We start from the raw sequence: 57,671 nt of genomic DNA on the forward strand, positions 1-57,671 counted from the left end.
CGGCGAAGATCCGCGACGCAGTCGGCGACATGGCCGTGGTGTTCGCCATCGCGCTTGGTGTTGCGCTGCTGGTGGGTTACCTGCTCGCGGTCCAGATCACCCGGCCGCTGCGCCGGTACATCGAAGCCACGGAAGATCTGACCCGCGGTCGAGCGGATCTGTCGAAGCGCCTCGACGTCGAGACCAGCGATGAGCTCGGGGTTCTGGCCGGCAACCTCAACCGCATGTTCGCCAAGATCCACAGCCTGGCGGCGAGTGTGCAGCGCACGGCGTTCCAGGTGAATGCGTCGAGCGGTGAGATCTCCAGCGTGAGCAAGCAGATGCTCGACGGGGCCAAGGAGCAGGCCGGGAAGATCTCCAACTCGACGGCCGCCGTGACGGAGCTGAGCTCGTCCATCCAGCAGGTGGCAGAGAACGCCGCCGAGGCGACCCGCACCGCGAAACAGAGCGGCGAGGCCGTCACCCGCGCCATCCAGCGCCTGCAGCAGATCCGCCGCGTCGTCGAGGAGGCGGCTCAGCGCATCAGCACCCTCGGTGAGAGCGGCAAGCGAATTGGCAACATCGTCGAGGTGATCCGCCAGATCAGCGAGCAGACCACGATGCTGGCGCTGAACGCGGCCATCGAGGCGGCCCACGCGGGGGAACACGGTCGCGGGTTTGCGGTCGTCGCCGACGAGGTCAGCTCGCTGGCCAAGCGCACCGGACAGAGCGCCCGCGACATCGAGGATCTGATCGCGACCATCCGCGATCAGACCACCGAGGCGGTGAACGTGATGTCGGACGGCACACGCGTGGTGGAGGAGGGCACGGGCCTGGTGGAGACCACGCTCGCGGATCTGAAGACGCTGATCAGCGTGGTGGACGACACCGCCGCCGCCGTCCAAGAGCAGGCCATTGCCTCCGACGAGATCGCCCGCAACATGGACGCCGTTCAGCGCATCGCCACGGCGGTGCTGTCGTCGAGCGAAAACGCCGTGGCTCAGGGTGACGCGCTCCAGAAGCTCGCTGACGAGCTCGAGGAGAGTGTGCGGGGATTCAAGATCGACACCGAGCGCGCGTTGCTCGACGAGGAGGAGCTCAAAGCGCTCCCCGAGGCCAAGAAGAGCTCATGAGCATCAAGACGTCCGCTGCCCTCGGGCTCGGCCTGGCAGTTTCGGTCGGCCTCGCACTGGTCGCCTGTGGCGACGACGAGTCGAGCACTTCGACCGCACCCAAGACACCGCCAGGCCTCTCCCTCGTGTCCGTCGAAGGAGTCGGCGGGCCTCGCTGGGAGCCCGGCGGTGACTCGTGCGTCGAGCTCGGTCACGACCCGAAACAGACCATCGCGGTCGTGATTGGGCTGTCGAGCTTCACGCTGCGGCCTCCCGGTACCTGCGGTGGCACTCGGCAGTGCGGGACCGCGCTGCTGCGCGTCGACCCGAGCGGTGACGGCGAGGCGCTACGCGTGGAAGCCGCGCAGACCACCCTCGCGGCAAGCTTCTCCGCCCTCGGGCCTGGCTCGCACACCTTTCGCGTCGAGCTCAGGGACAAACAAGGGCTGCCGCAGATCGACGTCGAGGCCGGGGCGACGCTCTTCTCGGAGGTCACCCTGGACGTGAAAGAGCCCGGGGGTTGCGGCGGTGCGGTGGACTCGGGGTCCGACGCGACCGACGCCGGTGGCGACGACGCAAGTGGCGATGCCGGCAGCGACGCCGGCGGCGACGCGGGTGACGACGGCGGCGGCGACGCCGATGCGGCCGGCACCGATGCGAGCGACGCAGGCGACGCGGGCAGCGAGGCGAGCGCGGACGCGAGCGACGACGGTGGGGACGCCGGCGACGCCGGCACCGACTGAGCGACGTAGCGCGAGCAGACAGCCCACGGCGGGCGCCGCGCCGTGCCGAGCACTAGACTCAGTCGCGGATTTCTGGCAGGTCGCGCGTTTCCGCTGCGCGAAAGCGCACAAGTCGAGACCAGAGGCGCGGGTGGCGTGGCTCGCGGTGCGAGAGCCATGGCTATTCTCCGGGCGGCTCGTCGTCCGGCGGCACGTCGTCTGGCGGGGGTGGCGGGGGCGGCGGGGGCGGCGGAGGTGGTTCCGCAGTGGGGGGTGGAGCGGGCATCGGTACGGGCCCGCTCGGCGGCGGCATCATGCTCGGTGCCGCGCACACCACCGTGATCGTCTGCGGGTTGTAGAGACCCATCGTCACGGCCCCGACAAGTCCGTTGACGAACGAGGTCTCGGTCTTGATCTCCGCCCAACCTTGCGGGCAGACCTCGGTGAGTTTGTAGGGCCCGGAGAGCTCCGCGATACCCACGACCACACCGCTGTGCCACTTGCCGTCGTATTCGACGGTGGGTTGTCGCGCCGGCGGCAAACCCGAACGCACCGTCGTCGTGTGACAGCCAGGGAGCAGGAACAACGTCGCAATAGCGACCAAGAGGTTGCGCATCACAGCTCACCTCCGCGATTCATCCGAACTCGCCACACACCCGGCGCGCCCTCCACGGGAACGGGTACGCCGACCCACTGGCCACCCGCGCTCGTGCGCCGGGCCCGGACCGGGGCGCCCGCGCGCTCTTCCACCACCAAGTCCTGCGCGGCGCCGGCGCGCACCGAAGCGCTGGGAGCTGCGGCGCACGTCACGTAGACCTTGCGCGGGGCGTAGATGCCGATGGTCAGCACGGTCACGATGCCAGTGCCGAAATTCCCCCCGGTTCGCACCAGCGCTACGGGGCCCTGGCAGAAGCGGCGCGCGTCGACCTCTTCCTCCCCGACGAGCCCGAAGATGTAAAAATCTGTCCACTCTTCGTGTTCCTCGCCCGCCGAGGCGTTCGGGTCGATGAACGTCGCCTTGTAACACCCGCTCCCGAGCCCGGCGGACAGCACGAGCAGCGCAGCGGCCACGGAGCGAACTTGCCAGAGCATCGACTCTCCTCCTTGTGGTGCGACGGAAGCTAATCACGCGGCATTCACCGACCACCCCGACGGTCGCGGTGTCGCCGGAAAGAATTGCGCTCGATGCGAGGAGCGTGCAGGCCGTGCTCAGGGATGCACGAACATGATCGTGCCCTTCAGAGGCAGCAGCACTCCGTGCCATCCGATCGGCACCTGCGGCTCGGTCCAGTGAAAGATCCGGCGGGCGTCCTCGGGGGCAAGGTTGATGCAGCCGTGGCTCTTGGGCACACCGAAGCGGTCGTGCCAGTAGGCCCCGTGCAGTGCGTAGCCTTCTTTGTCGAAGTATTGCACGTAGGGTACGTCGCGGAGCTCGAACTCCTCCCCTACCTCACTCGACGACATCGTGGCCGTGATGTGTTTGGTGTGAATGCGGAAGATGCCGCGCTTCGTCGCGGTGGTGTGCTTCGGATCCTCGAGCCCGGCCTCTCCGCTCGAGATCAACGTCGCAAAGACGGGACGTTCGCCCTCGTAGAGTACCACCGTCTGTTTGCTCAGGTTGACGTCCAGCCACTTCTCGCCGTTCTTGCCCCACGCCGGCATGCGTTTGGCCGGGTCGAGACGCGAGGCGTCCTTGTCGCTCAGCCACTTGGCGTCGGCGGTCTCGTAGTGCAGTCGGCCCTTGAAGAATTGCTGTTTGCCCGTCAGCTTGACCGCACCGCGATAGACGGCGTTGCCCGCGTCGATCAGCTTGTTCTGGGACTTCTGGAACAGCCACAGCTTGGCGTCCGGACGCCGCACGATGGCAAACGGAAAATCGATCTCCTTGGGGATCTCGAAGCCGTGAAAATCAGAGCCCTGGATCGGGCGTAGGCGGTCGGTGGGCAAGATCTCGAGGCTCGTACTGATGCCGTAGCGACGCCCGCGGTGCAGGAACGTCTGCAAGAACGAATAACCGACACGCGACCGCATCCGGTCGGTCACCAAGTTCTGGCCGGTGCTCTTGTCGTCGGAGGCCTCGTTGTCGTCGGTCTGCAAGCTCGGGATCTGCGCGCCGCTGCCAAGGAACGCCGGCAGGGTATCACTCAGCTTCTCGGACCAAGCCTTGGCCGGATCGACCAGCTCGCCCCGCCCGCCGAGCCAGACGTCCTGCGCGTAGCTGGCACCGACTTCGCCGTCGGCCTCCAGCCACTTCTGCATGCGGTCCTCATGTCCTGGCTCAGCCTTCGCGAGCTCGTCGTCGCTTGGCACATGGCCGTAGATCGGCCCGGGCTTGCGCACGGTCCCGTAGATGTAAGGCAGCCTGCGGGAGACGTCGGGGGGATGCTCGCGCGTTGCGATCACGATGGGATCGTTCGCGTCGAGCGTCGCGCGTTTCCCGATGCAGATGAAGCCATCCGGTTGAACCGCGTACCAACCGCCCTTGCAACCGTCGTGGCCGGCGGGCTTGCTCTCGGTCGGGACCGACGAGCCGACCCGCAAGTAGCCGAGGCGCGCGGACCGAAACGATGGCGAGTCGTAGATCCATGCCCTGAGCGCGCGGGCGTGCACCCGGGGTTTGCCCGCCGCGACCTCGGTGACCGCGAGCGGCCGACTCTGGCCACTCAGGCTCACCGCCGGCGCCAAGCGCGGGCGGGCCGGGCGTTCCCGGCTCGCGGCGGGCGCTCTGCTCATCGGGTCGCCGCTCGACGCAGGCTGAGCGCTGGCGAGGGTCGGCGCCTCGGTCTTGGAGCAGGCAACGACCGCCAGGAGCCCTAGAGCGCCGAACAGGTTGAACGTCGTTTGTTTTCCGGGACTTGCAAGGTGTTCGGCGCTCGCGCGCGGAGCGCGCACGGCCGAAGGCCGGGGGTTTGGGGCGCAGCCCCAACGTAAAGGTCCTAGAACACGAGCAGCGCAAGCTGATCGGTGTTCCAGCGAGCCCATCCAATGGCCCTTCATCCCCTTGGAAATCGCACGAAGCGGGGTTCAGCGGCCAGAAACCCGCTGAGAGCGCTTGCCTGGATTGCGATTTCGCACACGGGAATTTTCACAGTTGCAAGACCGGGCCGGACTTTGTGCCGCTAACCGCCTGTTATCTATGCTGAGACGCCGTGGCCCGTTGCTTGCTGGTATCCGTCTCCAGCGGCAGCCTGAGGCGTTCCCCCCCCCTCCGCCCTGGCTGCCGCTATTCTTTTTGTCCGTCCGCGGCCGGCCGGGGTTTCCCCGACACCCCGCTGGGGGTAAACGCGCGGCCGTATGCTCCTAGAGCAAGCGAACCCTGCCCGCCTCGAGCTTGGCCGGCGTACGGGCTTCGGGGCGCCCGTGCTGACCGCGCTGGTGATCGGCGCGTTCTCGCTCAGCCCCCTGCTCGCGCCCGGACCGGTGAGCGTGGCGCGCGCCGCGTTCGCGCTGTTCCTGGCGGCGTTTGCGCTGGCGCTCGCGGTGATTGCCCGCCCACGTGAGCGCAGTCTGCGCATCGCCCTGGACGCCGGGGTCATCGATCTCGGCGCACGGACGACACCGCTCGGGCGCGCGCGGTTCATCACGCTCGGCTCTGGCGGCTCGACCCTCGAGGCCTCGGTGCGGACCCGCTATCGCGCGGAGATCGCCCTCGACGGAGACGACCGAGTGGTGCTGCTCGAGGATCCCGATCCGGCGCGCGTGCTCTCGGATCTGCGGCGTGTACTCAGCTACTGGCCAATACCGGTGACCACCGGTTGGGGACTACCACTCGGCGCCGAGCCGTGGCTTCCGGCGGCGGTGACCGCCGCGCCAGTCAGCGCCGGTGAGTTCGAAGCGCACGGTCGCCCCTACGAGGCCGAGCTCGGCGCGGGGCTCAGTGTGCTCGGAGGGGCGGCCGTGGTCGGGACCGCCATGGCGCTCATGCACGGCTCCCGCCTCGCGAATGACAAACCCACAGCGCTACTCAGCTACGCGCTCTCCGCGCTCCTGCTCGGTTTCATCGTGGTGCTCGGCGCGCTGATGGTCTCCGATCGCCTCACTCTGCGGGTGCAGGCGGATTCTGTGACGCTGGTGCGCACCGCCCTCGGAGTGGTCTGGCGCCGACGGGTCGTCCCGACGACGAACGTCCGCGGGCTGTACGCGGTCGGCCTCATCCCCAACGAACCGCGCCACTTGCTCGTGTGCACGGAGCAAGGAATCGAGGCGTTTCCGGTGGTCGGAGAGGCCGCCACACGCATGGCGAACCACTTCGCGACATCAAAAAGCGAGCCCGCGCGGGGCTAGAGCGCCGAACAGGTTGAACGTCGTTTGTTTTCAGCGACTAGCAATGTGTTCGGCGCTCGCGCGCGGAGCGCGGACGGCCGAAGGCCGGGGGTTTGGGGCGCAGCCCCAACGTAAGTGTTCTAGAACACGAGCAGCGCAAGCTGATCGGTGTTCTAGAGCGGGCTCGGGGAGCCTGGGCAACAGCAGGCCGTCAATCGCCGATGCGCAGCGTCCCCGGAACACAGGTCTTCTCGTGGGTGGTCGGCATGCCTTTGGGCGGCAGCAGATCGATCTTGATGCGCTCACCCGCCTTGCAGGTGATCTCACCGACGTAGGGGGTATTGCCGACCTTCACGCCGTCGACGCGGAGCTCTGAACGATCGGAGCCGGCGGTCACCACGATCTGCAGACGCAACGTCGTGCCCGACTTCGCGATCTCGCCAGTCGGCGCGGGCGCCGGCGGCCCGCTGCTCGCCTTGGGTGGCGGCGCTGGCGGCGCATCCGCCGTCACCTCGAGCTTGGGCGCGCGCTCCGCGATCGCAAACAACACGCCGGCGGTCCCGAAACGGGCGCCGATCACTGCGAACAGGCCGGCAGCGACGAGCTGCGCGACTCCACTCGCGCGCGACACCGTGTCGCGCATCATCCCGTCACCCGTAGCACTTCCATCAGCGAGGTCTCCCCGCGCTGGGCGCGCAAGAGCCCGTCCCGCATCAGCGGGGTCATGCCCTCGGCGGTCGCCACCTGATGTAGCTCGTTGGTCGGGCTGCGCTTGTTGATGGCGGCGCGGACCGCCTCGTTCAGAATCAGGAGCTCCGCGATGGGCAAGCGCCCGGTAAAACCTTGGCCCTCGCAGAAGTCACACCCCACGTGTTCGTAGTAGATGCCATCGGGGATGACGATGCCCGACTCGGCGAAGCGCTCGGTCACGATGGCGTCCGGCTTGGCTTCCCTGCGGCAGGCCGTACACAGCGTGCGGACCAGTCGCTGGGAGAGGCAGCCGACGGTCGCGCTGGCCAAGATGAACGGCTCGATGCCCATCTCGATCAGGCGCGCAAACACACCCGCGGCGCTCTGACCGTGCACGGTGGTGAGGATGAGATGGCCCGTCAGGCCCGCTTGCATGGCGATCTCGGCGGTCTCGCGATCGCGAATTTCGCCCACCATCAGCACGTTCGGATCTTGCCGGAGCACACTGCGCAACGTGCCCGCGAAGGTCATGCCGGCCTTCGGGTGCATCTGCGTCTGCGTCGCAAAGGGCAGCTCGAGCTCGATGGGGTCTTCGAGCGTGACCAGAGTCGTCGTGCGGCCTCGGGAGCGCGAAATCTGCTTCAGCGCCGCGTAGAGCGTGGTCGTCTTGCCGCTACCGACCGGACCCGTCACGAACAAGAGTCCCTGGGGTCGGTTGACGAGGTCGATGACGCCAGCCATCACCTCTTCGTTGAAGGCCAATGATTCGACGTCGGGCACGGCGCGGCTGCCGCGGACCAGACGCAGCACGACCCGCTCCCCGCCCTCGGTGGGTAGCGTCGAGACACGCGCCTCGATGCTGCCGTCGTCGATGGTCATCACCAGGCGCCCGTCCTGGGGAGTGTTCTTCACGTACGTGTCGAGGCGAGCGAGCACCTTGACGCGGGTCACCAGCGGCGCTTGCACCGAGGGATCGAGCAGGGCGACCTCGTGCAGTGTGCCGTGCACGCGATACGTCAGCTTCAGCGCGTCCGGCGTCGGCGAGACGTGGATGTCACTGGCGCTGACCTTCACGGCTCCGCGCACCAGCTCCGTGAACGCCGCGACCACGTCCGGCGCCTCGGCGGTGCAGTCGGCGATGCGCCGCCGCACCTCGACGATCGCCTCCTGGACGTTCCCGGTCTCCAGCCCCTCGTAGTCGGCGTGGCCGCGCTTGCGTCGGAGCCCGAACAGCAACTCCGCCAGTGTGAGCACGACCGCGAACCCACCGGCGATGCCCGCAACGCGGAGCAGCCACCCCCAGCCCCCCGACCCGAACACGACCCAGAACTGTCGGACGATCTCCGCCCACGCGCCATCGAACGACACGCTGGCCGCGATCGCCGCGGCGCCGGCAAGGAGGCCGAGCACAGCAATTCCGAGCAGGCCGCGGACGGTGGCGGACATCACGACGAGGAGGACATCATTGCACGGCGTGCCGCGATGCGTAAGTTGGCCGTCGGGCCGGCGACCCTAGGCAGCCCCACGGAATCATGGGCGATTGCAGGTTGGGCTGGCCGACTGGCGACTCCGAAGCTCAAATGCCACCTCACCCCCAAGAGACGGGCCTGGCTCGTCCCACGAGGAGCACGATGAACGTTGCCCAGAAGCTCGCCGTAATTTCTCTCTGCGCGATCGGGCTGGCCATTCCTGCCGGTCCTGCCTTTGCCCGGGGCGGTGAGCCAGGCCCGGTGAAGAAGGCGGCCGAGGACAGCAAACAGGCTGCCGACAAGCTCAAGGAGAAGCGCAAGGAGCTCAAAGAAGAGCTCAAGGAGAAACGAGCCGCGGGCAAGGATGGAAAGGAGGACGCCAAGGAGGACGTCAAGGACGCAAAGGGGGAGGTCAAGGACGCTCGCAAAGAGCTGAAAGAGAACTGGGCCAAGCTGCGGGAGACTCGTCAGGAGCGACGCAAGGAGCGACGCGAAGAGCTCAAGAAGAAGTGGGGCGAGCTGCCCAAACACCCGGCGGTAAAGAGCGAGCTCAAGGTTCACGCTTGGCGCATGGCGCGCCTCAAGCGCGTCCGCGCGGTTGCGGTGAGTGAGGACAAGACGGACGCTGTTGCACGCGTAGACAAGCTGGTCGCCAAGGAGAATGGGCGCCACGACAAACGCATGGAAGCCCTCAAAGCGAAGGGAGGTGAGGAATGAGCGCCCACTTCACCGCATTGGCTCTGATCGCGACGGCACTCGTTGCACTTCCGGCCTGTGAGAAGAAGGAGACCCCCACCTCGGCGCCAGCTTCCTCCGCGGCAGTCCCCTCCACGGGTTCTCTGGCCGCCGCGTCGGCGCAGCCGTCCGATGACGGCGAGGGCATGCCGATGGAAGAGGACTTCGAGGACGAGGCCGAGCAGAAGATCACGGCGCAGAACGTCAACGACGAGCTCGACAAGCTCGAAAAAGAGATCGCGGAGTGAGACCCCCGCCCGCGAAGCGGGCGGCTCGGCGCATGGGAGATTGGCAATGACCGAGCAGCTCTGTTAGGAGCCGCCGGTGCCCGTGAGATCCCACCTCAGCCTGATCGCCTTGCTCGGGCTGGTCGCTTGCTCGAAGGACAAACCGCCGCCCCCGGCCGCCACGACTCAGCCGAGCGGGGTGGCGAGCGCGCCGGTTGAGCCCTCCGCTTCAGCCGTGACGAGCGGCGAGCCGGCCGCCCCGCCGCGCCCGCTCAACGTGCTGTTCATCACGGTCGACAGCCTGCGCGCCGACATGCCGTGGACCGGTTACGAGCGGAAGATCGCTCCCAACCTGACCCAGCTCGCGTCCCAGAGCGTCGTCTACAACGAGGCTTACTCGACCTCGAGCTACACCGCCCAGAGCGTCGCGAGTTACCTGAGCGGTCGTTACGCGGCCTCGCTGTATCGCGCCGGCTGGTTCTTCGCGAGCTACGCCAAGAGCAACACGCTGTTTCCGGAAGTACTACAGGAGAGCGGCGTCCGCACCTTGGCCTGGCACGCCCACATGTACTTCGGACGCGGCAAGGGCATCGATCAGGGGTTCGACGTCTGGGAGCTGGTGCCGGGCATCACCTTCAACCCGAACACCGACGAACACATCACCAGCGACAAGATGACCAAGCTCGCTCAGGAGATCTTGAGCAAACCCGAGAACACCGGGAAACCTTTCTTTGCGTGGGCGCACTACATGGACCCCCACGACGAGTACAAGAAACACCCTGAGAGCCCCGACTTCGGCAACAAGAACCGTGACCGCTACGACTCGGAGGTGTTCTTCACCGATCTGTGGCTGGGCAAGCTGCTCTCGTGGTGCGAAGAGCAGCCGTGGTGGAAGAACACCGCGCTGATCGTGAGCGCCGACCACGGCGAGGCTTTTGGTGAGCACGACGCCTGGAAACACGCCTTCGACGTGTGGCAGGTGCTGGTGCGCATCCCGCTGATCATCAAGCTGCCCGGCGGCAAACCGCGGCGCATCGACGCACGGCGCTCGATGATCGACATCGCACCGACCATCACCGACCTCCTCGGGCAAAAACCCCTCGAGCAGTTCCAGGGTCAGAGCCTGGTGCCGGAGCTGCGCGGCGGGGAACCGAACAACCGCGAGCCCATCGCGGTGGAGCTGGCCGAGGACAGCCACAACCCACCCCGGCGCGCCGTCATCTCGGGCGACTACAAACTGACGGTCTGGGGCCGAGGCGCGAAGTACCTGCTCTTCAACCTGAAGAATGACCCGGGCGAGCTGAAGGAGCTGAGCAAGACCGAGCCCGAGAAACTCGCCGAGATGAAGAAAATGTTCACGGACAAGTTCGACAAGATTGGCTTCATCGAGCCCTATGGCGGCATGAAACAGAAGGAGGGCGGCAGCGCCAACGGGCCCATGGGGCCGCCGGGAAAGAAGCCATGAGGGCGACCGCGACCCTCCTCTCTCTGATCGTCGTTGCGTGTGCCGGCGCGCCGCCGGCGGAGCCGAACCCCTCCCCTGCTCCCGCACCGTCCGCGCCGCCGACGGCGAGCGCACAGCCCGAAGCTTCGGCGGCCGCGAGCGCAGCGGAGCCAGCGCCGACGCCCCCGGCAAAAAAGCCGAGTGGGCCGTTCAACGTCGTGCTGCTCTTGATCGACAGCCTGCGCGCGGACATGCCCTGGGCGGGATACCCCCGGGAAATTGCCCCGAATCTCAGCGCACTCGAGCCAACCTGCACCAGCTACACCCGTGGCTATTCGACCTCGAGCTACACCGCCAAGAGCGTGGCGGCAGCCCTGTCGGGGAAGTACCCGAGCATGCTCAAGCGCAGCGGGTACTTCTTCACCAAGTACCCCGAGAGCAACCTGTTCTTCCCGGAGCTGCTCCAGAAGGCCGGCGTGCACACCATGGCGACGCATGGCCACATGTACATGCGCAAGGGCAACAACGGACTCGATCAAGGTTTCGCGGACTGGCGCATCGTCGACGGTCTCACCTTCGACGCTCAGACTGACAACCACGTGACGAGCCAGAAGATGACGCCCCTCGCCATCGAGCAGCTCGCCGCGGCGCCGAAAGACAAACCCTTCTTCATGTACCTGCACTACATGGACCCGCACGACGTCTATCAGCAGCACAAGGAGAGCCCGGCATTCGGCAAGAAGACCCGCGACCGTTACGACTCGGAGGTGTTCTACACGGATCTCTGGGTCGGCAAGCTGCTCAGCCACATGCGGGAGCAGCCGTGGTGGAAGAACACCGTCTTGATCGTGAGCGCTGACCACGGTGAGGCCTTCGGCGAGCACAACCAGTACCGCCACGCGTTCGAGCTCTGGGAATCGCTGGTGCACATCCCGCTCATGTTCTGTGGCCCCGGCATCGCTGCGCGTCACGTCGAGACTCCGCGCAGCAGCATCGATTTTGCCCCCACCATCCTCGAGCTCATGGGTGTGAAGGCCGAGCACGACTTCGTGGGTGAGTCGCTGGTGGGCGAGCTTGGCGGCGGAGCTCCCAAGGAGCGACCGGTGCTCCTCGATCTGCCGGCCGACAGCAACAACCCCGAGCGCCGGGCGCTCATCAGCGGGGACTACAAACTCCTGGTGTTCGGCGCCGACTGGCGCTTCGACCTCTACGATCTGAAGAACGACCCCGGAGAGAAGAAGGATCTCGCCAAGTCGGCTCCGGACAAACTCGCGGAGATGAAGGCGCTCTACCAGAAGCTCTGGGGCTCCCTGACGAAGGTGAAGCCCTACGGCGGCAACAAGCTCGAGGGCGGCGGTACGGCGAGCGGCCCGCAGAACTGACGGCGAGCGGCCCGCAGAACTGACGGCGAGCCGTCCCGACTTGCCCGACCGCGGGGCCGGTGCGATCCTCCCTCTCACCATGACGATTCACTGGCTTCGGATCGGGCTGGCGGGGCTGATCGCTACGGGTGTGGCGTGCTCGGCAACGAGCAACGACGGCGGCGGCGGCGGCGGCGGCGGCGCCGGCAACGCCAGCGGGAGTGGCGGCGTAGCTGCCGCTGGTGGCAGCGGCGGAACGGGTGTCGGCGGCGCAGCGGGCAATGCCGGCAGTGGCGGCAACGCGGGTGACGCGAGCACGAATCCCGAAAACTGCACGGACGGCCAGGACAATGACGGCAACGGGCTCGTGGACGAGGGCTGCGTGTGCGCCAAGGAGGCGGTGCAAAATTGCTGGAGTGGCCCGGCCGAGCGCCGTGGCAAGGGCGCGTGCAAGGACGGCAAACAAGCCTGCCAGCTGTACGGGGAGTTCTACGCCTGGGGTCAGTGTGTCGGTGAGGTGCTGCCGTCGCCGGAGATCGCGGGCAACTCGGTGGACGAGGACTGTGATGGCGACTCGGGTGGTCCGTGTGTGCCCACGGCGACGTACGAGGACTGCTGGAGCGGCCGGGACGACGAGTGTGACGGGTTGGTCGATTGCGCCGATCCGGACTGCGCCAGCATCTGCACCTGCAGCCCGGAGAAGTGCGGAGACGGGCAGGACAACGACTGCGACGGTCAGGTCGACTGCAAGGACGCCGACTGTGTGAACGCCACCGAGTGCAAGCCGGTCTCGGGCTGCACGCCGCAGTTTCCATTCTTCCTGGAGATCTTGTGCAACGACAAGGTCGACAACGACTGCGACGGCAAGGTCGACTGCGATGACCCGGACTGCATCCGGCCCGGCGACTGCGGCTGTGCTCCCGAAGAGACGAACTGCAGCGACGGCAAGGACGAGGACTGCGACAAGAGCACCGACTGCGCGGACCGGGACTGCCAGAAGTGCGCGCCTGGAAGCGAGCGCTGGTGCGACGACCCGCAGTACTGTCACTGGGGCAAGCAGAAGTGCGGGAGCGACGGCAAGTGGGGTCAGTGCATCGAGACCCAGACGCCACCCCCCGGATGCAGCGGTACCCTCTACAGCGCGGACTGCTGTGTCAAGGCCAACCAGTGCTGCCAGAACTACCCGAAGGACGACTCGTCGATCGGAAATTGCAGCGCCGTCGTCAGCTGCAAGTGAAGGCGCGCTCGCTCGCGGCGCTCTGCCTGGGCGTGTGCCTCTGCGCGTGCGCGCGTTCGCCCGCTTCGAACGACGAGCCAGCGCGCGTGGAGCTGCCGGGGAGAAAGCTCGCCTGCCCGGCTCCCGCCGACGTTGGCAGCGACTGCGCGGACGTCGGCGACGAGCGGGTCTGCTGGACGGGCCCGCTCGCGTCGGACGTAAAACGCGTCGAGCGGCCGCTGCCCTGGGCCACGAGTGAGCGCGGCTTTCGCTGTGCAGGGTACGCCGCGGCGCGCACCTGCGAGGACCGGCGTTACGCCTCCGACCCGTTCGTCTGTTCGGGAGCGCTCTGCACCCAGCGGCACCCGCGTATGCCCGACGACGGCGAGTGGGAGTGTGGGGACATCGAGGGCGTCGTGGTGTGCCGGGGCTGGGCGGAGGCCGCCGGGGTCGTCGCCGGCAAGGCGGATCCCGGCTGGTTCTGCGGGCCACGCCGGGGCGCAAAGTCCGAGCGCATCTGCGTCGACTTCGCGCCGGATCGACCGGCGGGCGGGGAGTTCAACTGCCGCTTCCAGTACGAGCCGGGGCAACCGCTGCGCGCCTGCACCCGCGGCGGCGCGGCCCCGATCGGGCGGAGCTGCGAGGGCGCTTGCCCCTTCGGGACCGTGTGCGCGAGCGAGCGCTGTCTACCCCTCACACCCAGCCCCGCGTGTTGGCTCGACAAGGACTGCGAGGGCGGACAGAAGTGTGTGCACGGCAGCTGCCGAGGGCTACCGAGTTGAAGCGTGTCGCTGCCGCCGCCGCGATCGCCGTCGCCTGTTCGTCGGGCTCCGGAAGCTCCCCCACTGAACCCGCTCCGGTCCACGTGATCGTCCGGGCCAAGGTCGGTTCACGGCTCGACGTGCGTCGCGCCAGCATCGAACCCAACGCGGCGCTGCGGCTCACCAGAAAGGCACTCGATCAGCTCGAGCTGGAGCTGCGCCCCGGCAGCGGTCCGCTGCGTCTCAGCCTCGAAGGTGCGTGCCCGGCGGAGCTCAGTCTGGCCGACGCCGCCCCGGGTGATCGGCGGACCATCACCCTATCGCCGTGGCTGTCGGTGGCGGGCGGCGATCTCACGCAGGTCGGCTTCGACGCGCCGTTCACGATCACCCTCTCGCCGGGCTGCCGTGACGCATTGAGCAGCAAGGTGGAGTGGTCCCAGACCGGCGGCTCACCCGTGACGACGACCAGCGAGCAGAATGGCTTCGTGCTCCACGGCCGCACGCCCGCGTTCTCCGGTGAAATCCCGCCGGGCATCGTGCCGATCTCCCAGCGCACGCGGGGCGAGCTGCTCTTCCTCGCAAAATCCGGCGACCATTCACTCACGGTCAGGGTGTCCGCAGCCGCGCGTTCATCGGGGCTCCCGAGCCTGGGGGTCTCACAACGCGTGCTGCTCGGGGGCAAAGCGTGGCGGGTGAAAGAGCGCGCGAAGGACGGCCACGCCGAGGTGAGCGTGCAAGGGAAGTACTCGCTCTTTCAGCCCGATGCCCGGGGGCGCTGGGTGCTCGAGGACGAAAGAAAACAGGAGCTGTCGTTGGTCGTCGGCACCCACGCGGACACGCTGCTCGATTGTGGGCGCGCCGACTGTCACGCCCGACAAACCGAAGCCGTGAAGAGCTCGCGCATGACCCACGTGTTCGAGCGTGGGCTCCGCGGTCAGATCTCCGGGTACAGCGTCGACTGCGCGCTCGCCTGTCACACCGCCGGCGAACCCGGAATCGCAGACGGTGGGTTCAGCCAGCTCAGCAACGAGCTGGGCCGGAGCGGAGTCTTCGACCTCGAGCCAAACGCGTGGGACGAGCTGCCCCGGGCCTTGCGCCGCTTGGGCGGTGTGACCTGCACCGCGTGCCATGGCCCGGGCGCCATCCCGGAGCCGTCGGCGCGCTGGGCCATTCTGCGCACCGACGTGTGCGCGACCTGCCACGACGCACCCCCGCGCTACGGGCACGTCCAGGCCTGGAACACCACGGCCATGTCCCGCGCGGATCACGATGATCGCGCCCGCCGCGAGCCCGCCTGTCGAGCGTGTCACACGACCGCCGGGTTTCTGGCAAAGCTGAACCTGCGCCAGGACCAGAACCCTCCGGAGCTCGAGCTCGGCATCGGTTGCGCAGCCTGTCATGCGCCCCATGCCGACCATCAAGAGCCGAGACTGCTGCGCCAGGTCAGCCTGCCGCCCGGCCTTCAGCTGCCCGAGAGCGCAGCGCCGAGCCGCGTCTGCGTCGGCTGCCACAGCGGCGACAGCGCCTCCGCCGCCAGTGTGTTGTTCGGACCCGAGCCGCCGGGCGCCCACGCAAGTGTGGCCAAGGGCTGCATCGGCTGTCACGCCGGCGTGCGCGGAAAGTCGGGCGAACGCGGCGGCAATCACAGCTTCGCGGTCGATCGAGCCCGCTGTTCGCAGGGCTGTCACCAAGAGGGTGTGCCCGTGACCGATCCGGCGCTGCGAGCGCGCGCCCTGGCGTTGTTCGAGCGCCTCGGCGGCTCGCTCGAGCCGCGGCGTCCGTCGCATGCCGGCAAATTGCCCAAACCGGTCATGGAGCAGTTTCGCGAGGCGCTCGCGCTGGTCTGCATGGTGATCGACGATCGCGCCGTTGCGGTTCACGACGCCAAACGCGTGCGAGCGCTCCTCAGCCGTGCCGAGAGTCTGCTGGGCGGCGCGCGTTGAGCGGGCGCGAGCGCTGAAAATCCTGCAGCAGCCTGGCTACGCCACTTCGAGCATGGCGTGTCCGCCCGACCCACTCTACCCTGGTCGCCGATGTCAGAGAGCCTTCAGGATCGCTACGCGCCGAACAACCTTTGTTTCGGCTGCGGGCCCGCCAATGACAAGGGCCTGCGCATCAAGAGCCGCGTGCTGGGCGACGAGCTGATCGCCGAGTTCACACCGGAGCCGCACCATCAGGCCTTCGGCGGCGTGCTCAACGGAGGCATCGTGGGGGCACTGCTCGACTGCCACAGCAACTGGGCGGCGGCCCACGCCCTGATGCAGTCGAAGGCCCTCGAACACCCACCCTGCACGGTCACGGCGGAGTTTCACGTCAAGCTGCGTGCACCCACACCGATGTCCCCGGTGTCGCTGCGCGCGAAGGCCGTCTCCGTCGAGGGGGACAAGGTCGTCGTCGAAGCCAGCCTCGAGGCGAATGGCAAGACCACCGCCACCTGCCGCGGGGTGTTCGTCTCGGTGAAGGAAGGCCACCCGGCCTTCCACCGCTGGTGAGCGCCCGCGCTCAGGGCGCTTTGACGACCGAGCCCAGATCCTGCTCCACCTGCTCGGCCACGCTGCTGATCACCTCGGCGTACCAGCGCGTGTATTCGGTCTTCACCAGATACTTCGGCTTGCCGTTCTCGCCGGGAGCTTTGTAGAGCTCCAGGTAGCCGAGCTTGCGACCCCCTTTGCCGCCGAGCTCGACCTTCACGATGCTCGCTTCAGCGGAGAGCTGCGCGCCGGGGTTCTCGACGAACGCAACGATTCGCAGGCGATCGAGCTTCGTCATCCAGTTGCCCGCGGTCTCGTCCAGGCTCATGGGCGTCTGGGCATCGGCCCAGCCGTCCTTCTTGTCCTCGAGGCGAACGACGTCGCGCGACAGGGTGCCGCGGGAGATCTTCGCGCTCTTGAGCTCGTCCGGCTCGTAGCCGTGGAGCTTGCGCTCGACCAGCCGCGACTCGGCGAAGAGCACACTCTGCGCGACGTTGCCGCTGATGGCCCACAGCTCACCGTTGCCATCCTTGACGTAGCGGTCCCCGCCCCCCGGCGTGGTGCCGCCGAAGATCAGCGTCCGCTCCCGACCGTCGACGGTGATCTTGAGCGTGCCCTCCGGTTTGTTGAAGCCGAACTCCTCGGCCCGGGCGTCGTCCACCTTGCCGAGCCGCCGCACCGCCAAGAGCGGCGCCACACTCTCGGCCAGCTTCTTTCCCTGCTCGACGCTGACGAACGTGGTCGACTCTTGTTTCTTCTCGCTCGGCGCGGCGCTCGGACCGGCATCGGCTGCGCCGGCGTCGCCGTGGGGAGAAGGCGGCTTCACCTCGATGGTCTTGTCGACGCTGCCCACGTACCAGAGCCCGTTGCTGTCTTTGCGCCGCTCGAGCCGCACCGAGCGGTTCTCCGCTTCGAAGGAGATCTTCTCGACGCCCTCGGCGGAGCCGCCCCAGACCTCGACATCGCCCTTCTGGTTGGCGGCCGGGTCTTTGCGCGTCCAGACCACCAGCGCGACGGTCGAAGCCAGACCGAGCGCCAGCAAGTGCCATGACAGAGCTCTCCAGGAAATCACGCCGCACCTGCCTTCTTGCTCTGCTTGCGCCGGCGGCGTGAGAACGCCAGACCGGCTCCGAGGACCAGCGCCGGCGCGCCGAAGATGGTCGCGTAGAACCAGACCAGATCTTTCTGTTTGGTGTGCTCGATGCGCACGTCTTCTTCGGTGTTGACCTCGCCGGAGAAACTCTCTTCTCCGCCGAGCCAGCGCACCGCGTCGGCAAACAGCACCTGGTTGGCCACGACGTTCGCCAACACCACGTCCGTGATCGCGTCAGCATCGGCGAGCACGAAGGCCCGCATCTCGTCCGGATCGGACTTGTCCGACTTCTTGTCGTCCTTCTTCTCCGGCTCGGGCTTCTTCTTGAGCGCCTCGCCGGTGCGCGGCCGGGTAATGGCCGCTGCCAGGTTGAACGTGCCGGGTTTTTCGTCGGCATCGGCGCGGTAGTTCTTGTTGACGTCCGCAAAGGTCCCGAGGGCCGTACGCAGCGCAAAGTCGACCTTCTCGGTCGCGCCGCTGGCGCGCTCCAGGCTGCCGGCACCAAAGACCGCGACGGCGGCCCGCGCCGAGTTGCGGCTGAGGGTCGACACCGAGGCGTGGGACGAAAATCGATTGGTCACGAGCAGCGTGCGGTCCGAGTCGTTGTAGCGCCGGCGCACGTGCTGTTTTTCGTTCGCGAGCAGGGTCGGCGAGAACTCGATCCCCACGATGCGACCGAGGGCGACCAGGCCCTTCGCCTGCGCCGGGACGGCGGGAGCCGGCGCCGCTTCCGGTTTCGGAGCGGGGCCAGGGTGCGCCGAGCCGGAGGCGGCCGGGTGCGCCGAAGGCGCCGGTGTCGCCGACGGCGCCGGCTTGGCGGACGGCGCGGCGGGCGCGGGCTTCGGCGCGGGTTTTCCGGACGGCGTGGGCTTGGATGAGGGCGCCGGTGGGACCGCTGCCGCAGACCCGCTCGTGGCTGGTGCGGGGTTCGCCGGCTCTGGCTCCGCCGGCTCTTCATCGCCCGTCGCTGCTTTGCCGGTCTCCGCCCAGGACATGCCCTCCGGATCGAGCGCGACGAAGAGCTTGCCGCCGCGGCTGGCGTAGCGCGAGAGCGCGGCGACCTCCTCGTCGGCAAACGACTCGGTCGGACCGAGCGACAGCACCACGTCCGCGTCGTCGGGAACTTCACTGCCGAGCCCCTGCGACAGTCCCAGATCCTTGATCAGGTAGTTCTGTTTTTGCAGGATCGTGCGCGCGATGCGCACCGCGCGCTCCCCGCCGTCGCCCTGCGCCGGATCGTTGAGCTCACCGTGCCCGACAGTCAGGTAAGCAATGCGCCGAGCGCGCACGATCTTCAGCAGCTTCTCCTGAAAATCGCGGTCCAGGGTCTTCAGCTTCGGGCGCGCGTTCTTCTCGTCGATGCCGATGGTCAGGCTCTCGGTGACCGAGCCCTTGGCCAGGACGATCACGTTGTTCTGAGTGGCCTTCAGCTTTTTCGCACGCTTGGGCACCAGCAGCCGGTCGGTGATCTCGATCTTGAGGTTCGGCACACCCCGCCCGAGCTCGCCGAGGTAACTCTGCACCTCGGAGCGGATCTCGTTCACCTCGGGGAAAAAGGCCACGACCTCCAGGGGTTCGTTCAGGCTCTCGGCGATCTTGCGGGTCGAGTCGCTGGGACGCGAGGTCTTGAAATACGAATAGTCGACCTTCGTCCCGACCTTGTCGGCCGAGTAGACGAACAGCGCGCCGTAGATGGCCGCGAGCACCAGCGTCAGGCCGCTGACCGCGGCGGCCCGCACCCGACGCGCCTCCGGGCGCTCGGCGTGTCGCATCGGGAACAGCGCGGCCTCGGCGAATGCCATCGGCACGACGGCGACCAGGACCAGGGCGACCCAGACGATGGAGAGCACGCCTCGCACGCGCTCGCCGGTGTCGGGCGAGAGCGCAATCAGCCCCGACTTCTCCCAACCCCAATCGCTGGTCAGGAAATAGAGCGCGAGGGCGGCCACTCCGAGCACACTGAGCGCGCCCAGCAACCGTTCGATGTCACTGCGCTCGCCGCCCATGCGGAAGCGCGGCATGAATCTGACTGCGGTTGCGCCGCTCACGGCGCCGAGACCCGCGAAGGTCACGACCCAGCGCAGGGTCGCCATGGGTTCGAGCACGTGCTCACCCAGATAAACGAGCAACATGCCCACCAGGAAAGCCGGCACGACCCAGAGCGGAGCCGCACGCTTCGCACCCGGCTCGGGCGCGGGGTCCACCGCCGGTGCCGGCGCGTCACTGCTGCGAGCGGGCGGCGGGTCCGACGCGGACTCGCGGCTCTCGGCCTTGGGCGCGGGCGGCGGGTCACTCCGCTCGGCCTCGGTGTCGTGCTCGTCGTGTTCGTCGCCGACTTCCGGCGACGATTCGCGGTCTTCGTCCTTCACCGCCATCGGCGTGCCTCCAGGCTCTTGGTGGCCGCCAGCAAGAAGAAGTAGGTCACGGCCAGGTAGTAGACGACGCCACTGAGCTGCAAGATCCCGTTCATGAATGGGCGGAAGTTCTCGTGGTGGATCGCCAGCGAAGACAGCACGCGGTTCAGCGGTGGATCGACCGCCTTGGCCACGGCCCAGAGCAGCACCATGGGCGCCAAGATCAGCGCGCCGATCAGCGCGGCGACGACCTGGGAGCGGGCGACCGCCGACGCGAACAGGCCGATGGCCAGCGACGCCGCGCCCAGCAAGAGCAGCCCGGCGTAGCCCACCACGATGTGCCCCACACTGACCTTGCCGTTGACGAAGATCAGGAGCGGCATGTAGAGCGTGAAGAGCGTCATCAACGCGAGCACCCCGAAGGCCGACACGAATTTTCCCGCGACGATCTCGCCGTCTTTGATCGGCGAGGTGTTGAGCAGGGTCAGCGTGCCGGTCTGGCGCTCTTCAGCCAGCAGGCGCATGGCCAGCACGATGCCTGCGATCATGGTCGTGCCGCTGGCACCATAGAAGAACTCGCTCAGCACCTGCGCCGAGACGAGCTTCTCCGTCAGGCCCTTCCAGTAGAAGTAGATGCCGTCGATGAGCAGCGCACCGGCGATGACGATGGCACCGAGGGGGGAGCGGAGGTAGGCGTTCAGCTCGCGCCGAGCGATCAGCAGGGCTTGGGTCACGCTTGCTCCTCCGGCTCGGCGGCCAGCGGCCGGACCTTCTTCTTCTTTTTCTTCTTGGTCGAGCCGGGCTCCTCGAGGCTGCGGGAGAGCTCCAGGAAGACACTCTCGAGCTCACGCTCGCCGCGGGTGATCTCGAGCAGGCCGAAGCCCCCTTGCACGACCGCCCGGGTCAGCTCGTCGCGCGTGTCGTGGGCGAGCAGCACCCGGTAGCTCGCTAGCTCGCCGGCTCCCCGGCCCGCGTTCGCTGCGGCGTCGTCGAGCAGCTCCACGTGGGTCACCCCCGCGACGCCCGACATCAGCTGGGTCGCGCGTTCTCGGCCATCGGCACCCACCTTCAGCACCAGCGACAGCCGCATGCCGGAGAGCAGGCGCGCGGACAGCTCCTTCTCGGTGCCGGACGCGACGATCTCGCCGTCCCGGATCACCAGGATGCGGTCGCAGGTCTCGTGGATCTCGCTCAGGATGTGGCTCGACACCACCACCGTGTGCTCCCCGCCGAGGCTGCGCACGAGGTCACGCATCTCGACGATCTGCACCGGATCGAGGCCACTGATGGGTTCGTCGAGCACGACGAGCTCGGGCCGGTGGACGATTGCCTGGGCGATACCCACCCGCTGCCGGAAGCCATGCGAGAGCGCGCCGATCGGCCGGTCGCGTTCGTCGCCGGTCTCGGTCAGCTCGAGGGTCTCGTCAACCCGCTTTTCGACGTCGGCTCCGCGCACGCCGCGCAGCTTGGCGGCGAACGTCAGATACTCGTCGACGCTCATCTCGGGGTAGACCGGCGGGGTGTCCGGGAGATACCCGATGCGCTTGCGCACCTCGTGCGGGGTCTCGACCACGTCGAGCCCTGCCACCCGCACACTGCCGCTGGTGGGCAGCAGATCGCAGGCCAAGACGCGGAGTGTCGTGGTCTTGCCCGCGCCGTTGAGGCCGAGCAAACCCACGATTTCTCCCTTTTCGATGTTGGCGGACAGCGGGCCCAGCGCCCGCCGATCCCCATAGTATTTGTAAAGCTCGCGGATCTCGATCACGGCTGACGACTGATCCTCTGAAGGCCGGCCCGTTTGCCGGACACCCGAACGGTCTGCTCGGGGGCCCCGCGTTACCACAAGAGCGGCCCGCGTGGGGAACCGGAACGCCTGCGGACTATTCCCTGCGCCCGGCTTTTTCCTTGCCCGGCGCTGGTTCGGCGCCGGAATCCGGTTCGGGCTCGGCCAGCTCGGGCAAGAGCCCGTGAACCTGCCGCAGGTGGGCCAGGCCCGCCGGCCAGCGCTTGGGCAGGCGACAGAAATAGCGCATGGCCCCGGGCAGCGAGCCGAAGGTGCGCTCCAGAGCGTCGAACCGCCCCTCGATGTTCTTGCGCAGCGGCGGAGGCGAGCGCGGATCGGCGCGGAACACCCGCACGTAGTCGAGCAGTCGCTGGTGGTAGTCCGGCTCCTCGACGATGGCAGAGATCGAATGCGCGCGCGGATGCGTTCCGTCGAGCATCTCCGTGAGCTGACGCTCGAGGGCATCGAGCCCAGCGTCGTGAAGCATCAGCAGCTGCAGGTCGTACACGGGGTTGGCGTGCACGACCTGCATCAGGTGACCGATGATGGCGTCGCGTTCGCTGAAAAATCCGACCGGATCACCCAGACCCGCTGGGTCGTCGAGGAAGCGCAAGACCTGATGGAAGGTGTAGTCGATGCCTTGTTCCGCGTAGTAGTCGGCGGCGGCGGGCGAGATCCAGAACCGCAACATGTCGATGGCGCCCACGGTGAGCTGCACGTCGTTGGGGACGGCGTCGACGAGACCCAGAGCACGCAGTCGCTCGAGCTGTATGCGATGCCGGCGCCCTGCGTAGCGGCCGAGGAGAAATGCGACCCGCGCGCTCTTGGCGGGCCAGCCCGAGAGCGGACCCGCGGCTCGGCGAAGCAGGCGCAAGGCCGGCTCGGTGCGACGCGCCGTCGACATCGATGACCCGAGGTTCTGTCGTACAGGCCGGCTTGTCGAGGGGTAACATCGGCCCATGCCCGACACGACCAGCGACCCCGGCGTGACGGAGCACGAACCCGGAGCACGCGCCGAGCCCGCGCTGGTCGGGGTCGATTTGCTCGAACCCATGCGACAGCAAGCCCGCAGCTTGGGTTTTGTGCGCCTGGGAATCACCCGCGCCGCTCCGATGCCCGACGCTCGCGAGCGACTCGCGAGCTGGCTCGCGGCCGGCCATGAAGCAGGCCTCGACTACCTGCGCGGTGGGGAGCGCGCCGATCCGCGCGCCGTGTTTCCCGCCGCCCGCTCGGTGGTCGTGGTGGCGCTGGTCTACCCGACCCCAAGCAGAGTCGAGCGCGCACGGGAGGGAGCGGCGCTCTCCGGTGCGGTCGCCGCCTACGCCCGGGGCACCGACTACCACCTCGTGATGAAGGAGAAACTCCGGGTGCTCGCGCAGTGGCTCGCCACCGCGTCAGGACGCACACTCAGAGCACGTATCGCCGTCGATAGCGCACCGCTGCTCGAGCGCGAGCTCGCCGTGCGCGCCGGGCTCGGCTTCATCGGCAAGAGCACGCTGCTCATCGTGCCCGGCGTCGGCACGAACGTGCTGTTGGGCGAGCTGCTGATCGATCTCGAGCTCGCTCCGACCGAGATCCCCGTTGCTCCGGGCTGCGGGGACTGTCGCCTGTGCATCGAGGCCTGCCCGACCGGAGCCATCACCGCTCCATTCAGCGTCGATGCAGGGCGTTGTATTTCGTACTGGACCATCGAACACCACGCGGCCATCCCGCCAGAGGTCCGGCCGGGGCTGGGCAGCCACGTCTTTGGCTGCGACGAGTGTCAGGCGGTCTGCCCCTTCGATGCGTCCGCGGCGCCGCGCGCCTCGTCACCGGAGCTGGCGGGTCGAATTGCCGAGTCCGGGCTCGACCTCTTGCGCTTGCTCGCCGCGGGCAACGCCGAGTACCGCAAGCTCGTGCGCCGCACCGCGCTGCGTCGGGTGAGCCGCGACGTGCTGGCACGCAACGCGGCCGTGGCCCTTGGCAACCTCGCAGACGCCGGGACGGTCCCTGCCCTGGGCCGGGCACTCAGCGGTCACCCGAGCCCCATCGTCCGCGGGCACGCAGCGTGGGCGCTCGGCCGAATCGGGGGTGATGCCGCCCGGGCGCTGCTCGAAGACGCACGCGAAGACCCCGACCCCAGCGTGCGCCAGGAGGTCAGCGCGGCGCTCGGACTTGACGGCTGGGACGGCTCCGAATACCCGTGAAGTGCATGGCCTCGCGCACGCTCGCCCTCGCTGGAGTGATCTTCGCGCTCGCACTCGCGACGCCGGCCCGGGCGGACGTGCCGCCGGATCCGCCGGAACCCGCACCGACGTCAGCCAGGCCCAGCGGCGCCACCCCGAAGGCGAAACGCTCCCACGCTACGCGACCGATCGTCTCCGGCTTGCTGGCGGCGCTGTTGTTGATCGTCGCCGCTGCGGCCGGGGCCAACGACAAACCGCGCAAAGCGACCTGAGAGCACCGAAGCGAGGCCGGCATGGCTGCGAAGAAGTCCGAGTCCCGCGCCCGCCGCGCGAAGCCCGCAGCATCCGATCGCACCCGCATCGAGTGGCTCCGTCGGATCGAAGCCGAGTACCGCTCGGCTTCGTTCACTCAGCACCTGGTCCTCTGGCTGATCCAGATCGGCGCGTCGCCGGACTTGATCCGCGACGGCCTGCGCATCGTGAACGACGAGATGGTGCACGCCGAGCTGAGCCATGGGGTCTACACCGCCGCCGGAGGCACGGAGCCGCCGCACATCGATCGCGAGACGCTCTCTCTCCGTCGCACGCCAGGCGAACCTCTGGAGCACGACGTGCTCCGCTACGGCGTGGACATCTTCTGTCTGGGTGAGACGGTGGCGGTGCGGCTGTTCAAGGAGCTCCGACAAGAGTGCCAGGTGGTCTCCGCCAAGCGCGCTCTCGATCGCATCCTGAAGGACGAGGTGCGCCACCGCGATTTCGGCTGGGCGCTGCTCGAGTGGCTCAGCGAGAGTCCGCTCGGCCCGGAGCTCGTCGAGCTCGCCGACCGGGAGTTGCCGCGCATGTTCAGCCGCATCCGCGGCGCCTACGCCCCCTGGGCCGCGCGCGACGAACAGCAGATCCCGGATGCCGACAGGGCCTGGGGGTTGATGCCGGCGGGCTGGTACGCGCGCGTCCTCGATGACACACTCAGCCGCGACTACGTGCCGCGCTTTGCTCGGCACGGAATCGACGCTCAGCGCGCTTGGGCCGCGAGTCGCTGAATGCCCGAGGGGCGGAGAAGAGCAGCGCGGGCGCAGAGAATGGGCACACTCCCCAGGCTCAGCGAAGTGCTCTAGACTCGGGCGATGTATTCGCGCCTGAGCTTGTTCTCCGTGCTCTCGCTGGTTGCCCTGGCGGCCAGCTGTTCGTCCGATGATGAGAGCAAGAAGTCCGGGACCGGCGGCACCGGCACCGGGGGCAGCACTACCGGCGGCAGCGGCGGCAGCAGCAGCGGCGGCGTCGGCGCGTCCGGAGGTCAGGGCGGCGCCACGGGCGGCGCGGCCGGGAGCAGTGGAGGCGCTGGCGGAGTCAGCGGCGCATCGGGCGGTGGCGGCGTCACGAGTGACGGAGGCATCCCCGACAAACTCTCGGCCACCGGGCTCTACTCGGACACGGCCAAGGGCACCCTGGCGACGGGTGTGAAGGAGTACACGCCGCGCTTCGTGCTGTGGACCGACGGCGCGGCCAAGAAGCGCTGGGTGTACCTGCCCGCCGGGGCCAAGATCGACACGAGTGACATGGACTACTGGGTCTACCCGGTGGGCACCAAGCTGTGGAAGGAGTTCTCACGCAACAGCGTCCGCGTCGAGACGCGGCTGCTCCACAAGGTCTCCGACTCCGAGTGGCAGATGATGGCCTACCAGTGGAACAGCGCGCAGACGGACGCCGACGCGGTGCCTGCCGGGGTGAAGAACGCCTCCGGCACTCCCCACGACATTCCCTCGACCGACGACTGCACGAACTGCCACGGCAAGCTGAAGGACCGCGCGGCGTCGTTCACCGCCATCCAGCTCTCGCACAATAACGCCGGTGAGAACCTCACCAGCCTGATCTCCGCGGGCCGTCTCACCAACAATCCCAGCGGGAACTTCGTGGTGCCGGGCTCGGCGGCGGACCAAGCGGGCCTCGGCTACCTGCACGCCAACTGCGGCATCTGCCACAACGACACCAGCTTCGTCTTCGCGCTGGTCGACATGCAGCTCTGGATGAAGACCGGCAACCTCGGCTCGGTCAAGACCACGGACACGTACCTGTCCACCGCCAACAAACCCCTCACCGCTTCGAATCCAAGCACCGGTCAGGCCCGGGTCGTGCCGGGCGATCCGAGCAAGAGTGACATGCACATCCGCATGAACGAGCGAGGCACGCTGACCCAGATGCCGCCGCTCGGCACCGAGGACGTCGACAGCGTGGGCCTGGCTGCGGTGGACGCCTGGATCAAGAGCCTGTGACCGAGCGCGGAGCGATGCCTCAGTCGCAGGTCGGCCGGTAAGCGAGCGGATCCGGCTCCGGCGTCGGCAAGATCTCTTTCAGGTACTTGTATTCGGTGTCGCAGAACACCCCCGGACCGTCACCGAGCTCGGCGCGTTCGCTGAAGGGACGTGCTCCGCCGGAGTCCATCAGACGATTGGGTTCATCGCCCGGATCGTGAAATTCCTCCCCTTCGGGATCGGCGAGCCCGAGGGAGTGGCCGACCTCGTGGGCGGTCGTCGTACCGATCAAGGAGCCGAGCACCCAGATGGCGCAGGCGATGCGCTGCTTGCGGTCACTCTTCGGGGCCGGACATCCCGCGCCGTTCGTCAGCGTCGGCACCCCGTCGCCGAGCTCTTCCGCCAGCACCGGTTTGCCCCCGCGATCGGGTCGGAACGGATCGAAGATCTTGTCGAACAGCGGATCCGCCACCTCGAGCTTCTGTGCGTATTTCCCGGGGTGAGTGCTGAAGCCGAACAACGAGTCGATGAACACCCCGCCGAAGCCCGGGTAGCCGCCCTCCTGGGTGACGGCGTTCACGCCGCCGATCTTGTCCGCCAGGCGATCGTTGCCTTTGTCCTTGCCCGGAGAGTTGTCGTAACCGAGCAGGCCCAGCCCGTTGGGATCGGGACCTTCCAGATCGACCTGGGCAAACAGCTTGAAGTCCCGGGGCTCTTCGTCCCGGAACTCGATGTTCACCCCGAGGTACGCCTGCGCGATGGCCTGGAGGATGCGGTCGCGGATGCGGTGGTCGGCGGCCCGAAGCCCCAGGTGCTCGAGGCTGCCGCGGTAGGTCGGCAGCCAGTTCACCCACACCACCTGTTTCACGGAAGCAATGCCGAGACTGACCTGGATTTCCGGTCCCACCACCGACTGCGCTCCGTAGGTGGAAATGGGTTTGGCCGTACCCTTGAAGACCCCCGTCACGCTGCGCAGATCCGCAGCCTGACCGAGCGCGTCCTCTTCGTTCAGCACGTAACGCACGAGCTTGCCGTTCACGAACTCGGTGATGAGCTCGAGGTTGACGGGGTTGCCCTGCGGCGCGCCGGTCGGCGTGAAGGTGCCGGCCAGCTGGACGCGGGTCGCGGCGGTCGTCGAGTCCTCGACGTCCTTGTTCTTGCCGACGAACCCACCACCCGTGATCTCGACGTATTGCCCGAGGCTGGCCGCGGCCGGCGAGAACGACGTGAGGGTGCTCGCGACCAGCTGGATGTCGACCGCGATCTGCGCGGTCTCCTGGGAGACGCCGGCGGACAGGTGATCGTTGCGCAGCCGCACGCTGCCCTGGAAGAGTCCGGGCTCGATGCCGGCGATCTTCGGCGCAAAGGGGAAGGTTGCTATCTTGCGCTGCGTGGTCACGTCCGTGGTCACCGCTTCAGGGGCGAGCGGGATCTCGACGTCTGCGAAGGGGACACAGGCGGCACCCTGTTTTTTAAAACAGCCCTCGAGGATTGCGATCGTTCGACCCTCGGTGCCACCCAAGAGGAAGTCCTCGCCCTCGACGCGGATCGCGTCGTTGACCTGTTTGATGCCCTCCTCGACGCCGTAGAGTTTGGGCTCGAGCCGCGACGACACCGTCAAGCTCACGTCCCGCGGCGCGGACCAGTGCTCCCGCGGGTCGGCGGGCACGCTGGCGCTCACCTGCGCGCGGCCGACGAACTGCCCGTCGTTGCCCGGCAGGCCCATGCTCGTGCCGCCGTTCCACTTCACCTCCAGCCGACCGAGGCCCTTGAGCTCGGCGGGCAGGATGGCGTTCACGCTCGCGCCGTCGAACGCGCCCGTCAGTCTCACGAACGCCGGCTCGAGATCGACGAAGTTCCCCTCGACGATCAGCACACTGCCCGGGACGAGGGCACCGGGACTGAGCTTGCTGATCAAGAGATCGGTTATTTTGCCCGCGGGCGCGTTGGACGCGTCCGAGCCACACGCTGCCCAGCCAATGGCCAGCGCGGCGACCACGACACGCCGCCATCTTCCAGTTGTCACAGCGGCGGACATCCGTTGGTCGTCTTGCTCGTGCTCGTGTAGTCGATGCAAATGTCGTACTTGTTGGAGGCGCCCTCCCACCCGTGCACCACCACGTAGTAGTCGCCGGAGACCGGGATCTTCCACGACAGGTTCTCGTTCGAGCTGCTCGACTGGCCGTTGGTGCTGTCGCACGTCCAGGGGTCGGCCTCGGTGCAGACCGTGAGCTGTTTGCCCGCGATGTCGTACAGGTAGAGATCGAGGTCCTCGCTGGCCTTGGTCTGGGTGAACTTCAGCGTCGCCTTGATGGTCTCGTCCTTGACCATGAAGACCTTGAACCAGTCGTCGTCCGCCGAACAGATCTGCTGGCTGGCTGACTTGTACGGACCGCCGCCGATGTCGGCGTCTCGGGCCTGGGACTTGTTGTCGTCGTTCTTGCCGCCGGTGTCGGACGAGTCATCGACGCACTGCTGAACGCAGCCGTTGCTCTTGGACCAGGTCAACGAGTACGAGTTCTCCGCCTTGGACCAGGCCCAGACGTGGAAATAGTACCGGCCCGGCGCGAGGCACGTCGTGATGGTCTCCTGGGAGCCGGTGTTGGCCGAGCTCACCACGACCTTGCCCGCCGAGTCCTTCAGCATCAGATCGAGGTTGCTCGACGTGCCGCCCTTCAGTGTCCCGGTGACCGTGGCCTCGGCCGAGATGTCGATGGGGTACCAGTCCTCGTCGTCGAAAGACGTCGCCACTGCGGGGCAGCTCTTCAGTTGATAGGTGCCCGGCGGCATGCCCGGTTTGGTCTTGACCTCGGTCAGTGAGTCGTTGTCCTCGTACGAGTCGTCCGTGCACTGGATCGCGGCTCCGCCGCACTTGCCGGAGCTGGGGACACACTGCTTGGCGTTCTTGCCCCCGACGCTGAGCACGGGGGACGGCGAACACTCGTGGGAGAGCGGGCAGTCGAAGTCGTCGAGACAAGCAATGCCACATACCTTGGCGCTGGCGACGAAGATGCAGTTGTCGGCGGCGCCGCCACACTGCGTGTCGCTGGAGCACGAGTCACACTCCTTGGCGCCCGGGCTCGGGGCGTTGGTCACCGTCATGCTGTGGGAGCCCGGCTCCGGCGAGCGAGTCTGGTGATCGCAGTCCCCCTCGGCGTCGTCGTTGTCGTTGGCGATGATCAGGTAATAGAGCTTCGCGGTCGCGCCTTGCGGCGAGTCGGCGACCGGGTTCGGAATGCTCGCGGACCACTTGCCGTTGACCATGTCGCCGGACACCTGGTTCATGGTGATCTGGGTCATGGCGGCCAGATCGGGATTGGCACCGGGATCCTTGGTGCTGAACATCAAGAGCGGCGGAAACTTCAGGCCCTTGTCGTCGCTCACGTCGGCGACGATGGCCAGATCCTGGTTCGTCGACTTGTCCGCGGGCACGTGGCCGATGACCGGGCCGTCCCCGGGGCAGTCGTTCTTCGAACCCTTCTGCAGCACGACCAGGTAGTCCTTGAGCACCTTGGGGTTGTCGCCATCGGTCGCGGACAAGAGCAGCGAGTGCAGCTCCCCGCCGCCGATCTGCTCGGGGCTCGGGCACCAGTGCCAGTTCGCGACCAGGCCGTCGGTCTGCTCCAGGGTTGCGCCGTCGATGAGCGGAGCTTCTTGTCCGATCTCGACCTGAGTGCTGTCGGCGTCCTGGATGACGATGGGCAGGTCGACGCACTGCTTGCTGCCCAGGTCCAGGGTAGTGCCGGTCCCCAGCGGTTTGATGAACACCGGCGACCCGGCGCCGCCCGCGGAGGACTTCACGTCGATGGCAACGGTGCGCCGCGACTCGTCCTTGCCGTCCGACGCGATGAAGTCGAAGGCATGCAGCCCGACGTCAGCCCCGATCGGCACCCACTTGAACACCGCGGTCCCGCCCGCGCCGCTGACCAGCTGGGCGCGATCACTGATCTTGCCGAGGTCCGACTTGTAGCTGAACGTGATCGAGTCACCGTCCGGATCTGAAGCCCGGAGGGCGACGGACAGCTCGGTACCGACGGCCGCGATTTGATCCGGGATGACGTCCATCTTCGGAGCACCGTTGTCGTCGCCTCCGCCGCATCCAGTGACGAGGAGCGTCAAGCCGAGCCCGAGAGTCGTGAAGTAAGTTTTCATGCCCACAGCCAAAGACCCTACGTCGAAGGGTATGATTTTTCCCTCACCCTGGCCGAGCCGGCGGACATTTCCCCGGGGGCGGCGCCCCGCGGAGATTCGCGTCCAGGGCATAATAGCTCGCTTTTGTTCGACTTATCTGGGGCGCTGGGAGCCAGGCGTTTGCGGCCGGCTCCGAGCCCTCCGGATGCAGCAAGGCCGCCGCGGGCGGGTGCCCGGGCGGCCTTGACCGTGGAAGACCCGCTGCCCGGGTCAGTCCGTCGCGGCGTCCGTGCCGCTGTCGCCGGTGCTGCCACCGGTCCCACCGCCGTCGGTCCCGCCGTCCGTCGGTGTCACGGTTCCACCGCACACCCCGAGGGTGCCGATGTTGGCGCTGGCCGCTACACACTTCACGCCTGCGGCGCAGTCCGTGTCCGCGCAGCAGAAGTGTTTGCAGACCCCGATGGGCTGCGCCTCGCTGGCACCGTCGCAGTGGTACTTGGGCACGCAGAACTTGTTGTTCTTGGTGTCGCAGGGCGCGTCGGCCGGCTCGGTGTTGCCGTCGGGGTAACACTTCACGCCGCCGCTGACGTAGTCGCAGGACTCCGCACCGGTACAACCTTCGTTGGTCACCGGGTTACACGGCGTCTTGAAGTTCGCGTTCACGCAGCCGGCGGGAAGCGGCAGGTTCGGCACGGATGGGCACTCCGTAGCGTAGTCCGCGCAGCAGTCTTTGTTCCCTTCGCAGGCGCTGTCGCAGTAACACTGCGCGGTGCCCTGAGGATCCGCCGAGCCGCACTGCCCTTTGCAGCTTCCGGCCGACGTGCCGCCGCCCGCGCCGCCGCTGGTCGTCGCGCCGCTGCCACCGCTCGAGCCGCCCGCGCCGCCGACCGGCGCGCCGCCGGTGCCGACGCCGCCGGAGCCCCCGACCGTGGTGTTGCCACCGGTGTTTCCCCCGCCGCCGCTGCTGCTACTACAGGCAGCAAAAAAGGCAGATCCCAAGGTTACGCTGATCAAAGCAGTGATAGTGGCGATTCTCACGGTGGCTCCTGGCTCGGGGCAGTATTCGGCGCTCCTCGCGCCGGGCCCAAGAGGTCGAAAGCTACACGATCGCCGCCGGCAGCACCACCCGGACGCACGCCCCCTGGCCGCCCGTGCTCTCGATTTTGATGTCACCGCCCATCTCGCGGACCAGGGTCCGACAGACGTGCAGGCCGAGCCCGGTCCCGATGCCCGGGGGTTTGGTCGTGAAGAACGGCTCGAATACCCGGCCCAGGACCCCGGGTGCCATCCCGTCCCCGTCGTCCGCGACCGTCAGCACGACCTCGGCGGCTCCGCCCCGCTCGACCGTCAGCACGATGTGGCCGTCCCGCCCCTCCGGGATGGCGTGCGCGGCGTTGAGCAGCACGTTCAGGACGACCTGCGCCAGCCGGGTCTCGTCCGCGCGCACGGGCGGAACCTCCGTGTAGCGCCGCACCAACTCGGTGCGGTCGCCGAGGGAGGCCGACGCCAGGCGCGCGGCAAGATCGGCGGCGCGACGTACGTCGATCAGGCTGACCCCGCTCGACGCGCGGTTCATTCCCGCGAAGTCCGCCAGGATGGCCTGCATGCGCCGGGCCCCTTCGAGCGCGTCGCCGAGGAGCTCCTTGGTTCGGCTGAGCTCGGTGGGGTTCGAGTCGAGGAGGGACACGGCCTGGTCCATGCTGGCCAGCACGTAGGTCAGGGGGTTGCCGAGCTCGTGGGACACCCCGGAGGCCAGCAGACCGAGCGCAGCCAGTCGCTCCGTCTGCATCATGCGCGACGAAGACGCGTGCTCCGCGCTCACGTCCCGCGCGACCCCGCAGTAGCCGCCGCCGCGGCCGAGAGACTCGGGAAGCGGCGCGGCGCGATCCTCCATTTGCCGCCACTCTTGGCTGTCTTTGTGGCGCATGCGATAACGCCGCACGACAGGCCGACCGGTCTCGAACATCGCGGTCGTCGCCCGCGAAAGTTCAGGGATGTCGTCGGGGTGGATGCAGCGAAACCAGAGCTCGGGATCGGTGATGAAGTCCGCGGCGGCATAACCCACGACGCTCGACACGTGATCACTCAGGAGCTCGACGCGACCCGCGAACGGGTTGTCGTCCGTGCGGACGACGTACACGATGTCTTGGACGTTCTCCATGACGTGGCGAAAGGTCGCCTGGCCCCGCCTGGCCTCGTCCTCGACGCGGCGCAGCTCGCTGCGGTCCACGACCACCGCGAGCACCCTCCCGTCGTCGATTGGCGCCAGCATCACGTCGACGGGGAACAGGTGCCCGTCCCGATGGCGCGCCTCGAGCCGAGACGAGCTCCCCATGGTTCGTTTGCGGGGCGACTCGGCGAAGCGCGCGCGGGACTCGGCGTGGTGGCGACGCAGCGGGCCGGGGACGAGCACCTCGATGGGTGACCCCACCAGCTCACCCTCCGTCCACCCGAACAAGGCTTGCGCCTCCACGTTGGCGGCTTGGATCACCCCCGTGCGGTCCACCACCAGAATACAAATCGGCGCCTGGTCGAGCAGCAGTGTGGCCGGTTGTCTGCTGTGCTCCATTCGACGAGTCCGCCCGATACGACCGAGTGACAAACAGACGCTAGCATTTTCACTCTGCCTCGCTCATGGTCGTGGGCGGTGATCGAACCGAGCGCGCGTCGCATCCCCATCCCGACCGGGCTGACCCTCTCGGTGCTCGAGTGGGGTCAAGAGCTTCAGGGTCAGCGGCCATCGGTCATCCTCGTGCACGGCTTCCTGGACATGGCCTGGGGTTTTGCGCCGCTCGTGGCCCAGGGGCTCGGCGACCGTCACATCCTTGCCGTAGACATGCGCGGACACGGCGACAGTGATCGCGTCGGCGCCGGTGGGTACTACCACTTCATGGACTACGTCGCCGATCTCGCGGGGCTGGTCGCGGTCCTCGGCTCCGCGCAGGTCGCGCTCGTGGGGCACTCGATGGGCGGGAGCATTGCGGCCTACTACGCCGGTGCGTTCCCCGAGCGCGTCGAGCGGCTGGCACTGCTCGAGGGCCTGGGGCCCCCCGAGGACGAGACCGCGCCCCCCGTTCGTGCCCGGCACTGGGTGCAGGCCTGGCAGCGCATCGCCGCGGGGGAAGGCCGGCGCTACGCCAGCGTTGATGCCGCAGCGGCACGCCTGCGTCACGCCGATCCCCTGCTGTCCGACGAGCTCTCGCTGTTCTTCGCCGAGCGCGGCACGAACGCGCTGCCGAGCGGTGAGCGCAGCTTCAAGCACGACCCGCTGCACGTGACCCGCGGGCCCTACCCGTTCCGGATGGACTCGGCGCAGGCCTTCTGGCGCGCCATCACCTGCCCGGTGCTCTTGATGGATGGGGCCGAGTCTCCGTTTCGATCTCTGGAGAACCTCGAAGAGCGGGTGGCGTGCCTACCCGGCGCCGAGAGCGTGACCATCAACGATGCGTCCCACATGTTGCAACGCCATCAACCGGAGGCCGTCGCGCGCGCGCTCCGGGCGTTCCTCGGCTGAAGCTCGCGCCGTCACTCGACGACGAACGTCTTCGCCGCGAGCTCGGTGCCCGTGCTGGTGCGGACGCGCACGATCCACGTCCCGGGGCTGCGCACCTGCCGGGTCTTGCCCCAGGTGCGCCAGCGCGAGTTCTTGGCGGGCACCTCCAGCTTGATGTGTCCGACACTCTTCTGACCCTCGCGCTCGAAGGTGATCGCGACGGAGTCGGCCACGTCGGCCTTGTTCTCGATCTCCACGAACGCCATCAGCGGGCCTTCATCGCTCGCGCTCAGGGTTCCGGCCTCGGTCGGCTCACGATTGTCGATGCTGCGGGTGACCACCAGGCGCTTGACCGTGAGGCCCGCTCCCACGGCGGCAGGGTCGCTCGGGTTCTTCTCCGCTCGGATCGCCGCGGGTGAGTCCGGGGACTTCGAAGCCTCCGCCGAGCTGGCCTTGCTCAGCTTGGCGGGTCTCGCCACCTCGCCGGCGGTTGCTTGGTCGGGCGCAGCCTTGTCGGGGCCCGCCTTGTCGACCGCGGGGTTGCCCGGGGCTGGCTTGCCGCCCGGAGTCGCTGGGCTCGCCGGGCTCGCTTTCATCAGTGCGCCCTTCGCCAGCGGTTCCCGGGAAACACCCGGGGCTTTGCTGCGCCCGCAGGCGCTCACGAGTGAAGCAAGACAGAGTGAAACGAGGAAAACGCGGCTGGACATGGTGAAGCTCTCCTGCCGGGCACTGCCCGAACATCCACCCTACGGAGCAAGGGCCGGACCAGCCAAATTTCCGCGGGTTCGCGGCGCTCTCTGCTCCCCACCGTGGTGGCAGAGACGCGAGGGCTGCGGCCTCTGAACCACAGGCGCAGGTGCGCCCTCTCGGGTTGCGGACCCGCCCACTCACGTGGCAATACTTCGCTGTCGTTCGATGACTCGTCGCCAGCCCCGAACCTCCCGCTGCCTCGCGCTGTCGCGGTTGCTCGCGTCGGTGCTGGCGCTCGCGCTGATGGGCGCGCAGCTCGCGAGCATCGGGCACCACGTGCTGGTCGCACACTACCTGTGCAGCGTGCACGGCACGTTGCATCACGGTACCGCGCCCCCGGTCGCGATCGCGGCCGCCGGCGACACGCCGACCGTGACGTCCAGCGCCGAGCTCGACCACGGCACCCACGACGACTGCGCGTTCCCGATCCGAACTCCCGATCAGCTGGCGGAGCTGCCCGAGCTCGCTGCCCTCGGAGCGCAGGAAACGCCCGCTGATGCGCGGGTGGTTCTGGCTCCGGCGCGCGCGCACGTCAGCATCTCGCTCTTGGCGCTCGCGCCGAAGCTCTCCCCGCCCGAGCTCGGCTGAGCCGCACCGGCGCTCCGTCGCCGGTCTCAGCACCCGGTGCGCGCCCACCCGCTGCGCCCGGGGTCCCCCAGCGATCGTGGTTCGCCCACGCTCGCTTCGACTCGTGCTCGCCGCTATCCGTTCGTGAGGCTTCGTCCGTTGTTCAAAGCATTTCCCCTGTCGTTCGCGCTCACGCTGGGTGCAGAGGTCGCGCTCGCCCAGGCCACACCGCCAGGAGCGCGACCGAGCACGCCTGCCGAAGCACGAGCCGCCGCTGTCGGCGAAATCGACGGCGACCCCGACGCCAGCAATGAGACAGCACCGCCTCCGACAGCGGTCCCCGGCAAGACCGCGGGCCCCGTGACTGAGCGCGCGGAGCCGACTTCGGAGACCGACGCCGTGTTCGCCGATCTCGAACAGGAGCTGACGCCGGGCGCCCCGCCGGCCGTTGGCGCGGCGGCGCGTCCCGAGTCCGCCGCCTCGAAGCCGGCCCGCGGGAGTGCTTCGATGAACCCCGATCTGTCCCTGGTCCTGGATTTCGCCGCAGCCGGCTTCTCGACGCGCGAACACCGCCAGACCGGCGGCCACGACCCGACACGAAATGGTTTCAACCTGCAGTCGCTCGAGCTGTCGGCAAAGAGTGTCGTCGACCCCTACTTCCGCTTCGACGCCAACCTCGTGTTCGCGGAGGACGGCGTCGAGATCGAAGAGGTCTACGGGACGACCACCGACCTGCCGGGCGGACTTCAGGCGCGCTTCGGACAGTTCCTGACGCGCTTCGGCCGCATCAACCCGACCCACCCCCATGCCTGGGACTTCGTCGATCAGCCGTTTGCCATCGGGCGAGCGTTCGGCGCCGAAGGCAATCGAGGGCCTGGCGTCGAGCTGTCCTGGCTGTTGCCCTTGCCGTGGTACGTGGAGCTCGTCGCGTCCGCGACGCATGCGACCGGCGCCGGCACTGCCCGGAGCTTCTACGCGGCGAGTGATCCCGGAGTCGATGGCCCGAAGGATCTGCTCTACGTCACCGCGCTCAAACAGTTCTTCGATCTGTCATCCAACTGGTCGCTGCTGGTGGGCACTTCGGGCGCGTTCGGGCCGAACGACACCGGGCGCGACGCGCGCACCGCGATCTACGCGACCGACCTCTACCTGAAGTACCGGCCCATCACCCGCCAGAGCTCCACGGTCGTTTCGCTTCAGACCGAGGTGCTCTACCGCCGCCGCCAGATCCCGAGCCTGGTCTGGGACGTGAGCGGATACAGCCAAGCCTTCGTGCGCTTCGCGCGCCGCTGGGGCGCGGCCCTTCGCTACGAGCTCGGCACGCCGGCCTACGCCAGCGACGGCGCCATCACGATTGATCCCATCGATCCCGATTGGACCCGTACTCGGCATCGGGTCAGCGCCAACGTCAGCCACTGGCCGAGCGAGTTCTCTCGGCTGCGCCTGCAGGGATCCCGCGACACCGCGAGCGACGGAAAAGGAATTTGGGCGGCCTTCCTGGCCGCCGAGCTGGTCGTGGGAGCCCACGGCGCCCACGCATTCTAGAGAGGAAATCAGCATGAACCGATGGCTTGGTGTTCTGGTGCTCGTCGCGCTCTCGGCGTTCGGAAAGACCGCGAGCGCAACGCTCGCGATCGTGGCGACCACGGCCGATCTGGCCTCGATCGCCAAGGAGGTCGGCGGTGCGGACGTCGAGGTGACCAGCCTCTCGCTGCACACGCAAGACCCGCACTTCGTGGACGCCAAGCCTCACCTGGCTCTCAAGCTGGCCAAGGCCGACCTGCTGATCGCCATCGGCCTCGATCTCGAGATCGGCTGGCTGCCGACGCTCCAGACCGGCTCGCGCAACGGCAAGATCCAGTTAGGCGCGGACGGCTTCCTCGACTGCTCGGACCTGATCAAGGTGCTCGATGTGCCGGGGGGCAAGGTCGACCGCAGTCAAGGCGACGTGCACCCGCAGGGCAACCCGCACTACATGCTCGACCCCCGACAGGCCGCGCGCGTGACCAAGGGCATCGCCGACCGACTGGCAAAACTGGACGGCGCCCACGCCGATGCGTATCGCAAGAACGCGCTCGCGTTCATCAAGAAGCTGGGCAAGGCCACCAAAGGTTGGGAGGCGAAGCTCGGCAAGGTGAAGGGGGCGAAGGTGGTCGCGTACCACAAGTCGATCGCCTATTTTTCCAGCTGGCTCGGCCTGGACGTCGTCGAGTACGTCGAGCCCCGCGCCGGCATTCCGCCGAATCCGCATCACGTCGCGCACGTGATCGACGTTGCCAAGCAGGCCGGCGTGAAGGCGCTCCTGCAGGAGGCCTATTACCCGGCAAAGAACAGCGAGATGATCGCCAAACAGGTCGGCGCGACGCTCGTGAAACTACCCGGCGGCCCCGACTTCAAGGGCGGCAAGAGTTACATCGCGTACCTCGACGGCGTCGTGAATCAGCTGCTCAAGATCTACGGCAAGTGACGGGCCCTGCCATGACTGAGACCGAAGAAACCCCCAGCGTTCTCCTGTCGAGTGTCGCCCTCGAGGTCGGCTATCTCGGGGACGCCATCCTGCCGCCCATCGATCTGTCGATCCGGGCCGGAGAGTTCTGGGCGGTGATCGGTCGCAACGGCTCCGGCAAGACGACCTGGCTGAAGACCATGCTCGGCCTCTTGCCGCCCGTGCGGGGGCGCGTCGAGGCGGGGCGCCCGGGTTTGAGGTTGTCGTACCTGCCCCAGCGCAAAGCCATCGACGAGCTGTACCCGCTGCTCGCACGTGACGTCGTGCGCATGGGCCTCGACCGCCGCTGGTCCTTCTTGCGCCCGTGGCTCGGCGGCGAGCCACCCGAGGTCGAGGCTGCGCTCGACGAGATGGGAGTGTTGTCCCTCGGCGACGAGCCGTTCCGACGCCTCTCGGAGGGACAGAAACAACGCGTGCTGTTCGCGCGCCTGGCCGTCTCGCAGGCTGATGTTGCCGTGCTCGACGAGCCGACCAGCGCGATGGACCAGGTCGCCGAACACGAGGCGTTCACGCTGCTCGACGCTCTGCGCAAGCGGCATCGCCTCTCGATCGTGATCGTGAGCCACTACCTGGGCATGGTGCGCCGGTTTGCCGATCGCGCGCTGCTCCTCGATCGCGACACGGCCACGGCGATCACCGGCGCCCCTTCGGAGGTCTTCTCCGACGCGCGCTTCCAGGCGCGTTTCAGCGAACACCCCCCGCCCGATAAAACCCATGAGGCAGAAGTTGTCTGAGCCAACGCCCGCGGCGAGCGATCAGGCCCTGAGTGATCAGGAGCTCGAGGAGGCATTTGGTGGCGATCTCGGCGCCGGACCGGGCGCGGACGCGGGCGCGCGGGTCGAAGGCGAGCCGAGTGCGGACGAAGCCGCGCCCGTGATGGGCGCCGCCCGCAGCGCCCAGGAAGGCGCGCCGACCTGGTCCGAGTTCAGCCACGGCTGGGAGCTCGGGATCTACAAGGATCCGGTGCTGTGCGGCGTGTTCGCCGGCGTGGTGCTCGGGGTGCTCGGAGTGTTCGTCGTGCTCCGGCGGGCCGTATTCGTCACCGCCGCCATCAGCCAGGCCGCAGGGCTCGGTGTTGCGCTCTCGTTCTTGGTGGGGGTCTGGTTGCACGCCTCGATCCCACCGGTGGTGGGCGCGCTCGGGCTCGCGCTCGCAGCGACCGGGATCTTGACCTACCGCATGCAGCGCATGCGACTGCCACGCGAAACACTGGTGGGTCTCGTGTATCTCGCCTCCAGCGCGGGAGCGGTCTTGGTCGGCGATCGCATCGCCCAGGAGTCACAGGACATCGTCAGCATTCTGTTTGGCACGGCCGTGCTCGTGCGGCCGCTCGATCTCGTGCTGGTGATCGGCTCCGGCATCGTCTCACTTCTGATCGTCACGCTGTCCTTCCGCGGGCTCTTGTTCGCGGGGTTCGATCCCGAAGGAGCGAGCGTGCACCGCCTGCCTGTGCGCCTGCTCGATCTCTCGCTCTGGGTGCTGGTTGCGGTCGAGGTATCGATCACCACCCGAGCCATCGGTGCGCTGCCGGTCTTTGCGCTCTCGGTCGCGCCGGCGATGGCGGCCCTTGCGCTGCTCGAGCGGGTGCGCTGGACGTTGATCGTCGCCGGCGTCATTGGCGGCCTGGCCGGCGGTCTGGGTTACCTGTTTGCGTTCTTTTACGAGTTTCCGGTCGGCGCCTCCCAGGCCACTCTGGCCCTGGTTTTTCTGCTGTTTTGCCTGCCCGTCGCCCGTGCCCTGCGCGGCAGCGCGGTCTGACTCGAGCGCGCGGTTCTCGCCGGCCTTGCTTCCCGGCGGCCGGTTGTCGAAAGTTCCGGCGCGGGCCGCCGCACGGGAACGAGTCATGTCCAACCGAGCTCATCGCGCAGCGCGCGCACTGGCGATCTCGGGCGCGGCCTTCGCCCTGTCCTTCGTCGGCGTCGCTGCGGCCCAGGCGCCACGTGCGTCGCAGGCCACCGATCTCGAGCTGACGCCGCCTCCCCCCAAACCGGCTGCTGGTACCGCCGCAGACGCCGCGGTGGCACCACCTGATGCGAGCGCCGCGGCAGACCTGGTCGACGTGCCGACGCCACCGCCGCCGGAGCCTCCGCCAACGGCGAGCGCAGCGCGACCGGAGCCAGCGCCGACTGTGCCTGAAGGCGCACCGCCCGTGAGCTCGACTCCCGCGCCCGCGCCGAGCGCCGCCGCTCGCGACGCATCCGAGGTGCGGCTGGGCGATACCCCGATATTTCCGGTGCGCGTTGGTTTCCGAAACCAGAGCCCCCGGACGCGCGCCATGGCCGCCTCGGCCGCGCTGACCGCAGCCCTCAAGACCCAGAAGCCCGAAGACGTGCGAGTCGAGGAGCGCGCCGACGCGGTGATGATCTTCGCGGGCCCGAGCCCGATCATCGAGCTCTCGGCCGAGGACGCCACCGCCGCTGGCGAGGCCAACGTCAAGGACTACGCTGCGCGCGTCACCGCCAAGATCCGCGAGGCGATGCGACGCGAGCAAAACCGCAGCGCCATCGCCACCACGGTCTTCTCGCTCTCGCTGGTCGTGCTGGCGGCGCTCCTGGCGATCTACCTCTTGCGCAAGGTCGCGGAGTTCGCGGAGCGGGCGCAGAGCTACCTCATTGCGCACCCCGAGCGGGTGCCGCGACTGCGGATCTACTCCCTCGAGGTCGTACACCCGGCGGCCCTGCGCAGCGCGCTCCTGGTGAGCTTCGGAGCCGGCCGCTTCGCCGCGCAGCTCAGCGTCATCTACTTCTGGCTGCTCGGCTCGCTCTCGCTGTTCGACGCGACCCGGCCGTACACCGAGAAGCTCACCGCGATGGTGGTGTCGCCCATCACGAACCTGCTGGGCCGCCTGGTGGGGACGGTGCCGCTGGTCGTCGTCACGCTGCCTGCCGCGGTCGTTCTGCTGGTGGTCCTGCGGTTCATCGGCACGTTCTTCGACGCCGTCGCCCGCGGGGAGACCCGCGTGGCGTGGCTGCCCACGGAGCTCGCCGCGCCCACCAGCCTGCTCTTGCGCCTGGGGCTGGTCGCAGCGGCGCTTGCCTTCGGAGCGCCAGTGGTGACGGGCGACTCCGAGGGTGCGATGTCGCGCACCGGCAGCGTGCTGCTCGCGGCGCTCGGGCTCGGTGCCACTCCGCTCTTGGCCACGCTCCTGGTCGGAGCCGCGTTCAGCTATTCGAAGCGCTATCGGGAAGGCGACCTGATTCGCGTCGCAGGCCAGCTGGGTCGGGTGACCAAGCTCGGGATGTTGGAGGTCTCATTGCGCGCGGAAGATGGCGCCGAGCTCAGAATTCCGCACCTGGCTTCGCTGCTCAAGCCGAGCGAAACGCTCACCAGCGGTCGGGTGAGCGTGGACATCACCGTGGCGGCCGACCAGCGCGCGGCCGCGACGCGCGAGCTGCTGGCAACGGCAGCGGGCTCGTTCGGTCGCGACCTCGAGTGCCAGCTGGTGCATGCCGACGCCGACGGCTTGGTCTTCCGCGTGTCCGTCACTGCCGATGCTGAGGACGCTCCTGCGCGGTTGCTCACGCTGCTGGTCGATGCCCTCGTCGAACACGGTGTACCGCTCGGGCGGGGACGGGCCCTGGGGGGGGCGTGAGTTCGATCCTCGTTTTGGTCGGCCTGTTGGTGCTGGCGTATCTCGGAAGCATTCTCGTCGGCGGCCGCGCAATCCGCGGCTACGGACTGCCTTCCGGCGCGGAGTACGTGATCTTGGGTTTTGTGCTTGGACCGCACGCGCTCCGCGTCGTGGACCGCTCCACCCTGGCTGCTCTCGAGCCCGTTGCTCAGGTCGCGCTCGCGTGGCTGGCACTCGTCGTCGGCGTCGACTACGGCTTCGTTGGCGATCGTAGGATCCCGATGCGGCGGCTGGCGGGCGGTGTGCTCCTGTCGCTTGGATGCGCGCTCGGCGTCGCCGGGGCGTTCGCCGTCTACGCGCAGGCGTTCACGTCGCTCGCGGGCCGGCAGCTGCTGATTGCCTGCATCGGTGTCGGAGCCGTGTCGTGCGAGACAACCCGACATGCGGTTCGCTGGGTGGTCGAACGCTACGAAGCCAGCGGTCCGTTGTCTGATCTGGTCGCCGACATGGCGGACGGTGACGACGTCGTGCCCCTCGTGGCCATCACGGTTGCGTTCGCCATGGCTCCCAGCCCGGGCATCATGCAGGCCCTACCCGTGTGGGCGTTCACCGCCACGACGCTGGGCGTCGGAGTGCTCCTCGGCGCCCTCGCCTCGGCCTTGCTGCGGGTCGAGTCCAGGGTCACCGAGACATGGGGGATCTTGCTCGGTGCTGCGCTCTTCGGCATCGGCACGGCGACCCGCCTGGGGAAGTCGAGCCTGGGCCTTTTGTTCGCGCTCGGCCTGACAATCTCCGTCCTGGCCGGTCGACGCGGCGAGATCCGCACCATGCTCGATCGCACGGAGCACCCGGTGATCCTCCCGGTGCTGGTGCTGTGTGGCGCCTACCTGGATCTCAGCATCCCGGAGCGGTTGCCGATCTTGGTGTTCGTCGTGCTCTCGGCGAGGGCTGCGACCAAGTGGGTGAGCGGGCAGCTGCTCCGCCTCTCCCCGGCCGGGCGCGGCGCAGGCAGACTGCTCGGGTTCGGCATGCTGCCGTCCGGCGCCGTGACCATGGCGTTCGGCCTGGCCTTTGCCATTCGCTTCCGCGGTGAGGTGGGTCAGACGGTGCTGCTGGTAGCGACGGCGGTGACCCTCTTCGGTGAGTTGCTCGGCCCGACTTCGCTCCGGCTTGCATTGCGAGACGTCGGCGAGATCGCGGCGCCGCCTTCCTCGAGGACGGGCGCCGGGCTGAGCAGCCGTCCGCCCGCGGAGCAGAAATGAGCGCGCCGGCCAGCGGAAAATCCCTGACGACACGCCTCACGCAGCTCGTCACGCTGGTCGCCTTGTTCGGCTCGCTGTGGCTGGGCATCCGCATCGTCCCGGAGTTTCACGGCGCCGGGTCGCTGATCGGGGCACTGGGTTTTCTCCTGCTCGCGGGCACGTTGGCGAGCGAGCTGTGTGAGGTCGTCTCGCTGCCGCATCTCACCGGCTACATCTTGGCGGGCGTGATCGCCGGGCCCCACATCCTGCATTTGCTCGACCACGAGACCGTGTCCCGACTATCCATCGTCAACACGCTGGCCATCGCGCTGATCTCTCTGGCAGGCGGCGCCGAGCTGGTAATCGGAGACCTGCGCAAGGCCGCCAAGAGTCTGCTCTCGGCAACGCTGTTCCAGTCCTTACTGGTGTTCGTGCTGTCGGCGGCGATGTTCATGGCCATCGCCCGCTTCATCCCGTTCACCCGTGAAATGCCCTCGGCGGGGGTGTTTGCTGTCGCGTTGCTGTGGGGTGTCTTGGCCGTGAGCCGCAGCCCCTCGGCAGTCCTGGCCATCCTGAGTCAGACCCGTGCGCGTGGCCCCGTCGCGAGCTTCAGCCTGGCGTTCGTGATGTCTTCGAACGTCGTGGTGCTGGTGATGCTGGCGTTCGGCATGATGTTCGCGCGCCAGCTCCTGGTCCCCGGCGCCGAGGCATCGTTCGAAGACTTCGAGGTTCTGGGTAATCAACTGCTCGGCAGCGCATCCCTCGGCACTTCCCTCGGCCTGCTCTTGGCCCTCTACCTGCGCTTCGTCGGCTCCCAGCTCACGGTCGTGCTCCTGGCGCTCGGATATGGCCTGACTGAGGGGCTGCACTATCTACACTTCGATCCGATGCTGACCTTCCTGATCGCCGGCTTCGTGGTGCGGAACTTCTCCGCGCAGGGCACCAAGCTCCTGACGGCGGTCGAGCAGACCAGCTCGATCGTCTTCGTCGTCTTCTTTGCGGCGGCGGGAGCACACCTCGACATTCCGCTGCTCGCCTCGTTGTGGCCGCTGGCGCTGGCGCTCGGGGGCGGCCGCGCGCTCGCGACCTGGATCGCCCACCGCATCGGCGGGCGGGTGGCGAAGGACTCGCCGATGGTACGCCGCTGGGGCTGGGCCGCCCTCGTCCCCCAAGCCGGCCTGACGATCGGCTTTCTGGTGGTCATCTCCCGGGTATTTCCGGCCTTCGGCCCGGAGTTCGCCTCGCTCTGCATCGCCATCGTCACGGTCAACGAGGTGGTCGGGCCGATCTTGTTCAAGCTCGCGCTCGATCGCAGTGGTGAAACCGCGCCAGAGGCCCGAGAAATCAACGCGCCTCCGGCTCCGACCGAGCAGCCGGCGACCCCGATGTGAGTGGGTTCGCCTCACGGCGGACCCCGTGTAGTATCTCGGCCCCATGTCGCTCGTGCGCTGTTCGAACCTCCACCTCGCCCTTCCCCTTGCGCTGCTCATCCTCGCGGCGTGCAACCAGAAGGATCCGAAAAAATGCGAGGAGGCCCAGAGTGTGATCCGCCAGGGGATCTTGGCGGAGGATTTTGCTTCCGCGCGCCAGTGGCGTGATTACGCCTATCGGCACTGCGCGGAGCGCAGCGCTCTGGATGCTCTGGACAAGGACATCGTCGAGAAAGAGGCCGAGACCAACACCAAGAAGGCGGCGGCCGAGGCCAATCGCCAGGCGACCGCGCAGCTCATCAAAGTGTTCAGCGAGTGGGTCGGCACTCACAAGGGCAATCCCACCTCGGCGGCCGTCAACGTGACCTGCCAGGAACCCGCCGATCCCAAACACGAGAAAGATCGCTGGTGCTCCCGCGAGCGCGCCGCCGGCGAGCACAAACTCCGAGTGAGTTACTGGGAGGCCACGCCGGAGGTATTCGAGTTCTCCACTCTGAGCCCGGGCGACGTGACCTGCGAGGCGCTCGGCGGTGGCACCACGTTGAAGAGCGCCCACAACGGTGCGCTGGTTCACTGCGCGCTCAGTGGGGGTGCGGTGGCCGGGACTCAGGCGCTGATGGTGCGCACGGCGCAGGGGACCTGGGTCAGCGTGTTTTCTCCCAGCTATCCCGAAAAGAACGAGGCGTTCCGCCGGCGCCTCAACATGTAGTCCGCGTTGGAAGCTGCTCCCGAATCGACCGCACTCGGTCCGCCGCCGGCGGAGCGAACCCTCGGGCTCTTGGCCGCTACCGGCATCGGCGTCGGCGCCATCGTTGGCGGTGGATTCATCGTCCTGGCCGGCGCGGCGTTCCGCGCGGCGGGGCCCGCCGCACTGCTCGCGTTCGCCCTGAACGGCGCCATCGCCGCCGTAACGGCGCTCTCGTTCGCGGAGCTCGGCACCGCCTTCCCCGAGTCGGGCGGAGCCTACGTCTTTGCAAAGAAGATCCTCTCGGTGCGCGCGGCGTTCGCCGTCGGCTGGGTGCTTTGGTTCGCGTACATCGTCGGCGCCGTGCTCTACGCCCTCGGTTTTGCCGCGTTCTTCTCGGAGCTGTGCGCCGACGCCTGGCGTGCGACCGGCAGCCAGGCGCCCGCGTTCTTGACCGGTCGCCGCGCGGTGCTCGTGCTCTCGGTCTTGGCGTCCGGCGGATACACCTTCGCGCTGTCGCGCCACTCGACCGGTGGTGGGCAGTGGCCGACCATCGGAAAGCTGATCGTCTTCGGCGTGCTGATCGCCGGCGGGCTCTGGGCCCTGGGTGTGCGAAAGGGCGACCCAATCGCCGCCGATCTGTCCCCGTTCATGCCCAACGGCCTGCTCGGTGTGTTCACCGCGATGGGCACCACCTTCGCCGCCTCGCAGGGCTTCGAGCTGGTCTCCGCAGTCGGCGGTGAAATCCGCGACCCACTGAAGAACGTCCCGCGCGCCACCCTGCTCTGCCTCGGGGCGAGCTTGCTCATCTATCTGCCGTTGCTCTTCATCGTCGCCACCGCGGGCACACCCGCCGGCACCACGATCGCAGCCATGTCGGAGAAAAACCCCGACACCGTCACCGCGCTGGCCGCCCGGGAGTATCTCGGTTCGTTTGGCTACCTCCTGGTGATGGTGGCCGCGGTGCTCTCCACCCTCTCGGCACTGCAGGCGTGCTTGCTCGCAGCGTCGCGGGTTGCGTTCACGATGGCCATCGACCGCACGCTGCCGAGTCTCCTGGGAGAGCGGCACCCGACCCGCGGCACTCCCGTGATGGCGCTCTACGCCACGCTGCTCGCGGTGACTGCGATCTCGTTCATGGTGCCGAACCTCGCCGCCGCGGGTTCTGCCGCGGGCCTGATCTTTCTGGTGTCCTTCGCGCTGGCGCACTGGACGGCGTATCTCGCCCGCCGCCGAGGCGGCGCGCCGGAGGGGGCCTTCCGTGCACCGTTCTTCCCGCTCGTCCCCGTCGTCGGCGGAGTGTGCTGCGTCGCGCTCAGCTTGTTTCAGGCAGTCGCCGAGCCCGCGGCCGGCGCCGTCAGCGCCATCTGGTTGGGGCTGGGTGTCCTGCTCTACATCGGCGCGTTCAGCTCGCGGGCTCAGATGGCCGACGCCCGGGCCGAGGCCCGCGACCCGGAGCTGCTCAAGCTTCGCGGACGCTCGCCGCTGGTGCTCGTCCCGGTGGCGAACCCCGACAGCGCCGCGGGCCTGGTCGAGGTCGCCAGCGCGCTCTCGCCGCCAGACGTCGGCCGAGTCTTGCTGCTCAGCGTCGTGAAAAAGCCCCAAGGCGCGAGCGACACCCCGCCGCTCTCGCTGGTCCGCGCTCAAGACGTGCTGGTCGAAGCGCTCACCCGCGCCATGGGCCGCGGGCACAGCCCGGAAGCGCTGATGACGATCGCCGACGCACCTTGGACCGAGATCGAGCGCATCGCCCGCACGCGTCAGTGCGAGGCGGTCTTGCTCGGGCTGACGCGGCTCGACGAGACGCGGACGCTCAACGAGCTCGAGTCGCTGCTCAACCAAGTGGACTGCGACGTCGCGGTGCTCAATGCACCCCCAGGTTTCGAGCTGGCCGCGGCCCGACGCATTCTGGTGCCCGTCGGCGGCCGAGGTCGACAGCACAACCTGCGCGCTCGCCTGCTCGGCAGTTTGTCGCGCGGCAGCAGGCGCGAGGTCAGCTTTCTGCGTGTGCTCGCCGAGAGCACCCCCGACCCAGTGCTGCGGGAAGCCGAGCAGAGCCTCGCCCGGCTCGCCCACGACGAGGCCGGTGGCAGGCCGAAAGCGCTGGTGGTGAAGGCCGACGACTCGGTGCAGGCCGTGGTCGAGCTGGCTGCCGACACCGATCTGCTGGTGCTCGGCCTACCTCGCGTGGCTGGCAAGGCCTTGTTCGGTGAGTTCGCTCTCAACGTCGCTCGCGGCGCCCGCTGCGCGACCATCATGCTCAGCCAAGGCCGGTGACGGCGAACGGTTGACCGATTCAGCCCGCCCGCTCTGTCGACCCAACCGCGTCCGCTCCGGCGCGCCGGCCCTCGACGATGCCGCCGTCGGCGCTCATCGCGATCACCATGCCGACGTCGGCGAACAAACTCACGATGGGCGCCACCCAATCGGGATCTTGCCACACGGGCTGGAAGAACTCGGCCCCCGGCTCACGCATGAAGATACACCCGGCACCGCTGGCCCAGATGCGACCGGCGACGTCGACCGCCGCCGCCGGGAGATCTGGCTTGCCCTTCAAGAACCAGTGGCTCGCGCCGTTGTCGTCCACACAAACCACGAGACCTTCGCTGCCGGTAGCGACACCCAGCCGCCGATCGGCGCGCCCCGCGCACGAGAGCAGCGCACGGACCCGCGGAATGTCGAGCATGTCCACCTGCCAAAGCAGCGGGTAGTAGAGCGCCGCGAACCCGGCGCCATCGGAGCGTCGACCCGCGATCAACCAGCGATCGTCACCCACGCGCGCCACCGAGCTGACGCGCGCGACTTCGTCGAGCCGGAGCGGCTTGAGCCAACGCCGCGACGAGAGCGCATACAGCACCGGGGGGCGGTTGTCGGACTCTCCGACCACCACGGCCAGGTCGGCGAATTCGCCGCTGGCGTACGCAAAGCTCACCTCGGGGGACGGACCTCGCACGACCTCCGACACTCCGTCCGCGGAGTAGGTCGCGAGCGTTGCCTGATCCCCGCCGACCAACCAGCTGCCCGCCGACACGCGCTGCACGAAGCGGATCCCGCGCTCGTTCGGCAGTTCATCCATCGGCGATGCCAACCAGCCGGTGCCGTTCCAGAACCGCAGCCCGTGGTTGGTCGCCGCCAGGCATCGCCCATCGCCATCCCAGGCCACGCTGCGTACCACATGGTCGTCGCCCGGTCGGTGGCGCACCGTCCAGTTCCACGCGGTCTGAGCCTCGACCGGAGGCTGAACCACCGGCGCAATGCTCTCAGCTCGGCGTGAGGATGCCGAGCGCGGGCCACCCTTGAGCCAGGGCAGGACCATCGACGCGAACATCTGCGCGGTGCGCGGGCGGTCTTCCGGACGGGACGCGGTCGCCAGCCTGAGCGCCAGATCGATGCCGGCGCAGGCCGCGGGTTGCTCGCGCAGATCCGGGTTCAACATGCTCGACTCGAGCACGCTCGTGCGCTCGGGTGCCCGGATGAGCGCCAGCGAGTCCATTGCCACGCGGGTGGGAAAGAGGCCGCGGCCGGTGAGCATGAAATACAGATCGACGGCGAAGGTGAAGACGTCGCTCCAGGTCCCGATGCGGCGGTCGTCGAGGGCCGCTTGTTCGGGTGGGGCATAGCCCACCGTGCCGACGACGATCCCGCCGAAGGTTGCGTTCATGCCGATCGGGCGCGCCAGACCAAAATCGGTGATCTTGAAGATCTCGCTGTCACCGTAGCCGCAGCAGAGCACGTTGTTCGGCGTGAGATCTCGGTGGATCACCCCCACCTCGTGCACCGCGTCGATGCCCTTGGCCATGCACTCTACCGCCAGCGCCGCGCGAGCCGCGTCGAAGGCATAACCGGTCTTGTCGACGCTGTAGGCCACCCGCTCCGTGAGCGTCGTACCCTCTGCGCCACCGTGCACGTACTCGAGGGCGAGCCACGGCAGCTCGAGGGTGCGGCCGCCGTAGATCACCGGCAGCACGCCGGCGTCGATCATCCGCACCACGAAGGGCGTAGGCGGCACGCGGCTGTTGAGCCGCGCCAGGGCGGTCGCTTCTTTGTCGACGACGAGCTTGGCCGTGTCGCCGGCTTGCCTCACGTAGTGCGGTTTCAGCAGCTTCAGCACCACGGGCGATTTCCCGTCCCGCGAGTGCCGCATGCCGAAATAGGCAATGCCCATGGCGCCAGTCCCGAGCATGGACCCGAGGCGAAACGTCACTCCGGGCTCGCGCTGCGACGTGATCTCTTGCTGCGCGAGCACGCTCAGCGACTCGTCGTTGTCAGGGATCTGGAGCACCACGGCGGCGGGAGGATAGCTTCGCTTCGGGCGCAGCGTCCATCCGTGATTCCTGAAACCGCCTCACGCGACGCTGGCAATGCCCCGAATGCTCGGCCGTACGAAGGGCAGCGCCTTCCTCATACTCTCGCGGGTCAAGGACACGATCTCGAAGCCCGCTCGCTGCATGAGTTGATCGGTCCGGCGCGTGAGGTGGCAGCCGGCCACCATGCGGACCCAGAGCGGCTCGATGCGCTCTTGCCAGGCCAAGCGCGGCGAGCCGGCGGCGGCCGCGACGTGCTCGATGAAAACCAACCGACCGCCGGGCCTGAGGACACGGCGCACCTCTCGCAGCGTTAGCTCCGGATCCGGTACGCTGCAGAGCACGAGCGTCGATACGACCACGTCGATGCTCCGGGCGTCACACGGCAAACGCTCTGCGGAGGCAGCGAGGATCTCCGGATGAAGCACCGAGTCCGCCGCCCGCGCGACCAGACTTCGTCGCATGTGACGGTCCGGTTCACACAGCACCAACCGCGACAGTTTCGGCGAGTAGTGCGCGAGATTTGCGCCGGTCCCTGCGCCGATCTCGAGCACGTCGCCGTGCTCCCGCCCGATCAGCTCGCGACGCCACTCGGAGAGACACGCCTGCTCCGACTTCTGCATGAAGCGGTCGTAGATTTTCGCGAGGAGCCAGGACATGGGTTCAGCGGGCGGAGCTCGAGAAGTGGCACGCGCGACGAGCATAGCCTAGCGTTCGGGGTGGTGCGCGGCCGGCTCCTGACACTCCTGTCGCTCGCTCTGTTCGCCTGCGCTGCCCGTACTCCGACGGCGCCGCCACCTGCGGCGCCCTCCAAGGTCGACTCAGCGACGGCGGCGGCGAGCCCCCTTCCCGAGCGCCCGGCCTCCCCCGCCGAAGGGGCGGACTCGGAGTATCTGTCGGATGGGGACGACGAACCCGACGACGGAGATCAACCAGGCGACAACGATGTTTCGGCGCCGCCGGCGACCGCTGCGCCGCGTCCGCCGCATCCCTTGGACGGGAAATCCAAATCGGAGATCGCCCGCAGCTTCGAGGCCGATAAGACCAGCATCGGTTCGGTGACACTCGGTCGCCCGGGCGCCGGCGCGCTCTTGAACGGGGTGCAGATGCCTCGCGCTGAAGGCTGGATACTGATCGATCCAGCCAACGCCTACGGCACCCAGGAGACGGTCGATTTCTTGCGCCGCGCCATCAGCAAGGTGCGCGAGCAGTTCCCGGGTTCTCACGACGTGTTCATCGGCCACATCAGCAGCCGGCGCGGTGGACCGCTGCGCCCGCACATGAGCCATCAAGCCGGCCGCGACGTCGACCTCAGCTACTTCTACAGCGACGACTCCGCACGTTGGTATCGCCGCGCGGACGCCTCGAACCTGGATCTGCCTCGGACCTGGGCCTTTGTCCGGGCGTTCGTCACCGAGACGGACGCCGAGCTGATCTTGATCGACCATTCGTTGCAGAAATTGTTGCGCCAACACGCCCTCGACATCCGCGAGGACCCGGCGTGGATCGCCTCGCTGTTCGATGGGATCCCGGGCGTGCTGCGCCCTCTCATCTTCCACGCCAAGGGGCACGCAACCCACCTGCACGTGCGTTTTTTCAACCCCATTGCCCAGGAGACGGCGGTCCTCGCCCACGACGTGCTCGCGGCCCATGGCTATCAGGGTGCAGCGACTGCGTTCATCACCCACCGCACCAAGAAGGGGGAGACGCTGGGCATGCTCGCCAAGAAATACCGGGTCACGGTCCGGGAGATCATGCGCGAGAACGGCCTCCGGACGACCAAGATCCGCGCGAAGCAGCCGTACCGGATCCCGAGGAAGGGTGCGCTCGGCCGCCCCCCACACGTCTCCATTCCGCCGCGACGTCTGCCGCCCACGAGTGCGGCTCGGAACAAGACGCCCTGAGCGCGCGCTCCGCCGTGTTCAGGAGAACACTCGCTCGAGCACCTCGAGCACCGGCCGCACGACGAGCAACCAGAACGCGATCGACGCCACGAAGAGCAGACCGAGCTGGATCGCCCACAGCAACCAGAACTTCGGGTTCTTCAGGCGCGAGGCGGGAATGGTCAGCAGGCGATCGGCTACGAAACCCGTGCCGACTCGCCGCACCGACACCAGCAACTCTCGCGCGTTGTGCGCGGGCAGTGCGAGCCGCAGCCGCGCGTCGATGAGCAGCGGCAGCGGCGTCGAGCCGGAGTAGAGGCGGGCGCTCCCGTCCGGAGCCACCTCCAGCTTGGCGCGCACGAAGCCCTCCGCAACGCGGCCGGAGGCCAGCGAGTCGAAGCTCACCTCAGGCGGAAGCTCGCGCGGATCGACCAGCCGGGGCACGAGCGGCAGGATGCCTCCGAGCCCGCGCCCTCCGGCGCCCAGCATGCCGACGGAACCCACCAGACCCCCGGAGAGCATCCCAAGGCTGAGGATCCCGAAACCCGCCTGCCCCACCACGAAGAACCCCCGGGCGACCTGACCCACGGCAATGAACCCGGTCGCGACCTGCCCGATCGCGATGAAGCCGCTGGCGAACTGGCCGATCGCAATGATGCCCGTTGCTTCCTGCCCGACGTCGATGATGGGGCCCATCTGCGTGTCGCAGGCTAGCACTTCCGCGCCGCGAGCAGGAGCGACTAAGCTCGGGGTCAGCTTGTACTTCGTCCAGGTCACCACGGAGTTTCAGTGTCGGGCGTGTGGTCACGCCTCGCCGCTCAATCACCTCGATCTCGATGGCTCGGTGCGCTGCATGCGCTGTGGTCTCGAGCAGGCGTTCGCGGAGAGCTCCTGGCAGACGGCCATCGACCACGCTCACGCCGTGGGCGATCTGGCGGGCTCGCCGGAGGGGCGCAACCCGAGCGGATGGTTGTCCATCGCCGCCGAGAATCCGTTCAAGGCGGTGACGACCGCAGTGCACCAGCAATCCGGAATGGTGAGTGAGCGCGGCATGCAAGTGCCCACCTCACTTCGCACGACCGCCATCGTGGCGGAGCCGAAGTGTGTGACGTGCAACGTGCCGCTCGTTTTCCGCAGCGAGGGGACGGAGCTCGTCTCACGTTGTAGTCGCTGTTCCGAGACGCGGAAGTACCGCTTGCCTCCCGGTGCGCGCGAGCGTTTTCCGGGTCTGGTTGGCGTCATGACCGACGAACACCGCTCGGATCAGCTCGTCACTCGGGTGGACGATGATCGCGAGCGACCGGGCGCGGTGGCGCTCTCGTGTCCGAGCTGCGGTGGTGCCTTGCAGGTTGCGCCGGGCGAACGCATCGTGGCGTGCGGATACTGCGGTGCGTCGTCGCGCATCCCCGAGAAGGTCTACCTTCGCGCGGGAGATCCGAATCTGCGACCGGAGCCCTGGTGGCTGGCTTTCGACGGCCCGTCCCGCACGCGCCGTCGGCTCGAGCGTGACCCCGCTATCCCACGCGAACCGGGCGACGAAGCCACCGACATCCAGGCCGTCGAGCCTCCCAAGCGCAAGAAAGCGGCGCCAGCCGATCTGGCGCTGGTGATCATCCTGCCGCTCTTGTTTCTGATGATTGCCGGGCTTCTCGACTATCTGGTGCTCGGTCAGCTCGAGCTCGACCTGAGCGCATTCTGAGCCTTTACGTGCCCGTGTGAAGCGGCTACGAGTCGCGCTCCGTGGCTGCGCCCCTCGAGTTCAAGCGCCGGGTCCGTCTGCCGGATCCCGAGGAACCGCCGATGCCGCGGCCGCGACGCTCGCGAGCTCTCGGTGTGGGCTTCTCGGCGTGGCTCGCATCGGTGGGTGTGGCGTGGGGCGTCAACGCGGGCACGTTCCCGGTCGCCGTGTGGCTCGACGACGTGTCGGCTCACTCGATCTCGTCGCCGCGGGCCGAGCGGCAGCGTCCGGGCGCGCCGCCGCCTGCGTTTCCAAACCCGATGCCAGAGCCGACACCCGCTGCGCCGGCTCCCCCCGCTGCACCCGCCGTGGCCATGGCGGAGGAAGCGTCCGCGCCGCCCGAGTCCCCGGTGCTCGACCAACCTAGCGCCTTGGCGATCGAGCCGGCACTCCCCTCGCCCCGCGAGGTTGGGCCGCTCGCCGCACGGGGAAGCCTGACGCCCGAGCCCGCGCCGGCGGTCGTCGATCCGCCAACCCGCGAGCGCGCCGCAGTCGCACCCAGCCGAGAGCCTCCCGCTCTGCCGCCGCGCCCGAGCGCCGTCGAGCCTCCGCCGAGCGGCCCGGGTTCGAGTGACGGCACGTCCTGCGAAGCGGCCGTCGCGTCGTCGTCGGACTCGATCGAGATCGGAAAAGATCGCGGCCCCGCCGATCTGCGCGCGTCGGACTACGCGCGCGTGCTCAATGGCGGAGGTTATTTGAGCCCGTGCGGCGTCCCGACTCGAACCAGCGTCGACGTCTGCGTGGCGGTGCAGAACGGCCGCGCCCTGGGTGTCACCGTGCGAACGTCGCCGCGCTCACCGAACATCGAACGCTGCGTCGCGCGCGGCGTCCGCCGCCTGGCCTTCCCGCGCCATCCCCGCTTCGACGTCGCGCGCACGCGTTTCGCTGCGGAGTGAGGCGCTACAGCGCCGAACAGGTTGAACGTCGTTTGTTTTCAGCGGCTCGCGCACCCGGCCGAGGTCACAGAGGTGAGCGGCGTGCGCGCTGGCAGGCGTGTTCGCGCGACAAATGTTCGGCGGTGACCAGCTCGCCGCTCGGATCGAGGTGATCGCCGACGGGGCGGTTCCAGACGGCGCGCCGAACGGCGTGCGCTTTCAGCGGCTCGTGCTACCGGGGACTACGCCCGTGAAATCGAGGCGCTCTACGCCGAGGCGCTCGATGAGGCCGTGACGCTTGAGACGGTGCGGGAGGAGCCGGCCGTGAGAATGCTCGTCCTTCTCCCCGAGTACCTCACCGTCATCGCGATGTGGGGCCGCGACGACGTGGCTTTCGAGACACTGGTCAGAGCGATCAAACCGTAGACAACCGCGGACATCATCCGGCGACACCTCGGGCCGTACGCGGTCAAATTGTTCCAGCGGCGAGTCGAGGAGGTCGAGTGGAAGGCGTCGCGCGGGCGAGGGTGAGGGCGCCGCCCCCGCGCTGTTCCGAACCCCCTCCAGGGCCCGCCGCTCCGGCCGCTTGATTTCCGCTGCTCTTGATCCAGTTCGGCGTCGTCCCGCAGACGGCCGTTTGCGGGACGCTCGTTGGAAGTCAGGCGTCAAGAGGTGTAGCCCGCCGTTCCCTATTTGCCGCAGACACAACAAGCACCGGCACCGCAGAAAGGCAGCGCGCAAAACTGAGTCAGCGCCGGGTTGGACGAAAGGAGCTGGTTACCGCACGCCTGACAGGTCGTACCCGTGCAGTAACGAGCTGCGGGATACGGGAAGCTGTGAGCTGCGCAAACAGCTTCCGAAAGGCAATACTGCGCGCAGTCTGTTTGGCTGCACATCGCGCCGGCTCCACCTCCGCCGCCACTTCCTCCCACCCCACCGGTTCCTCCACTCGTTACCCCGCCAGTTCCGCCACCCGTACCGTCACCACCCGTCGCGCCCGTCCCGCCGCCCCCGCTCGGCGCTCCGCCCCCGCTCGGCGCTCCGCCCCCGCTCGGCGCTCCGCCCCCGCTCGGCGCACCTCCACCGCTCGGCGTCCCGCCCGTCCCACCAGTCCCGCCGCCTGCGCTCGCGCCGGCCATGCCGCCGACGGCCGAGGTTCCGCCGCTAGCGCCGCCGCTGCCGGCAGTGCCGCCGCTGCCGCCGGTCGCGCCGGTTCCGCCGCTTCCCCCTGTCGCGCCAGCACCCGCTACGGAGTTGCACGTCTTCGTCTTCTCGCAGTCGTCGTCGCTCGAACAGCCGGACCCAAGTGCGAGCGCGAAGGACACCGCCTTTACAGTCATACCCACTATGCGTCCGTTCATGATGGTTTCTCCAGTCGGCGTTCGCTCACTGTGAACGCCGTGCGTGCGCTCGCTCGCTCACTGCCAGTCGGCGCAAAAACCCTGATCGCACGTGGCAAGGGAGTACGGTGCGCAGTCCGGCGTCGACTGGCACGACGGATAGCAGCGGGATTTGGCGCCAGCGTCGGCCGAGTCTGCTTTGCAAACATTCTTGCGGCCGAGCTCATTCGTATCGCCGGTGCACCGCCCCGCGCAGTCGGCGTCGCCTTGGCAAAACTTGCCGACCGGCACGCACCAGCCGGTGGCACCATACGTCGCGAAGTCACCAGATGCGCAGTCGGATGCCTTGGTGCAGGGATCGCCGGTGCCCTTGAGACCAGTGGTGCAGGTGAAGCCCCCGCCGGCACCCCCGCTCGAAGTTCCTCCGCCGGCGGGCGCACCGCCGCCAGCTGGCAATCCTCCACCGCCAGTTGGCGCACCGCCGGTGCCACCGCCGCCTTGGGCGCCGCCGACAGCGCCAGTGCCACCAGATGGCTGCCCACCCCGGCGGCACCGCCCACCCCGGCGGCACCGCCCACCCCGGCGGCACCGCCCACCCCGGCGGCACCGCCCGAGGACGCGCACGTCTTCGTGCTCTCACAGTCGTCTTCTGAGGAACAGGCGGGCCCGAGTGCAAGGGCGACGGACAAGAGCATGCACACTGTGCCGGTTGCGGTCTGCGAAGCCATTGATCAATTCCCCTAGAAACGTCCGAACAACGCTGCGCTGCCCGGTCCGAATTGCACCGTCAACGCCGAAGTCCGCGAGGCATAGGGCTCGTCGGCACTCGGCCAGAGAAGGAACGTCACGACGCCTCCAACGACGCCGACGGCCAGCGACCCCCACGCGATGGTCGTGTTCGCGTTCCGCTTGTCCCGTGCGTCGGCGGCATCACCACACCTGCCGTTCGCTGGGTATTTGTTGCAGAAGTCCTTGTCCGCGGGGAGTTGCGCGAGGGCCTCGTCTTCCTTGTCACTCTCGTTGCTGGCCAGGACGAAGAAGGTAACCCCAACGCCCAGCCCAACCGCAGCGACAACTCCACCGGCAATCCACGGCGACGCACCGCGCCCGGACTGCCCTTTCGATGTGCGCGCGGGCGCGACGGTCCCTTGCTCCGCGCCGGCACCTGGTGTGTCAGCGGCACCTGGTGTGTCAGCGGCACTTGCGCCCGAGGTCTCCAAGCGAGAGCCAACGCTTGCCCTGTGCTCGCGGCTCTCCCCCTCTCTGACCACGATCTTCCGCCGCGCGTCCCTCCGCCCCGCTGCAACGACGACGACCCAGTGCTCCCCGGGGTTCACCGGCAGCGCGACGCCGAGGCTATCGGGCTCGACCTCGCGCCCGTCACGTTTCACCGTCGTGCCTTCGGGAGCACCGGGCGCCAGCTTGATCGTCAATCGCGGCGTCCTCTTCTCGAGCGCGCCGATCTCCTTCTCCACTGGCCCGATGCGCGGGTCACCGGGCTGGAGCAGCGCTCGAGCGGCCTGATACGCGAGCAGCGCGCTCGCAACCTTCCCGCTCTTTTCGAAGCAGTCGCCCAAACTGACGCCAGTCCCCGCCGCGGGATCGATGCGGTAGCTCTCCTCGAGCTTTGGGCACGCGGCCTCGTAGTCGCCCTTCTTGAGCAGCGCCCGCCCCTCTCGAAAGAGCGCATCGGCCTTCGCGACGTCGCGGCCTTGTGGCCACGCCGTGGTGGCGATCAACATGAGCGCCAACGCCAGCGCCGTGACTCGAGTCATCGCCCTCAACGTCGCTGCTCCTTCCAGTCGTTGGTGCCCGGCACGAACACCCTCGCCGCGCTACCCGCATCAGGCTTCGGCGAAGCAGGCTTTCCGGGTTGGGCGGTTGGCAAGTCGTCCAGCGCAACTACGGGGACAGGTGACGTCGCCTTCGGCAGCGGTGCGGGGGTTCCTGAAGGTGCAGGCGTCGGCGCGGGCGCAACCGCGCTGACACCGGGATCTGCTGCCACCGGCGGTGCGCCTGCACCGGGCGTCCGCGCGCCCTTGACGACGACCAGTGTGATCCCGAGGGTCAAGACCAACACGAGCGCGACTCCAACACCCCCGACCGCCGCAAGCACCGGGCGATCGAGTACAGTCCGCACGATCGACACGCCCGTTCTTCCTCTGGCCACCGGGAGCGCGGTCACGTCGGACGACACCACCGGCGAGAGCTGCACCACATCCGAACTCGGCAGTGTCCTGTCCGCGACCGACGGCGGGACCGTGAGTTTTGGCGCCGTAGAAAGGGGGGCACGGTGCATCTCCGAATAGGCGTGGCGCACCGCGTTTTGCATCGCCCGCGCGTCGGGCCAGCGTCTCGGCTTCTCGAACGCGACCGCGCGATCGACGACCGCCGCCACAGCAGCGTGCAGCTTCGGCTCGAGCGACGCGAGCGGAGGCGCGGCCTTCGTCATCGCCGAAAGCAACAACTCGTTTGTCGTGCGTCCCTCGTGCACGGCACGCCCCGTGAGCAACGCGAACATCAAAGCGCCGACCGCCCACAAATCACTTCGCGCATCGACCTCGGCCCAGAGCCCACGCGCTTGCTCCGGCGGCATGTACGAGGGCGTGCCCATGCTCGTGCCGTCGCGTGTCGCATTGCTCGCCGTCGAGAGCTCACGGAGCCGCGCGATGCCGAAGTCGAGAACTTTGATCTGTCCGTCGCGAGTGAGGAAGACGTTCTCCGGTTTCAAGTCGCGATGAACCACGCCCTTGTCGTGCGCGGCGATGAGCACGTCGAGGATTTGATCGGCGGCCGAGAGTACCTCGTCGGCAGAAAGTTTGCCGCCGGAGCGTGCCGCGCGCGCGTCGAGGTGCTCGCCATCGAGCAGTTCCATCACCAAGAAGATCGCACCGTCCTCCGCCTCGTCCTCGTCGATCACTTTGACCGCACCGGAGTGACCGACGGTGTTGGCCGCGCGACCCTCTTTGAAGAACCGCGATCGAATGTGCGAATGCGTGCTGAGCTCCGGGTGAAGGATCTTCAGCGCCGCTCTCGTGCCATTCCGGTGGCTCGCGGCGTACA

The 57,671-nt window shown here is 68.1% G+C and carries 50 protein-coding genes (2 of these 50 running past the window's edge); 29 read left to right on the forward strand and 21 right to left on the reverse strand.

Annotated features, from left to right (window positions below; translation table 11 throughout):
- Positions 1 to 1,112 carry the 3' portion of a HAMP domain-containing protein gene (locus IPI67_22080; protein MBK7582870.1) on the forward strand. The gene continues 877 nt to the left of window position 1, outside the view, so the window shows 1,112 of its 1,989 coding nt (coding positions 878-1,989); its start codon lies off the left edge, out of view; the stop codon is at positions 1,110 to 1,112.
- Positions 1,109 to 1,834, forward strand: a complete 726-nt coding sequence (locus IPI67_22085) for a hypothetical protein (GenBank protein MBK7582871.1) — start codon at positions 1,109 to 1,111, stop codon at positions 1,832 to 1,834. The genes IPI67_22080 and IPI67_22085 overlap by 4 nt, the downstream gene beginning before the upstream one ends.
- A 160-nt stretch (positions 1,835 to 1,994) precedes the next feature.
- Here IPI67_22085 and IPI67_22090 read toward each other — a convergent pair whose 3' ends face one another.
- The 3 genes from IPI67_22090 to IPI67_22100 form a co-directional block, all read right to left on the reverse strand.
- On the reverse strand, positions 1,995 to 2,429 hold the full coding sequence (locus IPI67_22090; GenBank protein ID MBK7582872.1) for a hypothetical protein: 435 nt from the start codon (positions 2,427 to 2,429) through the stop codon (positions 1,995 to 1,997).
- Positions 2,429 to 2,905, reverse strand: coding sequence for a hypothetical protein (locus IPI67_22095; protein MBK7582873.1), 477 nt, complete (start codon positions 2,903 to 2,905; stop codon positions 2,429 to 2,431). The genes IPI67_22090 and IPI67_22095 overlap by 1 nt, the downstream gene beginning before the upstream one ends.
- Before the next feature lie 117 nt (positions 2,906 to 3,022).
- Complete coding sequence (locus tag IPI67_22100; protein ID MBK7582874.1) at positions 3,023 to 4,705, reverse strand: L,D-transpeptidase; 1,683 nt, start codon at positions 4,703 to 4,705, stop codon at positions 3,023 to 3,025.
- 402 nt (positions 4,706 to 5,107) lie between these two features.
- Here IPI67_22100 and IPI67_22105 point away from each other — a divergent pair, with 402 nt between their 5' ends.
- A complete protein-coding gene (locus IPI67_22105) occupies positions 5,108 to 6,097 on the forward strand; it encodes a hypothetical protein (protein MBK7582875.1) in 990 nt (329 codons plus the stop codon).
- A gap of 190 nt (positions 6,098 to 6,287) precedes the next feature.
- Here the strand turns inward: IPI67_22105 and IPI67_22110 are convergent, their stop codons facing one another.
- Positions 6,288 to 6,722 carry a hypothetical protein gene (locus IPI67_22110; protein ID MBK7582876.1) on the reverse strand — a complete coding sequence of 145 codons (435 nt, stop codon included), beginning with the start codon at positions 6,720 to 6,722 and terminating at the stop codon, positions 6,288 to 6,290.
- Entirely contained in the window at positions 6,719 to 8,212 is a 1,494-nt protein-coding gene (locus IPI67_22115) for a type II/IV secretion system protein (GenBank protein MBK7582877.1), read from the reverse strand. Before IPI67_22115 ends, IPI67_22110 begins: the two co-directional genes overlap by 4 nt.
- Positions 8,213 to 8,397: 185 nt before the next feature.
- On the opposite strand from IPI67_22115, the gene IPI67_22120 reads away from it, so the two are divergent.
- The 8 genes from IPI67_22120 to IPI67_22155 all read left to right on the forward strand — a co-directional run bounded on the left by IPI67_22120 (position 8,398) and on the right by IPI67_22155 (position 16,471).
- The gene (locus IPI67_22120; GenBank protein MBK7582878.1) at positions 8,398 to 8,952 is read left to right on the forward strand and encodes a hypothetical protein; all 555 of its coding nucleotides are present in this window, start codon (positions 8,398 to 8,400) and stop codon (positions 8,950 to 8,952) included.
- Positions 8,949 to 9,218, forward strand: coding sequence for a hypothetical protein (locus tag IPI67_22125; protein ID MBK7582879.1), 270 nt, complete (start codon positions 8,949 to 8,951; stop codon positions 9,216 to 9,218). Before IPI67_22120 ends, IPI67_22125 begins: the two co-directional genes overlap by 4 nt.
- A gap of 76 nt (positions 9,219 to 9,294) precedes the next feature.
- Positions 9,295 to 10,662 carry a sulfatase gene (locus IPI67_22130; protein ID MBK7582880.1) on the forward strand — a complete coding sequence of 456 codons (1,368 nt, stop codon included), beginning with the start codon at positions 9,295 to 9,297 and terminating at the stop codon, positions 10,660 to 10,662.
- The gene (locus tag IPI67_22135) at positions 10,659 to 12,023 is read left to right on the forward strand and encodes a sulfatase (GenBank protein MBK7582881.1); all 1,365 of its coding nucleotides are present in this window, start codon (positions 10,659 to 10,661) and stop codon (positions 12,021 to 12,023) included. The genes IPI67_22130 and IPI67_22135 overlap by 4 nt, the downstream gene beginning before the upstream one ends.
- 79 nt (positions 12,024 to 12,102) lie before the next feature.
- On the forward strand, positions 12,103 to 13,239 hold the full coding sequence (locus tag IPI67_22140) for a hypothetical protein (protein ID MBK7582882.1): 1,137 nt from the start codon (positions 12,103 to 12,105) through the stop codon (positions 13,237 to 13,239).
- Entirely contained in the window at positions 13,236 to 14,000 is a 765-nt protein-coding gene (locus IPI67_22145) for a hypothetical protein (GenBank protein ID MBK7582883.1), read from the forward strand. The genes IPI67_22140 and IPI67_22145 overlap by 4 nt, the downstream gene beginning before the upstream one ends.
- A complete protein-coding gene (locus IPI67_22150; protein ID MBK7582884.1) occupies positions 13,997 to 15,922 on the forward strand; it encodes a hypothetical protein in 1,926 nt (641 codons plus the stop codon). Before IPI67_22145 ends, IPI67_22150 begins: the two co-directional genes overlap by 4 nt.
- A gap of 90 nt (positions 15,923 to 16,012) precedes the next feature.
- On the forward strand, positions 16,013 to 16,471 hold the full coding sequence (locus tag IPI67_22155; GenBank protein MBK7582885.1) for a PaaI family thioesterase: 459 nt from the start codon (positions 16,013 to 16,015) through the stop codon (positions 16,469 to 16,471).
- A gap of 10 nt (positions 16,472 to 16,481) precedes the next feature.
- Here IPI67_22155 and IPI67_22160 read toward each other — a convergent pair whose 3' ends face one another.
- The 5 genes from IPI67_22160 to IPI67_22180 all read right to left on the reverse strand — a co-directional run bounded on the left by IPI67_22160 (position 16,482) and on the right by IPI67_22180 (position 22,584).
- Complete coding sequence (locus IPI67_22160; GenBank protein MBK7582886.1) at positions 16,482 to 17,522, reverse strand: DUF4340 domain-containing protein; 1,041 nt, start codon at positions 17,520 to 17,522, stop codon at positions 16,482 to 16,484.
- Positions 17,519 to 19,918, reverse strand: a complete 2,400-nt coding sequence (locus IPI67_22165) for a Gldg family protein (protein ID MBK7582887.1) — start codon at positions 19,916 to 19,918, stop codon at positions 17,519 to 17,521. Before IPI67_22165 ends, IPI67_22160 begins: the two co-directional genes overlap by 4 nt.
- Positions 19,909 to 20,631, reverse strand: a complete 723-nt coding sequence (locus IPI67_22170) for an ABC transporter permease subunit (protein ID MBK7582888.1) — start codon at positions 20,629 to 20,631, stop codon at positions 19,909 to 19,911. Before IPI67_22170 ends, IPI67_22165 begins: the two co-directional genes overlap by 10 nt.
- Entirely contained in the window at positions 20,628 to 21,662 is a 1,035-nt protein-coding gene (locus IPI67_22175; protein ID MBK7582889.1) for an ABC transporter ATP-binding protein, read from the reverse strand. The genes IPI67_22170 and IPI67_22175 overlap by 4 nt, the downstream gene beginning before the upstream one ends.
- A gap of 115 nt (positions 21,663 to 21,777) precedes the next feature.
- The gene (locus IPI67_22180; protein MBK7582890.1) at positions 21,778 to 22,584 is read right to left on the reverse strand and encodes a hypothetical protein; all 807 of its coding nucleotides are present in this window, start codon (positions 22,582 to 22,584) and stop codon (positions 21,778 to 21,780) included.
- Between the two features lie 55 nt (positions 22,585 to 22,639).
- Between IPI67_22180 and queG the strand changes: the two genes are divergently transcribed.
- The 4 genes from queG (at position 22,640) to IPI67_22200 (ending at position 26,115) form a co-directional block, all read left to right on the forward strand.
- A complete protein-coding gene (gene queG, locus IPI67_22185; GenBank protein MBK7582891.1) occupies positions 22,640 to 23,866 on the forward strand; it encodes a tRNA epoxyqueuosine(34) reductase QueG in 1,227 nt (408 codons plus the stop codon).
- Between the two features lie 5 nt (positions 23,867 to 23,871).
- Positions 23,872 to 24,117, forward strand: a complete 246-nt coding sequence (locus tag IPI67_22190; GenBank protein ID MBK7582892.1) for a hypothetical protein — start codon at positions 23,872 to 23,874, stop codon at positions 24,115 to 24,117.
- Positions 24,118 to 24,138: 21 nt separating this feature from the next.
- A complete protein-coding gene (locus IPI67_22195) occupies positions 24,139 to 24,885 on the forward strand; it encodes a ferritin-like domain-containing protein (protein MBK7582893.1) in 747 nt (248 codons plus the stop codon).
- A gap of 84 nt (positions 24,886 to 24,969) precedes the next feature.
- Entirely contained in the window at positions 24,970 to 26,115 is a 1,146-nt protein-coding gene (locus tag IPI67_22200; protein MBK7582894.1) for a hypothetical protein, read from the forward strand.
- A 19-nt stretch (positions 26,116 to 26,134) separates the two neighbouring features.
- Here the strand turns inward: IPI67_22200 and IPI67_22205 are convergent, their stop codons facing one another.
- From IPI67_22205 to IPI67_22220, 4 genes are all read right to left on the reverse strand, one after another.
- Entirely contained in the window at positions 26,135 to 28,120 is a 1,986-nt protein-coding gene (locus tag IPI67_22205; GenBank protein ID MBK7582895.1) for a hypothetical protein, read from the reverse strand.
- On the reverse strand, positions 28,117 to 30,246 hold the full coding sequence (locus IPI67_22210) for a PPC domain-containing protein (GenBank protein MBK7582896.1): 2,130 nt from the start codon (positions 30,244 to 30,246) through the stop codon (positions 28,117 to 28,119). The genes IPI67_22205 and IPI67_22210 overlap by 4 nt, the downstream gene beginning before the upstream one ends.
- Positions 30,247 to 30,495: 249 nt before the next feature.
- Positions 30,496 to 31,263: a hypothetical protein gene (locus IPI67_22215; protein MBK7582897.1), complete on the reverse strand. Its 768-nt coding sequence runs from the start codon at positions 31,261 to 31,263 to the stop codon at positions 30,496 to 30,498.
- Positions 31,264 to 31,324: 61 nt separating this feature from the next.
- Positions 31,325 to 32,794, reverse strand: coding sequence for a PAS domain-containing sensor histidine kinase (locus tag IPI67_22220; protein ID MBK7582898.1), 1,470 nt, complete (start codon positions 32,792 to 32,794; stop codon positions 31,325 to 31,327).
- 78 nt (positions 32,795 to 32,872) lie between these two features.
- Between IPI67_22220 and IPI67_22225 the strand changes: the two genes are divergently transcribed.
- A complete protein-coding gene (locus tag IPI67_22225; protein MBK7582899.1) occupies positions 32,873 to 33,739 on the forward strand; it encodes an alpha/beta hydrolase in 867 nt (288 codons plus the stop codon).
- Positions 33,740 to 33,750: 11 nt separating this feature from the next.
- Here the strand turns inward: IPI67_22225 and IPI67_22230 are convergent, their stop codons facing one another.
- Positions 33,751 to 34,425 carry a DUF2914 domain-containing protein gene (locus IPI67_22230; GenBank protein ID MBK7582900.1) on the reverse strand — a complete coding sequence of 225 codons (675 nt, stop codon included), beginning with the start codon at positions 34,423 to 34,425 and terminating at the stop codon, positions 33,751 to 33,753.
- 208 nt (positions 34,426 to 34,633) lie between these two features.
- On the opposite strand from IPI67_22230, the gene IPI67_22235 reads away from it, so the two are divergent.
- From IPI67_22235 to IPI67_22280, 10 genes are all read left to right on the forward strand, one after another.
- On the forward strand, positions 34,634 to 35,056 hold the full coding sequence (locus tag IPI67_22235; GenBank protein ID MBK7582901.1) for a hypothetical protein: 423 nt from the start codon (positions 34,634 to 34,636) through the stop codon (positions 35,054 to 35,056).
- Positions 35,057 to 35,194: 138 nt separating this feature from the next.
- Complete coding sequence (locus IPI67_22240; protein ID MBK7582902.1) at positions 35,195 to 36,580, forward strand: zinc-regulated TonB-dependent outer membrane receptor; 1,386 nt, start codon at positions 35,195 to 35,197, stop codon at positions 36,578 to 36,580.
- Between the two features lie 13 nt (positions 36,581 to 36,593).
- Positions 36,594 to 37,502 carry a zinc ABC transporter substrate-binding protein gene (locus IPI67_22245; GenBank protein MBK7582903.1) on the forward strand — a complete coding sequence of 303 codons (909 nt, stop codon included), beginning with the start codon at positions 36,594 to 36,596 and terminating at the stop codon, positions 37,500 to 37,502.
- Positions 37,503 to 37,513: 11 nt separating this feature from the next.
- A complete protein-coding gene (locus tag IPI67_22250; protein MBK7582904.1) occupies positions 37,514 to 38,275 on the forward strand; it encodes a metal ABC transporter ATP-binding protein in 762 nt (253 codons plus the stop codon).
- A 142-nt stretch (positions 38,276 to 38,417) separates the two neighbouring features.
- Positions 38,418 to 39,299 (forward strand): metal ABC transporter permease, encoded by an 882-nt coding sequence (locus IPI67_22255; protein ID MBK7582905.1) that lies wholly within the window; start codon positions 38,418 to 38,420, stop codon positions 39,297 to 39,299.
- A gap of 85 nt (positions 39,300 to 39,384) precedes the next feature.
- The gene (locus IPI67_22260; GenBank protein ID MBK7582906.1) at positions 39,385 to 41,133 is read left to right on the forward strand and encodes a mechanosensitive ion channel family protein; all 1,749 of its coding nucleotides are present in this window, start codon (positions 39,385 to 39,387) and stop codon (positions 41,131 to 41,133) included.
- On the forward strand, positions 41,130 to 42,374 hold the full coding sequence (locus tag IPI67_22265) for a potassium transporter Kef (GenBank protein MBK7582907.1): 1,245 nt from the start codon (positions 41,130 to 41,132) through the stop codon (positions 42,372 to 42,374). The genes IPI67_22260 and IPI67_22265 overlap by 4 nt, the downstream gene beginning before the upstream one ends.
- On the forward strand, positions 42,371 to 43,744 hold the full coding sequence (locus tag IPI67_22270; GenBank protein ID MBK7582908.1) for a sodium:proton exchanger: 1,374 nt from the start codon (positions 42,371 to 42,373) through the stop codon (positions 43,742 to 43,744). Before IPI67_22265 ends, IPI67_22270 begins: the two co-directional genes overlap by 4 nt.
- A 43-nt stretch (positions 43,745 to 43,787) precedes the next feature.
- A complete protein-coding gene (locus IPI67_22275; GenBank protein ID MBK7582909.1) occupies positions 43,788 to 44,492 on the forward strand; it encodes a hypothetical protein in 705 nt (234 codons plus the stop codon).
- Between the two features lie 6 nt (positions 44,493 to 44,498).
- A complete protein-coding gene (locus IPI67_22280; protein MBK7582910.1) occupies positions 44,499 to 46,745 on the forward strand; it encodes an amino acid permease in 2,247 nt (748 codons plus the stop codon).
- Between the two features lie 19 nt (positions 46,746 to 46,764).
- Here the strand turns inward: IPI67_22280 and IPI67_22285 are convergent, their stop codons facing one another.
- A complete protein-coding gene (locus IPI67_22285) occupies positions 46,765 to 48,753 on the reverse strand; it encodes a serine/threonine protein kinase (GenBank protein ID MBK7582911.1) in 1,989 nt (662 codons plus the stop codon).
- Positions 48,754 to 48,813: 60 nt separating this feature from the next.
- Positions 48,814 to 49,476, reverse strand: coding sequence for a methyltransferase domain-containing protein (locus tag IPI67_22290; protein MBK7582912.1), 663 nt, complete (start codon positions 49,474 to 49,476; stop codon positions 48,814 to 48,816).
- A 15-nt stretch (positions 49,477 to 49,491) separates the two neighbouring features.
- On the opposite strand from IPI67_22290, the gene IPI67_22295 reads away from it, so the two are divergent.
- On the forward strand, positions 49,492 to 50,676 hold the full coding sequence (locus tag IPI67_22295) for a penicillin-insensitive murein endopeptidase (protein MBK7582913.1): 1,185 nt from the start codon (positions 49,492 to 49,494) through the stop codon (positions 50,674 to 50,676).
- Between the two features lie 18 nt (positions 50,677 to 50,694).
- Here IPI67_22295 and IPI67_22300 read toward each other — a convergent pair whose 3' ends face one another.
- Positions 50,695 to 51,351: a hypothetical protein gene (locus IPI67_22300; protein ID MBK7582914.1), complete on the reverse strand. Its 657-nt coding sequence runs from the start codon at positions 51,349 to 51,351 to the stop codon at positions 50,695 to 50,697.
- 61 nt (positions 51,352 to 51,412) lie between these two features.
- Here IPI67_22300 and IPI67_22305 point away from each other — a divergent pair, with 61 nt between their 5' ends.
- Both IPI67_22305 and IPI67_22310 read left to right on the forward strand, forming a co-directional pair.
- A complete protein-coding gene (locus IPI67_22305; protein MBK7582915.1) occupies positions 51,413 to 52,354 on the forward strand; it encodes a hypothetical protein in 942 nt (313 codons plus the stop codon).
- A gap of 41 nt (positions 52,355 to 52,395) precedes the next feature.
- Positions 52,396 to 53,289: a hypothetical protein gene (locus tag IPI67_22310; GenBank protein MBK7582916.1), complete on the forward strand. Its 894-nt coding sequence runs from the start codon at positions 52,396 to 52,398 to the stop codon at positions 53,287 to 53,289.
- Between the two features lie 668 nt (positions 53,290 to 53,957).
- On the opposite strand, the gene IPI67_22315 is transcribed toward IPI67_22310, so the two are convergent.
- From IPI67_22315 to IPI67_22325, 3 genes are all read right to left on the reverse strand, one after another.
- Entirely contained in the window at positions 53,958 to 54,629 is a 672-nt protein-coding gene (locus IPI67_22315; GenBank protein ID MBK7582917.1) for a hypothetical protein, read from the reverse strand.
- Positions 54,630 to 55,348: 719 nt separating this feature from the next.
- Positions 55,349 to 56,383 (reverse strand): tetratricopeptide repeat protein, encoded by a 1,035-nt coding sequence (locus IPI67_22320; protein MBK7582918.1) that lies wholly within the window; start codon positions 56,381 to 56,383, stop codon positions 55,349 to 55,351.
- 5 nt (positions 56,384 to 56,388) lie between these two features.
- On the reverse strand, positions 56,389 to 57,671 hold the 3' portion of the coding sequence (locus IPI67_22325) for a serine/threonine protein kinase (protein MBK7582919.1). Its footprint extends 85 nt past the window's final position; 1,283 of the gene's 1,368 nt are visible here — the last part of the coding sequence; its start codon lies beyond the right edge, outside the window — the gene reads right to left on this strand; it ends in the stop codon at positions 56,389 to 56,391.

It is taken from the genome of Myxococcales bacterium (assembly GCA_016706225.1).
Taxonomy (GTDB): Bacteria; Myxococcota_A; Polyangia; order Polyangiales; family Polyangiaceae; genus JADJKB01.

Coding starts and splice junctions, on each gene's coding strand:
- IPI67_22085 (MBK7582871.1), top strand. CDS start 1,109: ATGAGCATCAAGACGTCCGCTGCCCTCGGGCTCGGCCTGGCAGTTTCG.
- IPI67_22090 (MBK7582872.1), bottom strand. CDS start 2,429: ATGCGCAACCTCTTGGTCGCTATTGCGACGTTGTTCCTGCTCCCTGGC.
- IPI67_22095 (MBK7582873.1), bottom strand. CDS start 2,905: ATGCTCTGGCAAGTTCGCTCCGTGGCCGCTGCGCTGCTCGTGCTGTCC.
- IPI67_22105 (MBK7582875.1), top strand. CDS start 5,108: ATGCTCCTAGAGCAAGCGAACCCTGCCCGCCTCGAGCTTGGCCGGCGT.
- IPI67_22110 (MBK7582876.1), bottom strand. CDS start 6,722: ATGATGCGCGACACGGTGTCGCGCGCGAGTGGAGTCGCGCAGCTCGTC.
- IPI67_22115 (MBK7582877.1), bottom strand. CDS start 8,212: ATGTCCGCCACCGTCCGCGGCCTGCTCGGAATTGCTGTGCTCGGCCTC.
- IPI67_22120 (MBK7582878.1), top strand. CDS start 8,398: ATGAACGTTGCCCAGAAGCTCGCCGTAATTTCTCTCTGCGCGATCGGG.
- IPI67_22125 (MBK7582879.1), top strand. CDS start 8,949: ATGAGCGCCCACTTCACCGCATTGGCTCTGATCGCGACGGCACTCGTT.
- IPI67_22135 (MBK7582881.1), top strand. CDS start 10,659: ATGAGGGCGACCGCGACCCTCCTCTCTCTGATCGTCGTTGCGTGTGCC.
- IPI67_22140 (MBK7582882.1), top strand. CDS start 12,103: ATGACGATTCACTGGCTTCGGATCGGGCTGGCGGGGCTGATCGCTACG.
- IPI67_22155 (MBK7582885.1), top strand. CDS start 16,013: ATGTCAGAGAGCCTTCAGGATCGCTACGCGCCGAACAACCTTTGTTTC.
- IPI67_22165 (MBK7582887.1), bottom strand. CDS start 19,918: ATGGCGGTGAAGGACGAAGACCGCGAATCGTCGCCGGAAGTCGGCGAC.
- IPI67_22180 (MBK7582890.1), bottom strand. CDS start 22,584: ATGTCGACGGCGCGTCGCACCGAGCCGGCCTTGCGCCTGCTTCGCCGA.
- queG (MBK7582891.1), top strand. CDS start 22,640: ATGCCCGACACGACCAGCGACCCCGGCGTGACGGAGCACGAACCCGGA.
- IPI67_22190 (MBK7582892.1), top strand. CDS start 23,872: ATGGCCTCGCGCACGCTCGCCCTCGCTGGAGTGATCTTCGCGCTCGCA.
- IPI67_22195 (MBK7582893.1), top strand. CDS start 24,139: ATGGCTGCGAAGAAGTCCGAGTCCCGCGCCCGCCGCGCGAAGCCCGCA.
- IPI67_22200 (MBK7582894.1), top strand. CDS start 24,970: ATGTATTCGCGCCTGAGCTTGTTCTCCGTGCTCTCGCTGGTTGCCCTG.
- IPI67_22210 (MBK7582896.1), bottom strand. CDS start 30,246: ATGAAAACTTACTTCACGACTCTCGGGCTCGGCTTGACGCTCCTCGTC.
- IPI67_22220 (MBK7582898.1), bottom strand. CDS start 32,794: ATGGAGCACAGCAGACAACCGGCCACACTGCTGCTCGACCAGGCGCCG.
- IPI67_22230 (MBK7582900.1), bottom strand. CDS start 34,425: ATGTCCAGCCGCGTTTTCCTCGTTTCACTCTGTCTTGCTTCACTCGTG.
- IPI67_22235 (MBK7582901.1), top strand. CDS start 34,634: ATGACTCGTCGCCAGCCCCGAACCTCCCGCTGCCTCGCGCTGTCGCGG.
- IPI67_22245 (MBK7582903.1), top strand. CDS start 36,594: ATGAACCGATGGCTTGGTGTTCTGGTGCTCGTCGCGCTCTCGGCGTTC.
- IPI67_22250 (MBK7582904.1), top strand. CDS start 37,514: ATGACTGAGACCGAAGAAACCCCCAGCGTTCTCCTGTCGAGTGTCGCC.
- IPI67_22255 (MBK7582905.1), top strand. CDS start 38,418: ATGGGCGCCGCCCGCAGCGCCCAGGAAGGCGCGCCGACCTGGTCCGAG.
- IPI67_22260 (MBK7582906.1), top strand. CDS start 39,385: ATGTCCAACCGAGCTCATCGCGCAGCGCGCGCACTGGCGATCTCGGGC.
- IPI67_22270 (MBK7582908.1), top strand. CDS start 42,371: ATGAGCGCGCCGGCCAGCGGAAAATCCCTGACGACACGCCTCACGCAG.
- IPI67_22275 (MBK7582909.1), top strand. CDS start 43,788: ATGTCGCTCGTGCGCTGTTCGAACCTCCACCTCGCCCTTCCCCTTGCG.
- IPI67_22290 (MBK7582912.1), bottom strand. CDS start 49,476: ATGCTCGTCGCGCGTGCCACTTCTCGAGCTCCGCCCGCTGAACCCATG.
- IPI67_22300 (MBK7582914.1), bottom strand. CDS start 51,351: ATGGGCCCCATCATCGACGTCGGGCAGGAAGCAACGGGCATCATTGCG.
- IPI67_22315 (MBK7582917.1), bottom strand. CDS start 54,629: ATGAACGGACGCATAGTGGGTATGACTGTAAAGGCGGTGTCCTTCGCG.
- IPI67_22320 (MBK7582918.1), bottom strand. CDS start 56,383: ATGACTCGAGTCACGGCGCTGGCGTTGGCGCTCATGTTGATCGCCACC.